We start from the raw sequence: 40,409 nt of genomic DNA, 5'->3' as shown, positions 1-40,409 counted from the left end.
CCCTGGGTGGTATTGACCCCTCCGTTTCGGGCCCCGCCGGGAGCTCGGGTAATCGGCCGAGGTGCGGCCGCGGGTTTCCGGGCGGTCCCCGGGGGGGGGGGGGCCCCCGGCCCCCCCGCCCCCGTCCGGATCACCCGTGCGGATCACCCGTGCGGGACCACCGCCACCGGCGCCTTGGCGTGGTGCAGCACCGCGTGCGCGATGCGGCCGAGGCGCGGGCCGAGCTCGACCCTGCGGCGCTTGCGGCCGACGACCACCAGCGCCGCGCCCGCCGAGGCCTCGACGAGTGCCCCGGCCGCGCCCAGCCGGACCTCCTCGACCACCTCCACGCCGGGGTGCAGCTCCCGCTGCCCGGCCAGGGCGAGGGAGAGCATCTTCTCCTCCATCGCCTCCAGTTGGGAGATCTCCGCGGCCTGCGGCACCCAGCCCGCGTACGCGAACACCGGCGGCAGGTCCCAGCCGTGCACCGCCCGCACCCGCGCCCGGCGCCGGGCGGCCTCGGCGAACGCGAAGCCGAGGACGCCCTCGTCCGGCTCCTGGACGTCGACGCCGACCACGACGTCCGACCCGCCCGCACCCTCCTGCCGCTCACGCACCACGACCACCGGCACACTGCTGCGCGCCGCCACGGCCATGCCGACGGAGCCGAGCATCAGCCCGGCGAAGCCCCCGAGCCCGCGCGAGCCGACCACGAGCAGGACGGCGTCCTCGGCGGCGGTGACCAGGCCGTCGACGGGCGCGTCGAGCACGACGTCCGTCCGCACGTCGAGGCCGGGGTGGGCGGCGCGCAGCTCGGCGGCGGCGTCGGCGAGGACGCGCTCGGCGGCGGCCGGCAGGTGGTCGGGCTCGGCCATGGCGTTGCGGCCGTCGGTGAGCCACGGCCAGGCGTGCACCAGGCGCAGCGGCACCCCGCGGCGTTCCGCCTCCCCGGCGGCCCAGCGGGCGGCGGCGGCGCTGCCGGTCGAGCCGTCGACCCCGGCGAGTACGAGTGGCGTCATGGCAGGAGGTCCTTCCCTCGGTGGCCGTTGCCGGACGGTGGGTGTGCTGACGTTCCGTCCGCTGCTCCCCCACCCTCTCCGGCCACGCCGCCCGCGCGGCAGAGGCCGCAGGGCCCCCGGGGACGGGACGAAAGGCCCGCCCGACGGAGCCTACGGGCGACCCCGGGGTGCGGCGGGGCGACACCCGGGCACTACCGTGAATCCGACAATCCTCCCGGTCAGGGCGCTCCTGACCCGGGGTGCGGCGGGCGACTGGAGGAGTACGGGTGGGCGGCGCGCAGGGGACCCCGGCGGACGGTACCCCCACGGCCGGCGGCGGCGCGCGGATGCCCCGGCTGCGGCTGGACGAACTGCTGGAAGAGCTCCAGTGGCGCATCGACGCGGCCCGCGGCACCCAGGACCGCGTGCACAGCCTGCTGGAGGCGGTGCTCGCGGTCGGCCGGGAGCTGGACCTCGCCCAGGCGCTGCACCGGATCGTCGAGGCCGCCGCCGACCTGGTGGACGCCCGCTACGCCGCGCTCGGCGTGATCGGGGCGGACGGGCACTCGCTGTCCGAGTTCCGCACGGTCGGGATGACGGACGGGGAGATCGCCGAGATCGGCCCGCCGCCGTCCGGCCGGGGCATCCTCGGCGAGCTGATCCGCGACCCGCGCCCGCTGCGCTGCCCGATGCTGTCGGACCACCCGGCCTCGGCCGGGTTCCCGCCCGGCCACCCGCCGATGACCACCTTCCTCGGGGTGCCGGTGCGGGTGCGCGGGGAGGTGTTCGGGAACCTGTACCTCACCGACAAGCGCGGCGGCCTGGACTTCGACGCGGACGACGAGGCGGTGATCTCGACGCTGGCCGTCGCGGCCGGGGTCGCGATCGACAACGCGCGGCTGTACGAGGAGGCGCAGCGCCAGCAGCGCTGGCTGCGGGCGAGCGCGGAGATCACCCGGAGCCTGCTGTCCGGCGCGCCACGCCTGGCGGTGGTGGAGCTGATCGCCCGCCGGGCGCGGGAGATCGCCGGCGCCGAGCTGGCGGACGTGTCGATGGCGCCGGCCGGGCCGGGCGAGCGGGCACAGGAGCTGGCGGTCGAGGTCGCGCTGGGTGGCACGCCGGCCGAGCGACTGGGGGTCACGGTGCCGGTGGACGGCACGCTGTCGGGGGCGGCGTACGCGTCCGGTTCGCCGGTGACCAGTGACGGGCTGGCCTGCGACGGACGGTATCCGGCGGGCCCGGCCGGGCGGTTCGACGGGCTCGGGCCGGCGGTCGCGGTGCCGCTGGGCACCGGCTCGGGGTACGGGCGGGGCGTGCTGCTGCTCGCGCGGGCGGCCGGGCAGCCGGCCTTCAGCGCGGCCGAGACGGGCCCGCTGCTGGGTTTCGCGGACCAGGCCGCGCTCGCCCTCGAACTGGCCGAACGACGACGCGACGCCGAGCAGTTGACGCTGCTGGAGGACCGCGACCGGATCGCCCGGGACCTGCACGACCTGGCGATCCAGCGGCTGTTCGCGACCGGGATGACGCTGCAGAGCGCGGGCCGGCTGATCGACAGCCCGGCGGCGGCCGACCGGGTCGGGCGGGCGGTCGCGGACCTGGACGAGACCATCAAGATCATCCGTTCGACGATCTTCGGCCTGCGGGCCCACAGCGAGCCCGACCGCGGCCTGCGGGCGCGCACCACGCGCGCCGTCACCGAGGCGCAGGCGACGCTCGGCTTCCCGCCGCGGCTGAGCATGGAGGGCCTCCTCGACACCGACGTGCCGCAGGAGCTGGCCGAGCACGTGGTCGCGGTGCTCGGCGAGGCGCTGAGCAACGCCGCCCGGCACGCCGGGGCGGGCCGGGTCGAGGTGACGCTCCGCGCGATCGCCGGGCGGGTCTCGCTGACCGTCGTGGACGACGGCGCGGGTCTGCCGGAGGGCGGCCGGCGCAGCGGGCTGCGCAACCTCGCCGAGCGGGCCGAGCGGGTGGGCGGCACGTTCGAGGCGAGCACGGCCGAGGGCGGCGGCACCCGGCTCATGTGGTCCGCCCCGCTCGGGTCTTGACGCCTCGTCGGATCGGCGACGCTCCGTCACCGCACCACCACTCCCCGGTCGCCCGGCCGGACCCTTCCCCACCCGAACCGCCGAAGTATCGGGCCTGGATTCACAGTTCGCCCACACCCTCCTCGAAGAACATTCCCAACGGACATTGTCCCCACGCATGTTCGAAGGTAGAGTCGCCGTTCGCCGAGCACGGATGAGCACTTCTGAGCGTCATTTGGGGCGGGCATGTCAAATATTCGCGGTACCCTCCAGGTCGTCCCCGACCTGTTCGACGTGTTCACCGAAATGGCACGTCGATATCCCGACCGTCCGGCGATCGTCCACCGTGGACGCGCCCTGACCTACCGCCGGCTCCACGAGTCGGCGAACGCCCTGGCCACGCGCCTGGGCACCGATCCGGGCACGGTCGCCGTACCGGCCGTGCACACACCGGAAACCGTTGTCGCGCTGCTCGGCGTCCTCGCCGCCGGCGGCGCCTATTGCCCGGTCGATCCGGCATTTCCGGGGCCTCGCCAGGAGGCCATGACAACCGCGGCCGAGTGCCGCTCGGCAGTCGTCACCGGAACCGCCCTGTCACCCCAAGTCGGGCTTCCTTCGGTCGAGTTACCGCAGGCCCCGGAATTCCCCGGGGACCCGCCGAAGGCGGGCTCCGCACAACGCGCCGAGAGCGCCGCCGAGGACGCCGGGGAACGGCCGGCGTACATTCTCTTCACGTCGGGTTCGACCGGGCAGCCGAAACCCGTCGTCACTCCCCGTCGCGCACTCGCGGCGACGGTCCCCTCCCTGCGCGAGCTGTTCGGCCTCACGCCGGACGACCGCGTGCTCCAGTTCGCCTCCCTCAACTGGGACACCTGCTTCGAGGAGATCCTGCCGACCCTCGCCACCGGCGCCGCGCTGGTCGTCGACCCCGACGCGCACAGCGGCTCGTTCCCCCGCTTCCTGCGGATGGTCGAGCGCGAAGGCGTCACCGTCCTCGACCTGCCGACCGCCTTCTGGCACGAACTCGTGCTCCACCTCGCCGAGGACGGGCTCACCCTGCCCGAGTGCGTCCGGCTGCTGGTGATCGGCGGCGAGGCGGCCAGCCCCGCCCGGCTGGCCGACTGGAGCCGGCTGCGCACCGGGCGGATCCGGCTGCTCAACACCTACGGCAGCACCGAGACCACCATGATCACGCACGCCGTGGACCTGCACGGCCCGCTCGCCCCCGGGCGCACGTGGGACCGCACCGCGCGGGCGCCGATCGGGCGGGCCCTCCCCCATGTGCGCGAACGCATCGGCGACGACGGCGAGTTGATGATCGGCGGGCCGGCCGTCGCCCTCGGCTACCGCGGCCTGCCAGAGGCCACGGCGGCACGCTTCACCACCGTCGACGGCGAGCGCTGGTACCGCACCGGCGACCGCGTCGCCGCCGGGGACGGCGGCGTCCTCACCCACGAGGGACGCCTGGACGGCGAGGTGAAGATCCGCGGCGTCCGGGTCGACCCGGCCGAGGTCGAGGCCCACCTGGCCGCCCACCCCGGCGTGTCGGCCGCGGCCGTCACCGCGGCGGCCCTCGCGGGGCGCTCGGTCCTCGTCGCCTACGTCGTTCCACGGCCCGACGCCGACGGCACCACCCTCGACACCGAACTACTGGCCCACCTGCGGGAACGCGTGCCCGGCCACCTCGTACCCAGCCGGGTGACCGTCGTGCCCCGGCTCGTCCTCACCGCGAGCGGCAAGGTCGACCGCGCCGGCTGCCACCGCCGGTACGCCACCTGAGGCCGCGGCCCCTGCCACCTCCACGACCAGGTCGAAGGAGACCCCCATTGAGCGTTGACACCACCACCCCGGCCACGCCCGACGACGTCGTGGCCATCTTCCGCCGCGTCCTCCAGCGCGAGGACGTCACGGCCTACTCCGACTTCTTCCAGCTCGGCGGCGACTCGCTGATCGCCACCCGGGTGCTCAGCGCCGTCGCGCGGGGCCACGGCGTCGAGCTGACCTTCGAGGAGTTCCTGGCCGAGCCCACCCCGGCCGGCCTCGCCGGGAGAATCACGGGGGCGGTGTGACCCCCCGGGCCGCCGTCGTCGTCGGCGCCGGCCTCGCCGGCCTCACCACCGCCGATCGCCTTGTGGCGCAGGGGATCGACGTCACTGTCCTGGAGGCCAGGGACCGCGTCGGCGGGCGCACGCACGGCATCGAGGTCGCCCCCGGCCGGTGGATCGACGGCGGAGCCGCCTACCTCGGCGAACGGCACACCGAACTCCTGTCCCTCATCGATGAGTTGGGCCTCAAGACCGCGCCGACGACGATGCCCGGCGCCAGCCGCTTCGCCCTCGGCGGCGAACACGCCACCCGGGACGGCCGGTTCCCGCCGCTGAACGCCGTCGCGCTCGGCGACCTCTTCGAGCAGCTGGACGAACTCACCTCCGCCGTCCGGCCGGAGGCGCCCTGGCTCACCCCCGGCGCCGAACACCTGGACACCCTCACCGCCGCCGAGTGGGCCGAGCAGCACCTCGCCCACCCCGACGCCCGGCTCTTCTTCCCGCTCTTCCTCGGCGAGATGATGGCCGCCGACCCGGCCGACCTCTCCGTCCTGCACATGGCGTTCTACCTGCGCTCCGGCGGCGGACTGCGCTACCTCAACGCGTTCGAGGGCGGCGCCCAGCAGGACCGGGTCGCCGGCGGCGCGCACCAGGTGTGCGAGCGGCTGGCCGAGCGGCTCGGCGCGCGGGTGCGGCTCGGCGAACCCGTCCGGGCCGTGCACCAGGACGCGGGCCGGGTCACCGTCGTGACCGATCAGGGGAGTTACCGCGCGGACGTCGCCGTGCTGGCACTGCCGCCACTGCTCGCCGACGCGATCGAGCACCGCCCCGGGCCGCCGCCGCACCGGGCCGGCGAACGCACGGCGCGCGGCTGCGCGATCAAGGCGAGCCTGGTCTACCCCGCGCCGCTCTGGCGCGACCACGGCCTGTCCGGCTGGTCGGTCAACGCCCACGGCCCGCTGCTCTCCACCGTGGACGACACCCCGCCCGAGGGCGGACCGGGCGTCCTCACCGGCTTCGTCACCGGCGCCGAAGCGCACCGCTTCGCCACCCTCAGCGCCGGGGAACAGCGCGAGGCGGCCGTCCGACAGGCCGCGCAGCTATTCCCCATGCTGCCCGAGCCCCTCGCCTGCCACGTCACCGACTGGGTCAACGAGCCGTACAGTCAAGGCTGTTACGCCGCCCTGCTCGGCCCCGGCGACTGGCTCGCGCACGGCCCTGCGCTCACCGCCCCGCACGGCCGGGTGCACTTCGCCGGCACCGAGACCAGCACCGCCTACTTCGGGCTCATGGAGGGCGCGATCCGCTCCGGCCACCGCGCCGCCGCCGAGATCCTCGCCCGGCCCTGATCCACACCCCTTCCGCCCGGCACCGGCTCCACGAGAGCCGCGCGCCCGGCACCCCACGTCGGGAGACCGCCATGAACGACCACAGTTCCGTCGCCCCGCTCGCCGCCAGAGAGCGGCTGATGGCCGAACCCGCCCTCGGCGCGGGCAACTTCCTGGACCACGCCCTCGCGGCCAACCCGCACCGCACGGTCCCGTTCGTCTTCACCCACCGCACCGACCACCGCGGCGAGGTCGTGCTGCGCGGCCACAGCCTGCTCGACCTCGCCGCCCTGCGCGACCGCTACGCCGCCTGGTACCACGCCAACGGCGTGCGCCCCGGCGAGCCGGTGGCGGTCGTCGTCGGCGAGGGCCTGGAACCGCTGCTGCACTTCCTCGCGCTCACCGCGCTCGGCGCCGTCCCCGCACTGGTCAACGACGCGCTGCGGCACGACGTGCTGGTCCGCTACCTCGACCACGTCGGCGTGGTCGGCGTCGTCGCGGACGACACCACCCGGCTCGCCGCCGCCTACCGCGAGGACCCGCAGCGCCGCCCGCGCTTCCTCGCCCTCGCCGCCGAGGTGCGCGCATTCGACGCCGACCGGGCCGGGCTGCCCTCGGCGTACCCGCACCGGCACGGCCCGGACGACGTCGTCGCACTGATCCACTCCTCCGGCACCACCGGCACCCCGAAGTCCACGATGCTCTCCCACCGCGGGTTCTGGGACGGCAAGCAGCCGCGCATGGTGCGCTTCCCGGCCGAGCCGTACGACCGGCTGATGTCGCTCATGCCGCACACCCACGCGGGCGGCCTGAGCTACTTCCTCACCGCCGTCCTGCTCGGGCTGCCGACCGTCGTCATGTCCGACTGGCGGCGCGCGGCCGTCGAGCCGGTCATGGAGGCGTTCCGGCCGACCATGGTCGCCTCCTTCCCGCGCACCTTCGTCGAGCTCGCGACCGGCGAACTGCCCGTGCGCGGGGCCACGAAGGTGCACTCCTGGTTCAACACCGGCGACAGCGCCCACCACGGACACATCCGCCGCCTGGTGACGCTCGGCGAACGGCCGGCCGGGCTGATCCGGCCCTGGCTGCTGCCGCAGGAGCGGGCCGAGCAACCCGCCCTGCCCGGTTCGCAGTTCATCGACGGCCTCGGCTCCTCCGAGATGGGCATGGCGCTGTTCGGCCAGATCACCACACCCGAGAGCGCCCGCGACGACCGCTGCGTCGGCAAGCCGCTGGAGGTCGTCGAGAAGGCCGCCGTACTCGGCCTCGACGGCACCGAACTCCCGGACGGCGAGGTCGGCTTGCTGGGCGTCGTGTCCCCCTCGCTGACCCCCGGCTACTGGAACGACCCCCGGCTGACCGCCTCCTTCGAGCTGAACGGCTACTGGCTCACCGGCGACGTCGCCCGCCGCGACGCCGACGGCCGCTTCTACCACCTCGACCGGACGGTGGACGTCATCGACACCGCGGACGGCCCCGTCCACAGCCTCCCGGTCGAGGAGGTGCTGCTCGCCGACTGCGCCGACCTCGTGCGGGACTGCTCGGTGATCGGCGTCCCCGCCGAACACGGCCAACTACCGGTCGCCGTCGTCCAGTTGCAGGCGGACGCCGAGGCGAGCAGCCCCGACGAGGTCCAGGCGACCGCCAACCGGGCCCTGGCCGCCGCCGGCCTCGCCCCGCTCGCCGCCGTCCGGATCGCCCGGACGCCCGAGGACTTCCCGCTCGGGCCCACCGGGAAGGTGCTCAAGCGCGAGCTGCGCACCCGGCACGCCACCCTCCTCGCCCGCCCGTAGCCCGGCCATGGACCACCACGTGATCCGCCAGCCGTACCAGTACACCCGCACCGCGCTCGCCGAGCCGGACTGGCGCCGCCTGCCCGGCTGGCGCGACGTGACCGCCGCCCAGTGGCGCGACCCCCAGTGGCAGCGCGCCCACTCGGTCAAGAACGCCCGGCAGCTGCGGGCCCTCGCCGGCCCCCTCCTCGACGACCGCTTCTACGACGAACTCGCCGCCGACCAGGCCGGGTTCGCCACCATGGCGATGCTCCTGCCGCCGCACGTGCTCAACACCATGGCCCCGCACGCACCGGCCCGGCCCGGCCCGTTCACCGACGCGTTCCTGGCCGACCCCGTCCGCCGCTACATGCTGCCCGTGCGCGGCGACCGGCACCCGCACTGGCCCAGCCACCCGCTGGCCGAGCGCGACTCCCTGCACGAGACCGACATGTGGGCGGTCGAGGGCCTCACCCACCGCTACCCCACCAAGGTCCTCGCCGAACTGACCTCCACCTGCCCGCAGTACTGCGGCCAGTGCACCCGGATGGACCTCGTCGGCACCTCGACCCCGCAGGTCACCAAGGCCCGCCTGGCACTGCGCCCCGCGGACCGCCAGGAGCAGATGCTCGACTACCTCAAACGCACCCCGTCCGTGCGCGACGTCGTCGTCTCCGGCGGCGACCTCGCCAACGTGCCCTGGCCGCGCCTGGAGTCCTTCCTGCTGCGGCTGCTGGACCTCGGCTCGGTGCGGGACGTCCGGCTCGCCAGCAAGGCCGTGGTCGGCCTGCCCCAGCACTGGCTCCAGCCGCAGGTGCTGGACGGACTCGCCCGGGTGGCGGCGGTCGCGGCCCGCCGCGCCGTCAGCCTGGCCGTGCACACCCACGCCAACCACGTGCAGTCGGTGACCCCGCTGGTCGCCGAGGCCGCCCGGGCGCTGCTCGACGCGGGCGTGCGGGACGTGCGCAACCAGGGCGTCCTCATGCGCGGCGTCAACGCGACCCCGGAGGCCCTGCTGGACCTCTGCTTCGCCCTCCAGGGCGAGGCGAACATCCTGCCGTACTACTTCTACCTCTGCGACATGATCCCCAACGCCGAACACTGGCGGACCCCGCTGCACCAGGCCCAGCGCCTCCAGGAGGCGATCATGGGCTACCTGCCCGGCTACGCCACCCCGCGCATCGTGTGCGACGTGCCGCACGTCGGCAAGCGCTGGGTGCACCAGGCGGTGGCCTACGACCGCGAGCGCGGGATCTCGTACTGGACGAAGAACTACCGCACGAGCGTGGAGTCCGGCGGCGGGGGCACGGACGCCCCGCTCGACCGTCGCTTCCCCTTCTACGACCCGGTGGACACCCTGCCCGAGACCGGCCGGCGCTGGTGGTCCGGCCCGGCCACCGGGTCCGCACGGCCAGAACTTCTCGAACCGCGAGGAGCACGATGAGCCAATCCCCCACGCCCGACGGCCCGTTGCGCCGGCTGTGCTGGATCTTCCCCGACCGGGAGTCCTCCCGGATGGCCGCGCTGTGGCACCCCTTCTTCTGGGACCTCTACGCCGAGTGCGCAGCCGACCTCGGCCTGCGCTGGACGCGGAACGCCCCGGAGTCCGTCAGCGTCGACGCCACCGGCCCCGGCCGCCCGCGCGTCTACGTCGACGAGGAACCCGTGACCCCCGAGGACACGCTGTTCATCACCGCGCTCTACTCCCTGCCGTACCAGTCGATGGACGTCTTCAACCAGTACGCGCTCTACGCGGTGCTCGAACAGGCCGGCTTCTACCTGCCGTTCCCGCCGCAGGTGTCGCTGATCGGCAACGACAAGCTCGCCACCCTGCTCTACCTGGCCGGCTCCCCGGTCCCGACGATCCCGACCGTCCGGATCGGCACCGGGCGGGACATCGGCAAGCACGAGTACGAGGTGGCGCTCGGCGGCATGACGTACCCGGCGATCGTCAAGCCGTCCGGCTGGTGCGGCGGGGGCGGGATCAACCTGGCCCGCGGCCCGGAGGACGTCCGGGGCCTGGCCAGCCTCGCCCAGGGCGGCGACACGACGCTCGTCGTGCAGCCGTACCTCGGGGACGGCACCGTCGACTACCGCGTCTACGTCGTCGACGGCGAGCCGTACGCGGTGCTGAAGCGCACCCCCGAGGCCGGCTCCCCGGTGGCCAACGCGAGCCGCGGCGGCAGCATGGAGTTCCCGCCCGTACCGCCAGAACTCGCCGAAACCACCCGCTACTTCGCCGAGAAGCTGCCGATCCCGTTCTTCTGCGTCGACTTCCTGTACGACGGCACGACGTACTGGTTCTCCGAACTCGAACCCGACGGCGTCATCGCCCCCGACCACACCGACCCGCACCGCACCCTCCAGCGGGACGTCACCCGCGCCCGGTTCACCGCCTACCGCGACGGCCACGCCAAGTGGCTCGCCGACGGCGCCCGGCCGCTGACCCTCGACCACCGGACGGACCTCCGATGACCTCCTTCTCCCTCCTGCCGGAGGAAGCCGCCCCGCGCCTGTCCGTCGCCCGGCGCACGCTCGACCGCCTGCGGACCGTGCCCGGACTCGCAGGCCGCTACGACGGCCACCCGGACGTCCGCACCCTCGACGGCCTCGCCGCGCTCCCGCCGCTGGCCAAGGACGACCTCAACACCGCCCTCGCCCACCTGGAGCCGGCCGCCGAGCACGCCGCCACCTGGCTGTTCCAGAGCGGCGGCAGCACCGGCGCGCCCAAGGTCGGCTACGCGCCGACCGGCTTCTACATGGCCGGCGTGCACGCCCACTGGCAGCCGCTGGACCGCTCGGACGTCTTCGTCAACGCGTGGGGCGCCGGCCGGATGTGGGGCGCGCACTTCCTCGCCGCCGCGCTCGCCGACCTCTCCGGCTGCCGGATCATCGCCCTCGGCTCGGTCGCCAGGGACGAGTACGGCGGCTGGCTGGAGTTCATGGCCGCGCGCGGCGTGACGGCCGTCGGCGGGACGCCCAGCGTCCTGCGGCTCTGGTTCGCGCACGCCCGCGCCGCCGGGATCCGGCTCCCCGCGCTGCGCAAGGTGCTGTGGCTCGGCGAGGCGTGGCAGCCCCAACTCGCCGAGGACCTCGCGGTGGTGGCCCCGCAGGCCCGCCGCTGGGGCATGTTCGGCAGCACCGAGACCTGGGTGGTCGCCACCAACACCCCCGACTGCCCGCCCGACACCTTCCACCCCTTGCCGGACCAGCTGGTGCACACCGACCGGGACGGCCTGCTCGACTTCACCACCCTCAACCCGCACATGCTCAACCCCGTCCTGCGCTACCGCACCGGCGACGCGGGCGAGTTGACGACCTGCCCGTGCAGCCGGCCGGGCCCGGCGATGCGGGTGCTCGGCCGCCGCGACAGCGTCGTCCAGGTCCGCGGCCTCGGACTGGACGTGGACGAGGTGATCGCCCACGCGGAACGCATGCCGGGTGTCGCCCGCGCCCAGGTGGTGCTCACCCAACAGGGTGGCCGGGTGGCGGAGTTGGAGGTCCTCCTACTGACCGACCCCGATGCCTCGCCGGACACCGACGGGCTGCGCACGGAACTGCTGGCCGCCACCTTCACGCTGAGCACCGCCTTCCAGCACGACCCCGGAAACGTCCGGGTCCGCGCGGTCACCGAGCTGATCGGCAACGACCGCACCGGCAAGACCGCCGCCCTGGTCGTGCGGGAGGAGGCGTGAACACACGGCTGGGCCGCGGGTTCAACCTGTTCTGGGGCGGCCAGACCGTCAGCCTGGTCGGCGACAAGGTCACCGTCTTCGTCGTCCCGACCCTGATGATCTTCGTGCTGCACGCCTCCGCCCTCCAGGTCGGCGTCGTCGCGATGGCCCAGTACCTCGGCATCCCGCTGCTCGGGCCGGTCGCCGGCGTCCTGGTCGACCGCTGGGACAAGCGGTGGACGATGATCGGCTGCGACCTCGTCCGGCTCGCCGCCGTCGCCGCGATCCCGCTCGCGTACTGGCTGGACGTGCTCTCCACGCCGCTGCTGTTCGGCTGCGTCGCGGTGATCAGCGGCGCGACGATCTTCTTCAACGTCGGCTACCTCGTCGCCGTCCCGGCCGTCGTGCCCGAGGACGGCATGGTCCGGGCGTACTCGCGCCTTGAGGGCAGCGGCTCCGTCGCCGAGGTCGCCGGGCCCTCCATCGCCGCCGCCCTCTACAGCGCGCTGGGCGTCGCGGCGCTGCTCGTGGACGCGGCCAGCTACCTCGTCTCGGCCGTCTGCTTCCGGTCCATGCGGCCGTGGGGCAAGCGGACCGTCGAGGAGGGCTCGGTCCGGGAGCGGCTCACCCGCGGCTTCCGGCTCAACTGGGCCGACCCGGTGCTGCGGCGCGTCGTGCTGGCGGCCGTCACGCTCAACTCGGGCGGGCCCGTCTTCGTCACCGTCCTGCCGGTGCTCGCCTACCGCGGACTCGACGTCTCCGTCGGGGAGTTCGGCGCGGCCATGTCCGTCGCCGCCGTCGGCGCGCTGGCCGGCGCCCTCGTCGCCCCGCGGCTCAGCACCCGCTTCGGCCTCGGACGCACGATGGCCTGGTCGCTGCTCCTGCACTGCCTGGTCGGCCTCGGCGTGCTCGCCGCGCCCGCGCTGCCGGCCGGGCCGGTGATCGCCGTGAGCATGGGCTGCTACGGCTTCTTCATGTCCTGCATCAACGTGTGCAGCGCGCCCACCCGGCAGTCCCGGATGTCCGCCCGCAACCAGGGCGTCATGCACGCCGCCTTCCGGACCGTCACATGGGGCGTGATCCCGCTCGCCGCGCTCGTCGGCGGCCTCGCCGTGACGCTCCTGACCGGGCCGCTCGGCATCCTCGACGCCGCCCGGACCGTCATGGCGGGCGGCACCCTGCTGGCCGCCTGCTCCTTCCTCCCGGCCCTCGGCATCCAGCCGCTGCTCGACGCGGCGGTCCCCGAGCCGGCCGCCGAGCTCGCGGAGAGCACGCCGTGAGCGCCCGGGAGCGGGTGCTCCTGGTCACCGGGACGTCCTCGGGCATCGGCCTGGCCACCGCCGTCGCGGCGGCCCGCGCCGGGTTCACCACCGTCGCCTCGCTGCGCGACCCCGCCCGCTCGGGCCCGCTGCGGGAGGCGGCCCGCCGGGCCGGCGTCACCCTGGACATCCGGCACCTCGACGTCACCGAGGCCGCGTCCGTCGACGACTGCGTGGACGACGTCGCGCGGACGTACGGGCGGCTGGACGCCGTCGTCAACAACGCCGGCGTCGCCAACTCCGACCCGACGCTGGAGATGTCCACCGACGCCGCGCTGCGCGCCAACCTGGAGGTCAACTTCTTCGGCGTCGCCGCCGTCAGCCGCGCCGCGATGCCCCTGCTGCGGGCCTCCGGCGGCCGGCTGGTCACCATCGGCAGCGTGCACGGCGTCATCGGCCAGCCCTTCAACGAGGCGTACTGCGCGGCCAAGTTCGCCGTCGAGGGGTTCATGGAGGCGCTCGCCCCGGTGGCCGCCGCGCACGGCGTGCGGGTCTCGATCGTCGTCCCGGGCTTCGTTCCGGACTCCTCCTTCGGCATCTTCCCGGACGTGAACCGGGAGACCCTGCGGGCCGCTTCCGGCCCGTACGCGCCCACCTTCGCGGGGTACCTGGAGTGGCTCGGCTCGCAGGGGTGGGAGGCCGTCGGCCAGCCCGCCCGGGAGGTCGCGGCCGTCGTGGTGCGCACGCTCTCCGAGGAGGACCCGCCGTTCCGGGTGCCGACCGGCCCCTGGGCCTCCGAGTACCTCGCCGCCAAACTCGCCGACCGCGACGGCTCGGCCGTCCGGCGGCTCGCCCGCACCTGGCTCGGGCAGTCCGAAAGCCCTTCTTGAGACGTGGAGTCGACATGCCCGCGAAATCCGTGTCCGAGCTGGTCGCGTTCGCCCGCGCACACTCGCCGTTCTACGCCGAGCTGTACCGCGGCCTGCCCGCCCGGATCGACCACCTCACCCAGCTGCCGGTGATCGACCAGGCCGCCTTCTGGGCCGCCAACACCTGGCCCGACAACCGCGTCCTGACCGGCCCCCTCACCGACGCCGGCGTCTACAAGACCGGCGGCACCACCGGCGTCCCCAAGTTCTCCCCCTGGACCCGCGGCGAACACGCCGACTCCGTGACGGCCTTCGGCGCCGGCCTGGTCCGCGCCGGGCTCAGGCCGGGCCACCGGGTCGCCAACCTCTTCATGGCCGGCGAACTCTACGGCGGCTTCCTCTACATCGAGAACGCCCTGCACCACGCGCCGGTGGAGAACGTCCGCCTCGCCGTCGGCGGCGCGGCCCCGGACGAGGCCGTCGCCGACCTGATCGGCGGCTTCGGCGTGCACGTCCTGGCCGGCGAGCCAATGAAGCTCAGCGCCGTCGCCGAGGCCCTGGTGCGGCGCGGCGAGAGCGCCGACTCCGTCGAACTCCTGCTGTTCGGCGGCGACCTGCTCTTCGCCGACCTGCGCCCGATCCTGTCCCGCGCCTTCCCCAAGGCCGCCGTCGCCTCCGTCGGCTACGCCTCCAACGACGCCGGACTGGTCGGCTCCCCGGTGCCCGGCGACGACGTCCGGGTGCACGAGGCCTTCCCGGACCGGACGGTCGTCGAGCTGATCGACGACGCCACCGGCGACGTCGTCACCGCCCCGGGCGTGCCCGGCCGGGTCGTCGTCACCAACCTCTTCCGCACCCTCATGCCGATCCTGCGCTACCCCACCGGCGACCGCGCCGAGTGGACCGACGGCGAGTGCCGCCGCTTCCGCCTCCTCGGCCGCTCCGCCGAGGGCGCCAGGGTCGGACCGGTCGCGATGCCCACCGAGGAGATCCGCGCCGTCCTCCTCGCCGCCGACCCGGACGGGCACATCGCCGGGATGCAGCTCGTCCAGCGCCGCTGGGACGGCCGCGACGGCCTCATCCTGCGGCTCGGCTGCACCGAACAGCCCCCGCCGGGCCTGTCCGAGCGCCTCGTCGAGGCCGTCTACACCGCCCGCCCGCTCTACCCCGAGGAGGTCGCGCTCGGCACGATCCACCACCTCGCCGTGGAGTGGGTCCCGCGCGCCGACCTCGTCACCAACCCGCGCACGGGCAAGCTCCAGCAGGTCCTCGACGAACGCCCGGAGGACTGAACCACCGCGGGCGGCCGTTCAGTTGGCGGGCGGCCGCCCGCCGATCACGATGCTCTGGCCGCGGAACTCGGCGACGGTCGTGCCGTCCGCCGGGCGCCGCACCGTGACGTCGTAGACGCCGTTGCGCCCGGCCCGCGTCCGCTCCACCGCCTCCGCCACCAGTTCGTCCCCGACGGCCGCCGGCGCGAGGAACACCACCTGCGCCGCCTGCGCGACGGTGACCGGCCCGTGGCTGTTGCACGCGTACGAGAACGCCGCGTCGGCGAGCAGGAACAAGTACCCGCCGTGCGCCGTCCCGTGCTGGTTGACCATCGCCGCGCCGACCGTCATCCGCATCACGGCCCGCCCGAGCGCCACCTCGTCCAGCGCGATCCCCAGCGCCCGGCACGTCTCGTCCCGGGCGTACTGCTCCTTCATCGCCGTCTCGTCCATGGCCGCACCCTACGGCCTGTCCGGCGAATCCCCGTTGCCCGTGCGCGGACGCCCCGGGATGATCTCCGGTATGTCCGATTCCACGTCCCGTACCCCGACGGGCCCCGAGCTGACGCCCTACCCGAAGATCCCGGCGAAGCGGCCGCTCGCCGTGCCCGGGGTGCGGGAGTGGGTGGCCCTGGAGAAGGTGCACGGCGCGCACTTCGCGGTGGTGTGCGACCGGGACGGCGTGCGGCCGGCGAAGCGGCGCGAGGCGCTCGGGGACGACGACCTGGACGGGTTCTTCGGGGTCAGCCGGATCTGGCCGCAACTCGCGGTGGCGGCGGCCCGGTTCGCCTCCGCCGTGCGCGCCGACCGGGGCGCGGACGCGGTGGTGACGGTCTACGGCGAGCTCGCGGGCGGGAGTTACCCGCACCCGGACGTCCCGGCCGTCGCCGGCGCCGAGCCGGTGCAGACGGGCGTCTGGTACTCCCCAGGCCTGCACTGGCTGCCGTTCGACGCCACCGTCGAGCTGCCCGGGGGCCCGTGGTGGCTGGCGGACCGCGCCGTCCGGGAGGCCGCGCAGGCCGCCGGGCTCACCTGCGTCCCCGCCCTCGGGTACGGCCCGCTGACCACGCTCCAGGACCTGCCGCCCGCCTACCCCACCCGCCTCCCGGCGCTCCTCGGCCTGCCCGCGCTCGCCGACAACCTCGCCGAGGGCTACGTCCTCAAGCCGGCCGGGGAATGGCAACGCGCCTCCGCCCGTCCGATCCTGAAGGTCAAGCACAAGGCCTTCGCCGAGGACGAACGCTACGACGGCTCGCGCCCCTACGTCGCTCCTCCGGAAGGCGCTGCCGGCGTGCCGGCGTGGCTGCTCGTCCAGGCCTCGGCCCTCCTCACCCCGGGCCGCGCGGCCGGGGCGGTGAGCAAACTCGGACCGCGGACGCCGGCCGACGCCGTCGCGCAGGAGATCCTCAAGGACGTCGCCGAGGAGCTCGCCGAGGCCCTCGGCGGCCTGGACGAGGACCTCCGGGACCACCTGGAGCACGCCCTGCGGCCCGGCGCCCTCGCCCTGGCCGAGTTCGACGCGCGGGACCGCCGCACCCGCCGCGGATAGCCGCCGTCCGGGGGAACTCCGGCCGCGCCCCTGCACCGTCCGGGACCCCGCTGCCCTAGGGTCTGTCTTCGAACCCCCGCCTGCCGTGCGACGTCTGGGCACGCGCCTCGCCGCGTTGTCGTCGGTCGCCGATGCTCCGCATGGACTCCCTCCTCCGCCTTGCGATGCACGCACCCAGACGCCGCACAGCCCGCCCTCCGGGCGGACGACGGGGGTTCGAAGACAGACCCCTAACCTGCTCGCGTTCCCGAGCGCGTGAGGACGGCCCATGGCCCAGGAGTTGCCCGTGACCGCCCCGCAGGGCACCGCAGAGCCGCCGTCGGCGCCGCCCCCGAGCGGCGGTGTGACGGCGCTACGGCTGGCCGCGGCCGTGGCCGGCGCGCTGCCGGCCGTGGTGCTGCGGATCGCCGGGGTGCACCCGTCGCCGGTGGCCGGGATGGCGCTCTTCGGGCTCGGGGTGATGTCCGCGGCGCTGCTGCTCATGTGGGCCGCCGAGACCGCCCGCGCCGACATCTCCGGCCCGCTCGCCCTCGCCCTCCTCGCGTTCATCGCCGTCCTGCCCGAGTACGCCGTCGACCTCTGGTTCGCGTACGCGGCGGGCACCCGGCCCGAGTACGCCGCCTACGCCGCCGCCAACATGACCGGCGCCAACCGGCTCCTCGTCGGCGTCGGCTGGCCGCTGGTCGCGCTGGCCGCGTACGTCGCGGCGCGCCGCCGCGGGGTGGCGCCCGGGATCGGGCTGCGCGAGCACCGCCGCATCGACACCGCGTTCCTGGGCGTCGCCGCGCTGGTGGCCTTCGTGATGCCCGCGGCGCGGCAGATCTCGTGGGTGCTGGCCGCCGTGCTGATCGCCTGGTACGCGTACTACCTGTTCCGGATCGGCCGGTGCAGCGAGACCGACGAGGAGGAACTGGTCGGCGTCCCGGCCCGGCTGGCCGCCCTGCCCCGCGCGCGGCGCCGGTGCACGACCGTCCTGGTCTTCGCCGTCGCTGCCGGGGTCGTCTTCGCGTGCGCCGAGCCGTTCGCGACCTCGCTGGTCGACGCGGGCGCCTCGCTCGGCATCGACCGTTTCCTCCTCGTGCAGTGGCTCGCGCCGCTCGCCTCCGAGGCACCGGAGCTGATCGTCGCCGTGGTGTTCGCGTGGCGGCTGCGCGGCGACGACGGCCTCGGGGCACTGCTGTCCAGCAAGGTCAACCAGTGGACGCTGCTGATCGGCTGCCTCCCGCTCGCGTACCTGGCCGGGGGCGGCGGCGCCTCGCTCCCGCTGGTCGAGCGCCAGGTGGACGAGGTGCTGCTGACGGCAGCCCAGACGCTCCTCGCGGTCGTCCTGCTGCTCGACCTGCGCTTCCTGCCGTGGAAGGCGGGCCTGCTGTTCGTCCTCTTCGCGGTCCAGTTCGTGCTCCCCGGCGAGAGCGCCCGCCTGGCGCTCAGCTGGGTCTACCTGGCCCTGGCCGTCCCGCTGCTGGTCCTCCGGTGGCGCGAACTGCGGCCCACGGCCCGCGCGCTGGCGGGCCGGATCGAGGGCGATCCGCACTAGCGACCCGCGTCAGAGCAGGTCCGCCCGGGCGGCCTGGATGCCGGCCTGGAACCTGGTCCTGGCGCCGAAGCGGTCCATCAGCTCCCGGACGAGGCGCTGCACCGTCCGGGTGGAGACGCCCAGCTGGCGGCCGATGGACTCGTCGGTCAGTCCGGCCGCGAGCAGCGTGAGCAGCTGCCGGTGCCGGTCCTCGGGGGTCTCCTCGGGGACGGCCGGCAGCCGCATCGCGTGCGACCAGTAGAGCTCGAACAGCCCGGCCAGCGCGTCCAGGAGGGTCGAGGGGCGGATCAGCAGGACGCTCTGCAGCTCGGTGCCCGCGGTGACCGGGAGCAGGGCGTAGCGGTCGTCCAGCAGGGCGAGCTTCAGGGGGAGTTCGGGGTGCACCCGGGCCTGTTCCCCGGCCGCCGTGAAGGTGCGGATCCCGGCGAGCTGCTCCGGGTCGCGCAGCACCCCGCTGTGGTACACGACCCGGGCGCTCACGCCGCGGGCGAGCAGGGAGAGTTCGGTCTGCGGGTCGGCCCGGCGGACGTACGGGGGGCGGTCCAGGATCCGCAGCCGCTCGCGGGCGCCGAGCTGCAGGGTGCGCCACAGTTCGGCGATCGACTCGCGGCCGCTGATCACCTCGACGAGCTCGCCCGCCTCGGTGCCGGGTCTGCCCTGCCGGTAGGTGCGCATGAGCTCGCCGATCCGGCCCCTGGCGCGCCGCAGCTCGACCTCGCGCCGCAGCAGGAGCTCCTCCAGGGCGACGTCGGGCGGGACGGCGGCCCAGTTCCCGTCGCCGGAGCCCTCGACCAGGCCCTGGTCGGACAGCGCGGTCAGCGCGGCGACGACGCTGACGACCCGCAGGTGCAGCCGGGTGGCGAGCCACTCCGCGTCGGCGGCCGGGACGCCGAGCAGCCGGAGGTAGATCTCCTCCTCGACCGTGCCGAGGCCGAGGCCCGCGAACCTGGCTGTACTCGGCACGACGTTCCTCCCCGCGGCCGCCTCCACCGGCGGACGAGTCCCGACTGTGCGCCACTCGGAGCCGGAAATCAAGGGATTGACTTGGTGACAGGTTCCCGCCATGTCGGGTTCCGGCCCCACCTCCGCCCTTCCCGGCCGCCGCGACCGCCCCCAAGCTGGGCGCACCCCACAACCCCCAGCGAAGGAGCCCCCCATGGCCCTTTCCCGCACCGGCCGGCTGCTGCTCGCGGCCGCCCTGGCCCTCCCGGCCGCGGCCGTCGCCGCACCCGCCGCCTCGGCCGCCCCCACCCACACCGCCCACGCCACCGTGCACAGCTACGGGCACGGCGGCCTGCGCTACGACGGCGGCGTCTGGGGCGGCTACGTCGCCCAGGGCAACGGCTTCCGGAGCGTCTCCGGCTCGTGGACGATGCCCGCCGTGCAGTGCAACACCTCCAACGACCTGTTCGCCCCCTGGGTCGGCATCGACGGCTACGGCTCGCAGACCGTCGAGCAGACCGGCGTCCAGGTCGACTGCTCCAGCGGCGCCCCGGCCTACTCCGCCTGGTACGAGATGTACCCGGCCCCGCCGCAGTACTTCAACGACCCGGTGGACGCCGGCGACAGCTTCACCGCCTCGGTGGTCAACAGCGGCGGCTCGAACTACACGCTGACGATCACCGACACCACCCAGGGCTGGACGGAGCACACCACCCAGCGGCTCAACGGCCAGAACGTCAGCGCCGAGGCCGTGATCGAGTCCCCGAGCCAGAGCTACCCGTCGTTCGACCGCCTGGACTTCTCCGGCATCACGGTGAACGGCCAGGTCTTCGACGCGTACGGGCCGCAGGCCATCGACAGCGGCCAGTACACCGAGACCGGGCTCAGCAACGGCGCCTTCGCCATCGTCCCCGCCTAAGGACGAAACGGCGGCCCCGGCCCACCCCACGGTGGACCGGGGCCGCACCACCTACCGCCCGGCGGCCCGGCGGTGGACCAGCCGCTCCCGCAGGCGGGCGTGGCGGAACTGGTACACCGACCCCGCCTGCCGGAGCACGCCCCGCCGGTGCGCGTCCTCCAGGAACGCCGTCAGCCGCCACGGCAGCCGCCCGCGCACCGCCAGCACCACGCGGGCGAGCAGGTACCGGCCCGGTTGCGACCGGAGCAGGGAAACCAGCGAGACGTGCAGGCCGAAGACCGGCAGGAGCACCACCAGCTTGACGGTCACGTGGTTCGCAACGAGCAGCACCGCGGTGACGACCGCGAAGGTCACGAGTGAACCGATCACCAGGGCGGCGCCCGTCGCCCGTCGAAGCGCCTTCGCCGCCGACCGCGCGGGAGTCACGGCGTCGTCGGACGTCGCCGTCCGGTCCAGCAGGGCTGCCGCCCAGAGACCCACCAGCGGCGCGGGCAGCATGATCAGCACGGCCCACAGGTGCCCGTTCCGGGCACCGATGGACACGAAGGCGGCGTTGATCAGGCCGAACAGCGCCACCAGGATCGCCAGCAGGAGGAGCATCCCGGGTGAAGGGCGCCGCCAGGGCCGGGTACGGCCGCGGGGCATCCGGCGCGAGACGTACCTGCGCTTCTTGGTCGCGGCGTCCGCGTAGAAGCCGGCTGCCACACCGGCGAAGACGAGGGTCGCCTCCGGCTCGGCCGCCGTCAGCGGCCAGGACGAGGCAAGGCTCAGGACCGCGCCGGCCACTCCGGCCGCGAGACCGCGCTGCCACGCCGGTGCCCCCACCTGCCACCACGCGATGTCCTCGCCGCCCGGCCCGCCGAGTCCCGCCGCGACGCTGCCGAGCCACCGCTTCGCGGCCCGGGCCGGCCAGCGGCGGTGCGGCCCCGGCCGGCCGGGCGGCGCCGGTGCGTCGGGGAAGGCCGTGGCGACCAGCGAGTCGAGGAGGTGGTTCTCGACGGCGGCGGCATCGGGTAGCAGCAGCCGGTCCAGGAGCACGGCGGGATCAGCCGGCCCGGTGAGGTGCACCTCGCGCAGCAGCCCCACCATCAGGGGCGAGGCGAGGGCGGCGGCCAGGGGTCCGTCCGGCTCGGCGCGCAGCGCGTCGATCACCGGCCGCCACTGCTCGGCCCGGTGGGCCGGCGCGGCGGCGCGGAGGAAGGCGACCAGGTCCTCGACCGTCACCGGATCGGCCCGGACCACGGCCGCCGACCGCAGGACGTCGGACTCCCGGACGGCGGCCCAGTACTCGTCCGTCCGGGAGGTCACGACGACCGGGGTGTCCCCCGGCATCGACTCGTTGAGCCGTTGCAACGCCAACGTCCGCCGGTGGGACGGAATTTCGTCCAGTCCGTCGAGCACGTACAGCACTCGCTCCGCCTCGACCAGCCGGCCCGGGCCCTCCGGGCCGCCGAACTCCGCGCGCAGCAGCCGCGGGTACTCTTCGGCGATCCGGCGGGCGGCCCACGCGTGCAGGTGTTCGGCGTCCGGATCCCAGGAGGCCAGGGACAGCAGCACAGGCACCCGGTCGCCCTGCGCGAGCCGGGGGTGCCCGGCGAGCAGGGCCAGGACGAGCAGCACCGCGCTCGTCGTCTTCCCGCTCCCCGGCCCGCCGAGGACGACCAGCCGGCGCCTCCGCAACGCCAGGTAGGCCGTGGCCAGTTCGGCCGATGCGAGGGTGTCGGGCTCGCCCTGGCCCCGGTCGAGCGTCCACCGGACCCGGAGCGCCGATTCGTCCAGGACGCCCCGGACCCCGGCCTCGGCCCGCCACTGGGCCCCGACCATCCGGGCCAGTTCGAGCGCGGCCCGGTCCACCGGCGTGTCAGCGGTGCCCGGTGGCGTGATGGTGAGGTGGTCGATGCGCCCGGCCATCACCACGTTGTCGGCCGTGCCACCGCTGAACTCGTTGTGGACCCGGTTCGTGCCCCCGTCGTCGCCCATGAGCCGCATGCTAGGGCATGCCCCCGACACCCCACAGGGGAAGTGCCGACCGTCTCCGCCGGGTCGGCCGTCAGCCCCGGCCGCGGTGGTGCGGGGGCCGGTCCGGGGCGGCCGGGCGGCGCAGCTCGGTGGCGATCAGTGCCGCCTGGACGCGCCGCTCCACGCCGAGCTTGGCGAGCAGGCGGGAGACGTGGTTCTTGACGGTCTTCTCGGCGAGGTAGAGCCGTTCGCCGATCTGACGGTTCGTCAGTCCTTCGCCGATCAGCGCCAGGACTTCATTCTCACGAGTCGTCAGATCTGGTCCAGGTATGGATGGTTGAGCGGGTTCGGCGTCGCTGCGGATGCGGTTGAGCAGGCGGGTGGCGGCCCCCGGGTCGAGCATCGAGCGGCCGGAGGCGACGGTCCGGACGGCGGCCACCAGGTCGGTGCCGCTGATCTGCTTGAGCACGTAGCCGGCGGCGCCCGCCATCACGGCGTCCAGCAGCGCCTCCTCGTCGTCGAAGGAGGTGAGCATCAGGCAGGCCAGTCCCGGCATGCGGGAGCGCAGTTCGCGGCAGACCGACACCCCGTCGCCGTCGCCGAGCCGGACGTCGAGCACGGCCACGTCGGGGCGCAGCGCGGGCACCCGGACGAGGGCCTGTTCGGCGGTCGCGGCCTCCCCGACGACCTCCAGGTCCGGCTCGCCGTCCAGCAGGTCGTGCACTCCGCGGCGCACCACCTCGTGGTCGTCCAACAGGAACACCCGGACCGGCATCGCGCGACTCCACCTCTGTTCACCCCCGCCCACGGACGGCGGGGCCCAGGGCATCATCGCCCACCCGCCGCGGCGGCCCCAGGGCCGAACGGCCCCATTTCACCCCTCGGCCTCACCGCCGCTGCCCGGAACCTCCCGCACGGTCCTCCCCTTGGCCTCCCGCACGGCCTGCCCGGGACGCCCGGCAGGCCCCCCGGCCTCGGGACGCGCTCGCCCCCGCACCGACGCCCGCTCAAGAACCGCCTGAGCGCAGCCGTCCCTCACCCGGCCCTCACCCCCCGCCGGGCTCGGCCCTCGCGCCGGCGCCCCGCCGACTGACCTGCCCCGACAGCCCGCCCACCCGCCTTACCGGAACCGCACCACGCGCTTGGCAACCGGCCCGTGCGGGACGACCGACCCTCCGGGGAGCGGCGGCCCTCCACTAGCCTGCGCCCGTACGGACCGTCCCCCTGCGAAGCACCCCGCCCCCACCCTCCCGGAGGTCCGCCGATGCCCCTGGCCCCGTCCGCCGACCCCGCCCGGCTGCGCTTCTCCGTGCTCGGCCCGCTCACCGCAGAGGCCGCCGGCCGCCCGCTCGCGCTCGGCGCCCCCAAGCAACGGCTCGTGCTGGCCGTCCTGTTGAGCCGCGCCAACACGGCCGTCCCGGTCGACGTGCTCACCGAGGCGGTCTGGCCCGACGAGCCGCCGCGCACCGCCCGCAAGAACCTCCAGGTCTACATCAGCACCCTGCGCACCCTGCTCGGCCGCGGCGACGGCCCGGACCGGCTCGTCCACTCGGCCGCCGGCTACCTGCTGCGCGTCGCCGAGCCCGAGCTCGACGTGCTGCGCTTCCGCGCCCTCGCCCGGGCCGGGCGGGCCGCCGCCGACAGCGGCGCGCTCGCCCCGGCGGCCCGGCTGCTGCGCCAGGCCCTCGACCTGTGGCAGGGCCCGCCGCTCGCCGACCTGCGCCGCTCCCCCGCCGTCGAGGCCGAGGCCGAACGGCTGGAGGCGCGCTGCCTGGGCGTCCACGAGGACTGGGCGGAGACGGAGCTGGAGCTCGGCAACGCCGCCGCCGTGGCCGAGGACCTGGCCGACCTCGCCGAGCGGCACCCGCTGCGCGAGCGGCTCCAGGCCGCCCGGATGAACGCCCTGCACCTGTCCGGCCGCCAGGCCGAGGCCCTCGCCGTCTACGACCACCACCGCCAGCTCCTCGCACGGGAGTTGGGCCTCGAACCGAGCCCGGCGCTGACCACCCTCTACCGCCGCCTGCTGACCACCGGCCGCGCCCGCCCGGCCGGCGCCAGACCCGCCGCCGGCCCCGGCACCTCGCTGCTGCCCGCCGACACCGCCGACTTCACCGGCCGCACCGACGAACTCCACGGCCTGCTGGACGCGCTGGGCGGCGACGGCGGACGCGTCGCGGTGCTCTCCGGCCCGGCCGGCGTCGGCAAGACGACGCTCGCCGTGCACGCCGCCCACCTGCTCGCCGAGCGCTACCCGGACGGCCGCCTGCTCGTCCGCCTGCGCACCACCGACGGCACGCCGCGCCCGCTCCCCGACGTCCTCGCCGAGCTCGCCGCCCTCACCGGCCGCCCCGACGACGGCAGCGCCGACGACGGCCACCCCGGCCACGCGCCCGCCGACCCCGCCCGGGCCGCCGCCCTGTGGCGCGGCTCGCTGGCCGGCCGCCGGATGCTGCTCGTCCTCGACGACGCCCCCGGCGAGGCCGCCGTCCGCGAGCTCGCACCCGACTCCGGCCCGAGCGCCGCCCTCGTCACCTCGCGCAGCCAGCTCGCCGGGCTCGGCTCCGTGCACCGCACCACCGTGCCGTTCCTCGCCCCGGCCGAGGCCCTCGACCTGCTCGGCCGCATCGTCGGCCCCGGCCGGATCGGCACCGACCGCGCCGCCGCCGCCCGGATCGTCGAGTCCTGCGGCCTGCTGCCACTCGCCGTCCGGGTCGGCGGCACCCGGCTGGCCGTGCTGCGCCACCTCCCGCTCGCCGAGTACGCGGCCCGCCTGGCCGACCCGACCGGCGCCCTCGACGAACTCGTCGCCGGGGACGTCGCCGTCCGCGCGCGCCTGGACTCCGGCTGGCGCGACCTCACCGACCAGGGCCGCCTCGCCCTCGGCCGGCTCGCCGCGCTCCCGCTGTCGCTGCTCTTCACCCTCCCCGAGGCGGCCACCGCCCTCGGCCGCCCCGAACGCGTCGCCCTGCGCACGCTGGAGGCGCTCGCCGACACCGGCGCCGTGACCTCCCCGACCGGCGAGGTGGCCGCCCACGCCGCCCTGTACGGCCTGCCGCGCCTCACCCACCTCCACGCGCGCGAGCGCACCGACGACCTGGCCTGAGCCCGGATCACCCCGCCGTCAGCGCGTCCAGCAGCCCCTTGCCCCCGATCTCGTGCAGCGCCAGCAGCACCCCCGCCGCCCCCGTGTGGAGGTCGGCCGAGAAGCGCCGCAGCCGCATGCCCGGCACGAGCAGCCCCTCCGGCCGCGCCACGAGGTGCCACTCCAGGTTCCGCACCTGTCCGAGCACGGCGTCCCGCACGGCCGTCCCGCCCAGCGCGTCCAGCGCCAGCAGCAGGCCCGCACGCCCGCGGAACAGCCCCGGCTCCCGGACGAACCCGGGCGCGCACACCCGCCGGACGCCCGCCAGGAACCCGTCCCAGCCCTCGTCCCCGAGCGCCGCGTACTCCTGCGCGACGAGGGCGATCCCGCTGCTCCCGCGGTCGAGGTACGCCAGGTGCCGCCCGCCGTCGAGTACCTGCACCGACCCGTCCGGTGCGGTCACGCACTGCGCCCGGGCCCGCGCGAGCGCCGCCTGGCCGGACGCCAACAGCCACTTCTCGCCCGTGCGTTGGTAGAGCCGTAGCTGGACGAAGGCGATCCCGGCCCAGCCGTACAGCAGCCCGGCCCCGGCCGGCGCGGCCAGCCCCGGCACGTACTCTCCCCGGACGACCGCCGCCAGCGCCCGCCCGTCCTCGACGGCGTCCGCCAACTCCCGTGCGCTGCCCAGCGCGTCGGCGAGCCGCAGCCGGGCGAGCGCCGCCCCGGCCCGGCCCCCGAACAGCGCGGCGGTCGGCGCCGGCGCCTCCCCGCGCACCCGCTCCACGGCCTCGGCGGCCTCCGCCGCCCGCCCGACCCGTGCGAGCACCGCCGCCGCACCGAGCGGCCCGTCGAAGAGCCCGCCGCCACAAGGCCGTCCGACCCGGCGCAGGGCCGCGACCAGCCAGTCCGCGTAGTCGTCGAGGTGCGGGGCGCCGACGCGGTGCAGCGCGTGGAGGACGCCGGCGGCGCCGTGTGCGAAGCCCGTCCCGCCGTCCGCGAAGCCGGCCGGGTCGCCGGGGAAGAGTCGGTCCGGGCGGTCCGGTGTCGCGCCGGCATGGATCCCGGCGATCAACTCCCCGGCGACACCGTCGAATTCCGGGCCTTCGAGCGGCGACCGGTCGACCACCCCAGTCGTGGCCGCACCCGGCCGGGCCGGCCCCGCCTCCGCCCCGAGTCCGAACCACTCCCGGGCCCGCCGCTCCAACCCGGCCAGCTTGCCCGGGTCCAGGTCGGCCAGCTCCGTCAGCGGCATCAGCATGAACAGCCAAGTGGCCCACAGCATGTAGCGGTCCGCGTCGGCCCCGCCCAGCCCGGCGGGCGCGTGCAGCCCGCCCGCGCCCGCCCGCGGCACGCGCGAACTCCCCAGCTCGTCCGCGTACTCGAAGTCGACGAGCACCACCGAACCGTCCGGCCGCAGCACGACGTTGGCCGGGTGCAGGTCCCCGTACCGGACGCCGCGCCCGTGCACCGCGTCGAGCGCCGCCGCCAGCCCGGCCGCCACGCCGTCCACCCACGCCGCGTACGCCGCCAGCTCCGACGGGCCGCAGTCCTGGTGCACCAGCGGGTACCGCCGGATCACCTCGCCGAACAACTGGACGCCCTCGACGTGCTCCTGAACCAGGAAGGTGTGCTCCCACACCTCCCGCACCCCGTGCAGCCGGGGCACGCAGTCCAGCCCCGCCAGCCGCTCCAGCGCCCACCGCTCGCGGCGCAGCCGGGTGACGGCGTCGTCCCCGGCCGCGTCCAGCCCGGCGTGCGGGCGCGCCTCGCGCAGCACCACGCGCTCACCGCTCTCCCGGTGCTCGGCCAGGTAGATCCCGCCCGCGCTGGAGAACTGGAGCACCTCCCGGACGGTGTACGGGAACGCGCCGACCGCCGCCTCCCGCGCCGCCAGGTGCGGCCGCAGTGCCGCGGGCAGCGTGACCCACGACGGCACCCGGAACACCGGGTCGCGCCGGTCCGGCACCAGCTCGCCGGACGGGTCGCGCAGCGCGGGGACGGCTCGCCCGTTCCCGTCCCGGCACCACAGCTCGACGAACGCGCCGTAGCGCGCGTACACGGGCGCCGTGCCGATCCGCAGGTCGGTGAGCACGTACGGGCCGCGCCGCCCGTCCAGTAGCGCGCTCAACTCCCGTGCGAGGAGCAGGAACTCGTCCTCGTCGCGCGGGTACACCGTGACGAACTTGCCGCTGCTCCCCCGCCCCATGTACTTCCCGGAGACGACCAGGAGCGCGTCCGCGCTGCGCAGGAACTTGAACGCCACCCGGCGCTCCAGGCACACCCGCGCGACGTCGGCCAGCGTCGCCTCCGCCTCCTCCGGCACCGCCGACACGTGGATCTTCCAGCCCTGCTCCGGCAGCCGCCCGCCCTCGGGCCGCAACGCCGTCCAGAGCCCGCGCTCCTCGCGGCGCCACCCGGCGGGCGGCGCGCCGAGCGCGAGCCGGTAGCGGGTGGCGCGGTCGCGCAGGCGGCCGGGGGTGTCGTAGTACGTCCGGTCGGCGAGGCAGTACAGCTGGGTCTCCTGGACGCCGGCCACAAGCAGCTCCTTCGTCGGATCCGTCAGGCGGTCTGGAGTTGCGGCCCGCGCCGGACGGGTGGCGCCCAGGTGACCACGGCCGCGCACAGCGCGATGGCGAGTGCCAGCACGGCGAAGGTCCGGGTGCCGCCCAGCGCGCCCAGCAGGGCGCCGCCGGCCAGCGGGCCGAAGGGCTGGACGAGTGTGGACAGGAAGCCGGCCGCGCTCTGCACCCGGCCGATCCGGTCCTTCGGCGCGGCGAGCAGCATGCCGGAGACGAACCCGATGCTGGCGATCGTCGACAGGCACATGCAGGCCGCGCAGAGCAGGCCGATCAGCGCCGGTGCCCGCGTGACGACCAGTACCCCGGCGGTCAGCGCGGCGGCCCAGCAACTGACCGCGACCAGGCCGCCGTCGCGCGCCCGCCCGTCCAGCCGCGGCGCGAGCAGCGCCCCGGCGAAGGCCCCGGCGGCGGTGAACGACACCACGGTGCCGCCGCCGAGGCCGGACCGTCCGCCGTCGGAGGCGACGGCGAGCGTGGTGAACATCAGCGCGCTGAACGCGAAGTTCATCCCGAGCCCGAAGATCAGCAGCAGCGTGCGCAAGTACGGCTGCCGCCAGATGAAGGCGATCCCGGCGGTCAACTCGCCCCGGCCGAAGACCGATCCGGCCTTCTTCTCGGGGTGGGACCGGGTCCGCATCAGCGCCACGCAGACGGTCGACAGCAGCAGTCCTACGCCCTCCGCGACGAAGGGCAGCACCGGGTGCCAGGCGAACAGGGCGCCGCCCCCGAGCGGCCCGACCAGCCGGGCGGCGGCCCCCCGCGCCTGCATCCGGGCGGACGCGGCGCGGGCCTGCTCGGGCGGCACGACCGCGCGCAACAGGCCGCCGGCGGCGGGACCGTACGTACTGGCGATGAGTGCCCCGGCGGCGGCGACGAGCAGCACCAGCGGCAGCGGCGCGTGCCCGCGCAGGACGGCGAGCACCAGGGCGGTGACGGCGAGCAGGCTGCCGACGTCGCACAGCCGCATCAGCCGGCGCCGCTCGATCCGGTCGGCGAGCACGCCGCCGGGCAGCATGCTCAGCAGCAGCGCGCCGATGGACACGGTGCCGATCGCCCCCGCCCGCGCGGCCGATCCGGTCTCCCGCAGCACGAGCAACGGCAGCGCGATCGAGGCGAGTTGGGCGCCGAGCGAGGCGAGCAGGCCGCCGATCCAGAGCAGCCGGAAGTCGCGGTTGCCGGCCAGCGACGTGGGCTCCGGTGACGTGGGCTCCGGCAACGTGGGCTCCGGTGACGTGGCTTCCATGGCCACCCTTCGCAGCAGGGACGGGGTTCCTCGGGCCACGGCACTGGCCCGGCCGGGGGCGGTGGTGCGCCCGCCCCCGCCGCGGGCGTCGCCGGGTTCCGCGCGGTCAGGCGGAGGTCTCGGCGCCGTGCACGTAGCTGATCAGGCTGAAGCAGGCGCCGTCGGAGGCCTCGTGCAGCATCTTCATCGCCTGGAGGTCGAGGACGTTGGCGGCGTGCGCCTCGACCTCGGCCTCCTCGCTCCCGTCGACGCCCTCGGCGCCGTCCCAGCCGTCCTCGCCGTGCGCCTCGACCTCGGAGCCCTCGGCCCAGCCGGCGCCCTCGGTGCCCTCCCAGCCGTCCCAGCCGTCCTCGCCGACAACCGGCTCGATGTTCTCGGCCATGGCCGATCCCCTCTCTCGGAACGAGTACCTTGTCCGACGGCCGGATCGCCGCCGCGGCACCGACGGTAGGCACCCGCACCTCGGGCGGGCTTCGGAATCGGCATACGGGCGGTATGGCCGCAGCTCGGCGCCCCGCCGAGGGCTCCCGCGCCGCCCCGCCCACGGCCGTCGCGCCGCCCGAACCCCTCCCCACCTGCGGCCATACCACCCGCGAGGCGCCTGCGAACCGGGCTCTAAGCCCCGCCCGAAAACCTGGGCGTGCACCCGCCTTTCCGCACTCCACTCCCGCACCCCTCTCGCACCCCGCCCCCGCACCCCGCTCCCGCGCCCCGCTCCCGCACCCAGTCGCGAAGGACCAGCGAAGGACTGCCACCATGCCCTGCCCACTCTGCGCCCAACTCGCCACCACCAACGACCAGTTCTGCCCCTCCTGCGGCACCCCCCGGGCCGCCGCCCTCGACCTGGCCGGCGAGGAGCGCAAGCTGGTCACGGTGGTCTTCTGCGACCTGGTCGACTCCACCGCCCTCTCCGGCGCACTCGACCCCGAGACGCTCCGCGAGGTGATCCTGCGCTACTTCGACCAGATGCACCGTCAGATCGAGGCACACGGCGGCACGGTGGAGAAGTTCATCGGCGACGCGGTGATGGCCGTCTTCGGCGTCCCGGTGATCCGCGAGGACGACGCCCACCGGGCACTGGCCGCCGCGCTCGCCATGCTGGAGGACCTCGCGGACCTCAACACCGAGCTGGACGCCACCCTGGGCGTGCGCCTGGACGTCCGGATCGGCGTCAACACCGGCCAGGTGGTGGCCGGTTCGGACGCGTCCGCGCGCCAGGCGCTGATCTCCGGGGAGACCGTCAACATCGCCGCCCGCCTGCAGACCCGGGCCGCCCCCGGCCAGGTGCTGATCGGCCCGCAGACGCTGCGCGCGGCCGGCCCGGCCGCCCAGGTGCACGAGGTCGGCCCGCTCCAGCTCAAGGGCAAGGCCGAGCCGGTCACCGCCTACCGCCTGGTCGGCCTGGACGAGGACGACCCGGAGCTGCTGCGCCGCTTCGACGTCCCGCTGGTCGGCCGCACCCGCGAACTCGCCCGCCTCGACGCCGCGCTGGCCCGGGTGGCCGGCGGCGAGGGCGCCGAGCTGCTGGTGGTGCACGGCGAGGCCGGGATCGGCAAGACCCGCCTGGTGCGCGAGTGGCTGGAGCGGACGGGGCGGCGCACCGCCCGCTGCGGCACCGGCCGCTGCCGCAGCTACGGCGAGCGGAGCACGCTGGCCCCGCTCGCGGAGGCGCTCCGCGCCCTGCTGGACGAGCCGGGGGCCGGCGCGCCCGCCGAGGCGCTCGCCCGGCTGGAGGAGGCCACCGCCGCCGGGCTCGGCCCCGAGCAGGCCTGCGCCCGCCTCGCCGCGATCCTGCGCGGGCGCACCGTCGAGCGCCCGGCCGTGCTGGTCCTGGACGACTGCCAATGGGCCGGCCCCGCCCTGCTGGACGCCGCCGAACGGCTGGTCGCCGCGCTCGGCCCGGCACCGGTCCTGCTGCTCTGCCTGGCCCGCCCCGAACTCCCGGCCTCCCGGCCCGAGTTGCCCGACCTCGCGGTCGGCGGCCTGTCCTGGGACGAATCCGCCCTGCTGGCCGCCCAGTTGACCGAGCTCACCGCCCACCAGGACACCGTCCCCACCCGCCTGCTGGAACGCGCCGAGGGCAACCCGCTGCACCTGGAGGAGCTGCTGGCCGCCCTCACCGAGGCCGAAGGGCCCGCCCTCGCCGACGAACTCCCGCCCACCGGACGGGCGCTGCTCAGCGCCCAGATCGCCGACCTGGACCGCGACGAGCGCACCACGCTGGACCTCGGCGCCGTCCTCGGCCGCGCGTTCACCGCCGCCGAACTCGCCCGGCTCGCCCGCGGCGGCAGCGACCAGGACGCCTTCGCCGACCCCGAGGACGACGTCTTCACCGGCCCGATCGACGGCCTGCCCGGCCTGCCGGGCCCGCCCGCCGACGGCGAGGACACCCCGCCCCGCCTGCACGCCGCGCTCACCCGGCTCGCCGAGCGCCGCCTGGTCGAACCCGCCGACGGCGGCTACCGCTTCGGCAGCGGCCTCGTCCAGGAGTCCGTCTACCAGTCGATGTCCAAGCGGGCCCGCGCCGAGCGCCACGAGCGCGCCGCCGACCTGCCCGGCGTCCGCGCCGCGGGCGACGCCGCCGTCGGCGGCCACCTGGAGGCCGCCCACCGCTTCCGGCTCGAACTCGGCCTGCTCGACGCCCGCACCGACACCCTGCGCACCCGGGCCGCCGCCGCGCTCGGCGCCGCGGGCGCCCGCGCCCTCGACCGGGCCGACCTCGCCGCCGCCACCGACCTGCTGGAGCGCTCCGTCCGGCTGCACTACCCGAACGAGCGCACCGCGGGCCCGGTGCTGCGCCGCCTCGGCGAGGCCCGCCTCGCCACCGGCCGCGCCGACGAGGCCCTGCCCGTCCTCGCCCAGGTCCGCGACTCCGCCGCCGACCCGCTGGACGCCGCCCACGCCCGGCTCGTCCTGGCCGCCCGCGGCCTGCCGCCCGGCCCCGACCAGCCCGCCGCCACCGCCCGCGCCGTCCTGCCCGTCTTCACCGACGCCGGGGACGACCTCGGCCGGGCCCGCGCCCTGCTGCGCCTCGGCGAGGAGCACCTGCGGGCCGGCCGGGCCGGCGCCGCCGAGCGCCTGCTGGACGAGGCCCTCGGCCACGTCTCGCGCACCGGCGCCGAGCTGGACCGCGCCGCCGTCCTCGGCACCCTGGCCGAGGCCCTGCTGGCGGGTCCGGAGCCCGTGCCCAACGCCGTCTTCCGGCTGCGCGCCCTGCTGTCCGAGCATGGCACCGGCCGCCGGACCGTCCGGGTCGCCCTCGGCGGGCCGCTCGCCGTCCTGCTGGCCATGCGCGACCGGCCCGGCGAGGCCGAGCTCCTGCTGGCCGAGGCCAACGGCCTGGCGGGCGAGCTCTCGCTGGCCGACGCGACGGTCACGCTGCCCGCCCTGACGGCCCGCGCCGCCGCGGCCACCGGCCAGGGGGCCCAGGCCATCGACCTGCTCGCCGACGCCGCCGAGGCCGCCCGCCGGCTCGGCACGCCCGGCGCGCTGCCGCGCCTGGCCCTCGACAGCGCCCGCGTCCTGCTGGACACCGAGCGCCCCGCCCAGGCCGCCCGCCACCTCGACGGCCTCGAAGACCCCGACGGCACCGCCGGCCCGGCCCCGCTGCCGTCCGTCCTCGCCATCGAGCGGGACGCGCTGCGCGGCCGGCTCCTCGCCACCCGCGGCGAGCGCGGCCCGGCGCTCGACCTGACCGCGGCCGCCGTCCGCGCCGCCGAGGCCACCGACTCCCTGCTCCTCCAGGCCGACACCGCGCTCGACCGGGCGCACGCCCTCCTGCTGCTCGACCGGCCCGCCGAGGCCGCCGTCGCCGCGGCCGCCGCGCGGGACCACTACGCCGCCAAGGGCCACCAGCCGGGCGTCCGGCGGGCCGAGCGCCTCGGCGGCGCGCGGTGAGCGCGGCGGGCCTGACCTGGAGCCTGCGCGGACGGGGCGCCGCCGACCTCCCGGTCCTCGCCGACCAGGGCACCCCGGCGGACGGGGCCGACGGCGGGGGGACGGGCAAGGGCGTGCGCGTGTGCGTCGTCGACTCCGGCGTCGAGCCCGACCACCCGCTGGTCGGCCCGCTGGACGGCGCCTGGGCCGTCGTCAGGGACCCGGCGACCCGCGAGCTCGTCGTCCGCCCGGACCGCACCGGCGACACCTGCGGCCACGGCACCGCGTGCGCCGGCATCATCCGCCGCACCGCCCCGGACTGCGGGCTCTACAGCGTCCGGGTGCTCGGCGAGCGCTTCACCGGCACCGGCGACATGCTGCTCACCGGTCTGCGCTGGGCGGTCGAGCAGGGCTTCGACGTGATCAACCTCAGCCTCTCCACCACCCGGACCCGCTTCCTGGAGGAGCTGCACGCCCTCGCCGACGACGCCTACTTCGCCCGCACCGCGATCGTCGCCTCCGCCCACAACACCCCGGTGGAGAGCTTCCCCTGGCGGTTCTCCTCGGTCATCTCGGTCGGCAGCCACCAGGAGGACGAGCCGGCCCGTCACCTGTACAACCCGGCGCCGCCGGTCGAGTTCTTCGCCCCCGGCCAGAACGTCCGGGTGCCGTGGCTCGGCGGCGCGAGCATCCGCACCACCGGCAACAGCTTCGCCACCCCGTACGTCGCCGGGCTGTGCGCCCGGCTGCTGTCCCGGCAGCCGCGGCTGACCACCTTCCAGCTGAAGAGCGCGCTCTACCTCACCGCGGCCAACGTCCGGCCCGTCCCGTCCACGCCCACCCCGGAGGCGCCCGATGACACTCAGCACTGACCCCGCCGTCGACCCGCTCGCCCGCGAGCTGCTGCAGTCCGTGGTGGACGTGGCCCGCGCGATCTTCGGCGCCGAGGCGGGCTCGGTCTGCCTGCTCGACGAGGCGGCGGGCGAGCTGGTCTTCCAGGCCGTGTCCGGCCGCGGCGAGGAGTCCCTGGTGGGCCGCCGGTTCCCGGCCGGCGCGGGGATCGCGGGCTGGGTGGCCGCCTCCGGCGAGCCGATGGTGGTCGACGACCTGGCCGCCAACCGCACCTTCGACCGCGACTTCGCCGAGTCCACGGCTTACGTGCCGAACGCGCTGATGGCGGCCCCGCTCACGCACGGCAGCCGGGTGCTCGGGGTCCTGGAGGTGCTCGACCCGGCCCCGCAGGCCCGCGCGAGCCTGCCCGAGCTGGACCTCCTCGCGCTGTTCGCCCGCCAGGCCGCCGCCGCCCTGCGCGTCCTGACCGAACGCGCCCCGGCGCCGGTGCCCGCCCCGGACCGGACGGTCGCACTCGGCCTGCTCGCCGACCTGGAGAACCTGCTGCGGCGTCAGCCCTGACCGCCCCTCAGCCCTGAACGTCGAGCCGCCGCATGCGCAGCCGGTAGACGGTGGGGTGGAGGAGCCGCCCGCACAGCATGTCCGTGACGACCTCGGCGTCCGGCGGGAGCCCGTCCTGGTGCAGGCGCTGCACAAAGGCCTTGAGCTCCTGGTGGTCCTCGGTGCTGAACAGCACCTCCCACGGACCGGCGGCGGCCTCGACCGCCGCCCGCGCCTCACTCTGGCGGCGCAGCTCCTCGTCCTGCTTGCGCCGCCGGTTCCGTTGCCCCGGCACGCGGATCAGCCCGCCAGCCGGACGAGTTCGCCGCGCTCCAGCGCCGCGTGCACCGCGCCGTCCGGCCCGACCGCGATGCCGTGCGGCTCGGGCGAAGGACCGGGCAGCGGGTACGCGTCGTAGCGGCCGTCCGGGTCGAGCACGCCGATCCGCCCGGCGCCCCACTCGGTGAACCAGAGCCGGCCGGCGGCGTCGGCCGCGATCGCGTGCGGCCGGGCCGCCCGGTCGGGCAGCGGGTGCTCGGTGACCTCGCCGTCCACGGTGACGCGCCCGACCAGCCCGCCGCCGATGCCGACGTACCGGAGCGCGCCGTCCGAGCCCGCCGTGATGCCAACCGGCGCGGTGCCGACCGGCAGCCGGTGCACGACGACCTCGCCGTCGACGCCGACCCGGGCGACGGCGTCCGCCTGGTTGAGCGTGCACCAGAGCGCGCCGTCCGGGCCCGCCGTGATCATCGACGGGAAGGCGCCCGCGAGCGGCAGCGGAAACTCCGTCACGTCGCCGTCCACGGTGATCCGTCCGATCCGGTCGGCGTTCATCTCGGTGAACCAGAGCGCGCCGTCCGGCCCGGCGGCGATCCCATACGGTCCGGCCTCCGCCGTCGGCACGGCGTACGAGGCCTGCCGCCCGTCGGCCCCGATCCGCCCGATCCGGTGATCACGCATCCGGGTGAACCACAGCGCCCCGTCCGGCCCCGGGGTGATCACCGCCGGCCCGCATCCGCCCGCCCCGAGCCCGTACCGCGTGACCGTCCCGTCCGGCGCCAGCCGTCCGATCTCCCCCGCGTGCACGAGCGTGAACCACACGCCTCCGTCCGCCCCCACCGCGACGCCGTACGGGCCGTCCTCCGGACCCGCGACCTCGAACCGTTCCGTCACGCGCTGCGTCATCCACGCCCCCTCGTTCACTATTGCGACTTCCGTCGCATTAACATCCTCGCACCTCCCGCCCGCCCCCGGCAACCGGATTGTCGGTGGCACCCCCTACGGTGTGCCGCATGGGGATCTATCTGGTCGACATCGGCTCCGACGACTGGGCCGACGAGGACGCCTACGCGCCGATCGCGCAGGAGCTCGCCGAGGAGCTCGCCGAGGAGCTCGCCGAGCTCGGGCTGCCGCCGTACACGTGCCCGCCGGAGCCGGCGGACGGCACGGGCGAGCGGTTCGACGTGAAGATCAACGTGCCGATGGACAGCTTCGGACGCCTCTGCCGTGCGCACGACGTGTCCGGCGAACTGCTGGACTGGGAGGTGCTGATACCCGTCGACCTCGACGAGGAGATCGAGCTGCCCGCCGAGTCCGCCTACACCGACACCACCCGGGTGGCCGGCGCCCCCGCGGCCCTCGCCGCCGCCCGGCACCTGGCCGAGGTCCTCGGCCTGCCCCCGGGCATCCCCGCGACCTCCGAGAACCTCTTCCTCAACAGCTGGTTCGCCGACCGGGCGCAGGCCGCCGCCGCGCTCCACCCGGGGCCCTGGACGGAGGACCTCGACGCCGCCTTCCACGTCACCGTCCACCTCCGCGCCGCCGAGTTCGTCCTGCGCACCGGCCGGCCCGTCACCTACTCCTGACCGCCGGCACCCTCCGCCGCGCGCCGCGCCCCGCGGGGGCCGGGCACGCCGCGCAGGACGGAGACGATGCCCGCGCCCGCCGCGCACAGCGGCACCGCGAGCAGCGCCCCGAGGATCCCGGCGACCCCGGAGCCGGCCACCACCGCGACCATGATGGTGGCCGGGTGCAGCTCCACCGTCCGGCTCTGGATGACGGGCTGGAGGATGTTGCCCTCGATCATCTGCACCGTCAGCACCACCCCGAGCGCCCACAGCGCCGTCCCGAGCCCGCCGTCCGCGAGCGCCACCAGCACCGCCACCGTCCCGGACAGGAACGCCCCGACGAACGGGATGTAGGCGCCCATGAACACGAGCGCGCCCAGCCCCGGCGCGCCCGGCACCCCCAGGGCCACCAGGCCGACCGTGATGAAGCCCGCGTCGATCAGCGCGATCAGCGTCGTGCCGCGCATGAACCCCGCCATCGCGTCGAACGCCCGCTCCGCGCAGGCGACCACGGTGTCGCCGCCGCGCCCCGGCAGGTAGGAGCGGATCGAGTCGCCGGTGCGGTGGCCGTCCCGCAGGAAGAAGAACACCAGGGCCAGCGCCAGCACCCCGCCGGTGAGCAGCTGGGTGAGCAGCCCGAGCCCGGAGAGCACGCCGCTGGTGAGCGTGGAGACGAGCGAGTTCGTCTCGCCCTTCGCATTGTCGAGCGCGTGCTGGATCTTCTCGCCGAACGGCCCCAGCCAGTCCGCGATCCGGTGGCCGGCACGCTGGAGCGAGGTGGCGATCTGCGGGGCGCTGTGCACCAGTGAGTTGACCAGCAGCGCGATCACCCCGCCGACGGCCGCGACCAGCACGACGCACGTCAGGGCGGCCGCCAGGCTGCGCCCCACGCCCCGCCGCACCAGCCACGGCACCACCGGATACAGCAGTGACGCCCCGAGCAGCGCCAGCACGAACGGCACGGTCGCCGCCCGCAGCTCGACCAGCGCGAAGACCACCAGCGAGGCGACCGCGATCAGCAGGATGACCGCCACCGACCACGCCGCCGCCCGCCGCATCGCGGGCGGCAGCATCAGGTACGGCCTGCGGTGGTCCGGCGCACCGCCGGACGGGGGCTCCACGGACACGGGACCTCCGGGTCGTCACATCAGTGCGAACCGACCCATCCCATCAGACGATCAGCCGAATTGCCCGTTTTATACCCTTTTGAAGCTCACCGCTCGGCGCCCTCTACTGGGCGTCCTCGTACTGCACGTCCTCTACTGCACGTCCTCTACTGGGCGTCCACTACCGGGCGTCCTCGAAGCGAACGGACCCGGCACCGCCCCCGAAGGCCGCCACCCGCTTCGCCTCGGCCTCCGCCGCCTGCCGGTCGGCGCGCCGCAGCGGCGCGAACGGGCGGACGACGACGTCCTGCCCGGCCGTCAGCTGCCACGTCCCGGCGACGACGCCGTCCACGAGGAGGGTGGGGTGCACGAGCCCGTTCTGCGTCATGACGCGGCCCTTGTGCTCGTCGGCCAGTACCCGGGTGCGGTCGGCGTGGGAGAGCAGCAGGTTGTCGAAGGGCGCGAGGAGCCGGACGGGCGCCGGGGTGTCCGGGCCCGGCCGGGGCGCGTCCGGGAGGTCGTAGAGCACGCGGCCATGCTCGTCGCGGTCGGTGAACAACCGCGGGGCGAGCCCCTTGAGCACCGGCCCGAGCCGGCTGAGGCCGCACCACTTCTGCAGGTCGGCGGCGGTGGCGGGGCCGAAGGCGGCGAGGTAGCGCAGAGCGAGGTCGTCGAGCGAGGGTGCGGGGTCGAGCGGGCGGCCGAGCCAGGCCTCGGCGGTGGTGTGGGCGGCGGGGCCGCCGCGGCCCCAGATCCCGCGCGGCGGCACCTGGACGAGCGGCAGGAGGCAGCGCGCCGCCTGGGCGAGCGCGGCCGGGTCGCGGTCGGGGCGGGTGGCGGCGAGCAGCCCGCCGAGCTCCTGGAAGGTGCGGGGCCGCTCCTCGACCAGCTCCCTGGCCTCGGCGCCCAGCGCGGCGAGGTCGAGCCCGGCGAGCCGCTCGCCGTAGGTGGTGCGCAGCGCCTGGTCGAGCACGGGCTGGAGAACCGGGCGCAGCGTCAGGCAGTCCTCGGCGGTGACGAGGTGGATGGTGCCGCGCTGGAGCGCGGTCCGGACGACGGCGCGCTCCTCGATCAGTGTGGTGAGCTGCCCGGGCTCGAAGCCGTCGATCCGGGAGAGCAGGCCGAGGTAGGGCGGCTGCGGCGCGGCCTGGGCCTGGAGGCCGCCGAGGTGGCGGACCACCGCGGCGGGCTCCGGGCGGGAGCGGTCGAGCAGGTGCTGGCGGGCCAGCACCGCGCGGCCGAGGGACCTCGGACCGATCACCGGCGGCCGTCCAGGACCGAGCGCAGCACGTCGATCCGGTTGGTGGTGATGGAGTCGACGCCGGTGTCGCGCAGCCGGCGCATGGTGCGGCGCAGGTCGGCGGTCCAGGTGGAGACGGCCAGGCCGACGTCCCGCGCGGCGGCGGTGAACTCCGGCGTGACGAGCCCGAACGGCGGGTTGAGGTAGCGCGGGCGCAGGTCGTCGAGCAGGGCGCGGACGGGCAGCCGGGGCTGCTTCCAGGTGAGCGCGATCTCGGCGCCGGGGGCGACGGCGCGCACGGCGAGCATCGCGGTGGCCGGGCCGCAGAAGGCGACCAGCTCCTCGGCGCCGAGGCCGGTGACGACGGACCAGGTGGCGGCGGCCGGCCCGGGCTCGTCGAGGTCGACGAGCAGCCGGCGGCCCTCGGGGGCGGCGGCCACGGCCTTGATCGCCTCGGCGAGGGTCGGTACGGCGAGCGGGCCGCGGCGCAGCTCGTCGAGCTGGTCGAGGGTGACGCGCCCGATGTCCCTGGGGTCGTCCCAGAGGCGCTCCAGGGTGCGGTCGTGGAGGAGGACGGGCACCTTGTCCCGGGTGAGCTGGACGTCCACCTCGACGGCGTCGGCGCCGCGGGCGAGCGCGGACTCGACGGAGGCGAGGGTGTTCTCGCGGAAGCGGTACGGGTCGCCGCGGTGGGCGACGGCGAGGACGGGCCTACGGTCGGCGGGGGTACGGGCGGCGGTCATCGAATCTGCCCAGCGATCCAAGGGGTGAGGTCCGGCAGGCCGACGCCCTCGCGGTAGGTCGGCTCGCCGGGGACGGTGACGGTCATGGTGGTCGACGGCGGGAAGGTGCGGGCCTTGACCTGCACCAGGCCGCCCCACACCGAGTTCAGGAACGCCGGGACGCTGTCGCGCTGGACGTCGAAGGCGATGCCCTCGACGCTCACGACCGCCTCGTCGTGCGTGAACAGGCGGACGGTGACGGCCGGGCGGCCGTCGAACTCCAGCAGCGCCTCGTGCGGAATGGCGTCGAGCTCGCCGCCCGGGCCGCCGGCGCCGACCAGTCCGGCGAAGGTCCGGTCGCGGCCGATGTCGTGCTGGGCGCGGGCGGTGCGGCCGTGCCGGCCGGCGACGGCCTCGATCGCGAGCACGGCGCTCTGGGTGGTCGGCAGGTGCGGGTGGGTCATCCCGGTCGGGGCCTCTCGTTCGGCTCGGGCTGCTCTGCGAATGGCTGGGGGCTGGCTGGGACTGGGTGCGACGGACGGGTCGGCGGCGTCAGCGGCGTTCGATCATCACGTTGGTCGACTTGATGACGGCCGTGGCGGGCGCGCCGGGCACCAGGTTCAGCTCCTCCGCCGACTCCCGGCTGATCAGCGAGACCACCCGGAACGGCCCGGCCTGCACCTCCACCTGGGCGGCCACGTCGCCGAGCACGACGTCGGTGACGATCCCGGGGAAGCGGTTGCGCGCGGAGGACGGCCTGCCCTCCGCCTCGGCGTTCTCCGGCCGGGCCAACTCGCGGGCGAAGGCCGCCAGTTCGGCGCCGGGGATGATCCGGTGGCCGTGCTCGTCCCGCTCGGCGGCGACCCGCCCGGCGTCCACCCAGCGCCGCATGGTGTCGGCGCTGACGCCGAGCAGCGACGCGGCCTCGCCGATGCGGTACGGGTTGACCGGCAGGTCGGGCTGGCCCATGTGCGACTCCTGATGGTGGTTCGGGAACGGGCGCGCGCGGGGCGCATCGCCGCCATCCTGCCGTACCGGTGCCCCGGCCCGCGAAGCGGCGCAGGTCCTCGGCGCCACGGCTCGACGCTGCGGCTCGGCGCTACGGCTCGCCGAAGAGGTCCCGCCGGGCCGCGTCCCCGGCGGTCAGGACGGCCCCGGCCAGCACCGCGCCACCGCCCGCGGTACCGGCCCGCACCT

General features: G+C 75.6%; 35 protein-coding genes (1 of these 35 running past the window's edge). 19 read left to right on the top strand and 16 right to left on the bottom strand.

Annotated elements, in window-relative coordinates:
• Nucleotides 1–143: 143 nt before the first annotated feature.
• Complete coding sequence (locus ACFVSN_RS13335) at nt 144–998, bottom strand: universal stress protein (protein ID WP_387955047.1); 855 nt, start codon at nt 996–998, stop codon at nt 144–146.
• A 326-nt stretch (nt 999–1,324) separates the two neighbouring features.
• Between ACFVSN_RS13335 and ACFVSN_RS13330 the strand changes: the two genes are divergently transcribed.
• The 11 genes from ACFVSN_RS13330 to ACFVSN_RS13280 all read left to right on the top strand — a co-directional run bounded on the left by ACFVSN_RS13330 (nt 1,325) and on the right by ACFVSN_RS13280 (nt 15,240).
• Nucleotides 1,325–3,022, top strand: a complete 1,698-nt coding sequence (locus tag ACFVSN_RS13330) for a GAF domain-containing protein (protein WP_387955284.1) — start codon at nt 1,325–1,327, stop codon at nt 3,020–3,022.
• A 225-nt stretch (nt 3,023–3,247) separates the two neighbouring features.
• Complete coding sequence (locus ACFVSN_RS13325) at nt 3,248–4,780, top strand: amino acid adenylation domain-containing protein (protein WP_387955045.1); 1,533 nt, start codon at nt 3,248–3,250, stop codon at nt 4,778–4,780.
• A gap of 47 nt (nt 4,781–4,827) precedes the next feature.
• Nucleotides 4,828–5,070 carry a phosphopantetheine-binding protein gene (locus tag ACFVSN_RS13320; protein WP_387955043.1) on the top strand — a complete coding sequence of 81 codons (243 nt, stop codon included), beginning with the start codon at nt 4,828–4,830 and terminating at the stop codon, nt 5,068–5,070.
• Nucleotides 5,067–6,395, top strand: coding sequence for a flavin monoamine oxidase family protein (locus ACFVSN_RS13315; protein WP_387955041.1), 1,329 nt, complete (start codon nt 5,067–5,069; stop codon nt 6,393–6,395). Before ACFVSN_RS13320 ends, ACFVSN_RS13315 begins: the two co-directional genes overlap by 4 nt.
• A 71-nt stretch (nt 6,396–6,466) precedes the next feature.
• The gene (locus tag ACFVSN_RS13310; protein ID WP_387955039.1) at nt 6,467–8,167 is read left to right on the top strand and encodes a class I adenylate-forming enzyme family protein; all 1,701 of its coding nucleotides are present in this window, start codon (nt 6,467–6,469) and stop codon (nt 8,165–8,167) included.
• Between the two features lie 19 nt (nt 8,168–8,186).
• Nucleotides 8,187–9,590: a KamA family radical SAM protein gene (locus ACFVSN_RS13305; RefSeq protein WP_387955037.1), complete on the top strand. Its 1,404-nt coding sequence runs from the start codon at nt 8,187–8,189 to the stop codon at nt 9,588–9,590.
• Nucleotides 9,587–10,621, top strand: a complete 1,035-nt coding sequence (locus ACFVSN_RS13300; protein WP_387955035.1) for a RimK family alpha-L-glutamate ligase — start codon at nt 9,587–9,589, stop codon at nt 10,619–10,621. Before ACFVSN_RS13305 ends, ACFVSN_RS13300 begins: the two co-directional genes overlap by 4 nt.
• Nucleotides 10,618–11,841, top strand: coding sequence for a phenylacetate--CoA ligase family protein (locus ACFVSN_RS13295; RefSeq protein WP_387955033.1), 1,224 nt, complete (start codon nt 10,618–10,620; stop codon nt 11,839–11,841). Before ACFVSN_RS13300 ends, ACFVSN_RS13295 begins: the two co-directional genes overlap by 4 nt.
• Nucleotides 11,838–13,100: an MFS transporter gene (locus ACFVSN_RS13290; RefSeq protein WP_387955031.1), complete on the top strand. Its 1,263-nt coding sequence runs from the start codon at nt 11,838–11,840 to the stop codon at nt 13,098–13,100. The genes ACFVSN_RS13295 and ACFVSN_RS13290 overlap by 4 nt, the downstream gene beginning before the upstream one ends.
• Nucleotides 13,097–13,969: an SDR family NAD(P)-dependent oxidoreductase gene (locus tag ACFVSN_RS13285; protein ID WP_387955029.1), complete on the top strand. Its 873-nt coding sequence runs from the start codon at nt 13,097–13,099 to the stop codon at nt 13,967–13,969. Before ACFVSN_RS13290 ends, ACFVSN_RS13285 begins: the two co-directional genes overlap by 4 nt.
• 14 nt (nt 13,970–13,983) lie before the next feature.
• Entirely contained in the window at nt 13,984–15,240 is a 1,257-nt protein-coding gene (locus tag ACFVSN_RS13280) for a phenylacetate--CoA ligase family protein (protein ID WP_380447259.1), read from the top strand.
• An 18-nt stretch (nt 15,241–15,258) separates the two neighbouring features.
• Here ACFVSN_RS13280 and paaI read toward each other — a convergent pair whose 3' ends face one another.
• Nucleotides 15,259–15,672, bottom strand: a complete 414-nt coding sequence (gene paaI / locus ACFVSN_RS13275) for a hydroxyphenylacetyl-CoA thioesterase PaaI (protein WP_387598713.1) — start codon at nt 15,670–15,672, stop codon at nt 15,259–15,261.
• A 70-nt stretch (nt 15,673–15,742) separates the two neighbouring features.
• On the opposite strand from paaI, the gene ACFVSN_RS13270 reads away from it, so the two are divergent.
• A complete protein-coding gene (locus ACFVSN_RS13270; RefSeq protein ID WP_387955027.1) occupies nt 15,743–16,768 on the top strand; it encodes an RNA ligase family protein in 1,026 nt (341 codons plus the stop codon).
• Between the two features lie 286 nt (nt 16,769–17,054).
• The gene (locus ACFVSN_RS13265) at nt 17,055–18,305 is read left to right on the top strand and encodes a hypothetical protein (protein WP_387955025.1); all 1,251 of its coding nucleotides are present in this window, start codon (nt 17,055–17,057) and stop codon (nt 18,303–18,305) included.
• Between the two features lie 9 nt (nt 18,306–18,314).
• Here the strand turns inward: ACFVSN_RS13265 and ACFVSN_RS13260 are convergent, their stop codons facing one another.
• Nucleotides 18,315–19,268, bottom strand: coding sequence for a LuxR C-terminal-related transcriptional regulator (locus ACFVSN_RS13260; protein ID WP_387955023.1), 954 nt, complete (start codon nt 19,266–19,268; stop codon nt 18,315–18,317).
• A gap of 193 nt (nt 19,269–19,461) precedes the next feature.
• Here ACFVSN_RS13260 and ACFVSN_RS13255 point away from each other — a divergent pair, with 193 nt between their 5' ends.
• Nucleotides 19,462–20,166, top strand: a complete 705-nt coding sequence (locus tag ACFVSN_RS13255) for a G1 family glutamic endopeptidase (RefSeq protein ID WP_387955021.1) — start codon at nt 19,462–19,464, stop codon at nt 20,164–20,166.
• Between the two features lie 51 nt (nt 20,167–20,217).
• On the opposite strand, the gene ACFVSN_RS13250 is transcribed toward ACFVSN_RS13255, so the two are convergent.
• Both ACFVSN_RS13250 and ACFVSN_RS13245 read right to left on the bottom strand, forming a co-directional pair.
• On the bottom strand, nt 20,218–22,146 hold the full coding sequence (locus tag ACFVSN_RS13250) for an NACHT domain-containing protein (RefSeq protein WP_387955019.1): 1,929 nt from the start codon (nt 22,144–22,146) through the stop codon (nt 20,218–20,220).
• Nucleotides 22,147–22,216: 70 nt separating this feature from the next.
• On the bottom strand, nt 22,217–22,900 hold the full coding sequence (locus ACFVSN_RS13245) for a response regulator (protein ID WP_387955017.1): 684 nt from the start codon (nt 22,898–22,900) through the stop codon (nt 22,217–22,219).
• Between the two features lie 489 nt (nt 22,901–23,389).
• Here ACFVSN_RS13245 and ACFVSN_RS13240 point away from each other — a divergent pair, with 489 nt between their 5' ends.
• Nucleotides 23,390–25,228 carry a BTAD domain-containing putative transcriptional regulator gene (locus ACFVSN_RS13240; protein WP_387955015.1) on the top strand — a complete coding sequence of 613 codons (1,839 nt, stop codon included), beginning with the start codon at nt 23,390–23,392 and terminating at the stop codon, nt 25,226–25,228.
• Nucleotides 25,229–25,235: 7 nt separating this feature from the next.
• On the opposite strand, the gene lanKC is transcribed toward ACFVSN_RS13240, so the two are convergent.
• The 3 genes from lanKC to ACFVSN_RS13225 form a co-directional block, all read right to left on the bottom strand.
• A complete protein-coding gene (gene lanKC / locus ACFVSN_RS13235; RefSeq protein WP_387955013.1) occupies nt 25,236–27,743 on the bottom strand; it encodes a class III lanthionine synthetase LanKC in 2,508 nt (835 codons plus the stop codon).
• Nucleotides 27,744–27,766: 23 nt separating this feature from the next.
• Nucleotides 27,767–29,002 carry an MFS transporter gene (locus tag ACFVSN_RS13230; protein ID WP_387955011.1) on the bottom strand — a complete coding sequence of 412 codons (1,236 nt, stop codon included), beginning with the start codon at nt 29,000–29,002 and terminating at the stop codon, nt 27,767–27,769.
• 133 nt (nt 29,003–29,135) lie between these two features.
• Nucleotides 29,136–29,411, bottom strand: coding sequence for a hypothetical protein (locus ACFVSN_RS13225; protein WP_380443017.1), 276 nt, complete (start codon nt 29,409–29,411; stop codon nt 29,136–29,138).
• Between the two features lie 374 nt (nt 29,412–29,785).
• Between ACFVSN_RS13225 and ACFVSN_RS13220 the strand changes: the two genes are divergently transcribed.
• From ACFVSN_RS13220 to ACFVSN_RS13210, 3 genes are read left to right on the top strand one after another with little or no spacing between them, the layout of a single operon-like run.
• Nucleotides 29,786–32,926, top strand: coding sequence for an adenylate/guanylate cyclase domain-containing protein (locus ACFVSN_RS13220; RefSeq protein WP_387955008.1), 3,141 nt, complete (start codon nt 29,786–29,788; stop codon nt 32,924–32,926).
• The gene (locus ACFVSN_RS13215) at nt 32,923–33,777 is read left to right on the top strand and encodes a S8 family serine peptidase (RefSeq protein WP_387955006.1); all 855 of its coding nucleotides are present in this window, start codon (nt 32,923–32,925) and stop codon (nt 33,775–33,777) included. Before ACFVSN_RS13220 ends, ACFVSN_RS13215 begins: the two co-directional genes overlap by 4 nt.
• Nucleotides 33,761–34,318, top strand: coding sequence for a GAF domain-containing protein (locus ACFVSN_RS13210; protein ID WP_387598643.1), 558 nt, complete (start codon nt 33,761–33,763; stop codon nt 34,316–34,318). The genes ACFVSN_RS13215 and ACFVSN_RS13210 overlap by 17 nt, the downstream gene beginning before the upstream one ends.
• A 7-nt stretch (nt 34,319–34,325) precedes the next feature.
• Here ACFVSN_RS13210 and ACFVSN_RS13205 read toward each other — a convergent pair whose 3' ends face one another.
• Both ACFVSN_RS13205 and ACFVSN_RS13200 read right to left on the bottom strand, forming a co-directional pair.
• Nucleotides 34,326–34,592: a hypothetical protein gene (locus tag ACFVSN_RS13205; RefSeq protein WP_380443009.1), complete on the bottom strand. Its 267-nt coding sequence runs from the start codon at nt 34,590–34,592 to the stop codon at nt 34,326–34,328.
• 5 nt (nt 34,593–34,597) lie between these two features.
• On the bottom strand, nt 34,598–35,482 hold the full coding sequence (locus ACFVSN_RS13200; RefSeq protein ID WP_387955004.1) for a virginiamycin B lyase: 885 nt from the start codon (nt 35,480–35,482) through the stop codon (nt 34,598–34,600).
• A 107-nt stretch (nt 35,483–35,589) separates the two neighbouring features.
• Here ACFVSN_RS13200 and ACFVSN_RS13195 point away from each other — a divergent pair, with 107 nt between their 5' ends.
• On the top strand, nt 35,590–36,162 hold the full coding sequence (locus ACFVSN_RS13195; protein ID WP_387955002.1) for a hypothetical protein: 573 nt from the start codon (nt 35,590–35,592) through the stop codon (nt 36,160–36,162).
• Here the strand turns inward: ACFVSN_RS13195 and ACFVSN_RS13190 are convergent.
• From ACFVSN_RS13190 to ACFVSN_RS13165, 6 genes are all read right to left on the bottom strand, one after another.
• The gene (locus tag ACFVSN_RS13190; RefSeq protein ID WP_387955000.1) at nt 36,153–37,271 is read right to left on the bottom strand and encodes an AI-2E family transporter; all 1,119 of its coding nucleotides are present in this window, start codon (nt 37,269–37,271) and stop codon (nt 36,153–36,155) included. The two genes, ACFVSN_RS13195 and ACFVSN_RS13190, sit on opposite strands and share 10 nt — an antisense overlap.
• A gap of 160 nt (nt 37,272–37,431) precedes the next feature.
• Entirely contained in the window at nt 37,432–38,511 is a 1,080-nt protein-coding gene (locus ACFVSN_RS13185; protein WP_387954998.1) for a winged helix DNA-binding domain-containing protein, read from the bottom strand.
• Entirely contained in the window at nt 38,508–39,233 is a 726-nt protein-coding gene (locus tag ACFVSN_RS13180) for a glycerophosphodiester phosphodiesterase (RefSeq protein WP_380502111.1), read from the bottom strand. Before ACFVSN_RS13180 ends, ACFVSN_RS13185 begins: the two co-directional genes overlap by 4 nt.
• Nucleotides 39,230–39,676, bottom strand: coding sequence for a hypothetical protein (locus tag ACFVSN_RS13175; protein WP_380442995.1), 447 nt, complete (start codon nt 39,674–39,676; stop codon nt 39,230–39,232). Before ACFVSN_RS13175 ends, ACFVSN_RS13180 begins: the two co-directional genes overlap by 4 nt.
• A gap of 88 nt (nt 39,677–39,764) precedes the next feature.
• Nucleotides 39,765–40,181: a TOBE domain-containing protein gene (locus ACFVSN_RS13170; protein ID WP_329929323.1), complete on the bottom strand. Its 417-nt coding sequence runs from the start codon at nt 40,179–40,181 to the stop codon at nt 39,765–39,767.
• Between the two features lie 130 nt (nt 40,182–40,311).
• On the bottom strand, nt 40,312–40,409 hold the final stretch of the coding sequence (locus ACFVSN_RS13165) for an ROK family transcriptional regulator (protein ID WP_387954995.1). Its footprint extends 1,117 nt past the window's final position; 98 of the gene's 1,215 nt are visible here — the last part of the coding sequence; the start codon falls outside the window, past its right edge; it ends in the stop codon at nt 40,312–40,314.

It is taken from the genome of Kitasatospora sp. NPDC057904 (genome assembly GCF_042887925.1).
Taxonomy (GTDB): domain Bacteria; phylum Actinomycetota; class Actinomycetes; order Streptomycetales; family Streptomycetaceae; genus Kitasatospora.
This window is presented reverse-complemented; position numbering and strand designations above follow the sequence as displayed.

What these genes read in the sequence shown, in the direction of transcription:
- ACFVSN_RS13270 (WP_387955027.1), top strand. Translation starts at nt 15,743, where the DNA reads ATGTCCGATTCCACGTCCCGTACCCCGACGGGCCCCGAGCTGACGCCC.
- ACFVSN_RS13200 (WP_387955004.1), bottom strand. Translation starts at nt 35,482, where the DNA reads ATGACGCAGCGCGTGACGGAACGGTTCGAGGTCGCGGGTCCGGAGGAC.
- ACFVSN_RS13335 (WP_387955047.1), bottom strand. Translation starts at nt 998, where the DNA reads ATGACGCCACTCGTACTCGCCGGGGTCGACGGCTCGACCGGCAGCGCC.
- ACFVSN_RS13325 (WP_387955045.1), top strand. Translation starts at nt 3,248, where the DNA reads ATGTCAAATATTCGCGGTACCCTCCAGGTCGTCCCCGACCTGTTCGAC.
- ACFVSN_RS13255 (WP_387955021.1), top strand. Translation starts at nt 19,462, where the DNA reads ATGGCCCTTTCCCGCACCGGCCGGCTGCTGCTCGCGGCCGCCCTGGCC.
- ACFVSN_RS13310 (WP_387955039.1), top strand. Translation starts at nt 6,467, where the DNA reads ATGAACGACCACAGTTCCGTCGCCCCGCTCGCCGCCAGAGAGCGGCTG.
- ACFVSN_RS13280 (WP_380447259.1), top strand. Translation starts at nt 13,984, where the DNA reads ATGCCCGCGAAATCCGTGTCCGAGCTGGTCGCGTTCGCCCGCGCACAC.
- ACFVSN_RS13225 (WP_380443017.1), bottom strand. Translation starts at nt 29,411, where the DNA reads ATGGCCGAGAACATCGAGCCGGTTGTCGGCGAGGACGGCTGGGACGGC.
- ACFVSN_RS13250 (WP_387955019.1), bottom strand. Translation starts at nt 22,146, where the DNA reads ATGGGCGACGACGGGGGCACGAACCGGGTCCACAACGAGTTCAGCGGT.
- ACFVSN_RS13330 (WP_387955284.1), top strand. Translation starts at nt 1,325, where the DNA reads ATGCCCCGGCTGCGGCTGGACGAACTGCTGGAAGAGCTCCAGTGGCGC.
- ACFVSN_RS13295 (WP_387955033.1), top strand. Translation starts at nt 10,618, where the DNA reads ATGACCTCCTTCTCCCTCCTGCCGGAGGAAGCCGCCCCGCGCCTGTCC.
- ACFVSN_RS13180 (WP_380502111.1), bottom strand. Translation starts at nt 39,233, where the DNA reads ATGACCGCCGCCCGTACCCCCGCCGACCGTAGGCCCGTCCTCGCCGTC.
- ACFVSN_RS13240 (WP_387955015.1), top strand. Translation starts at nt 23,390, where the DNA reads ATGCCCCTGGCCCCGTCCGCCGACCCCGCCCGGCTGCGCTTCTCCGTG.
- ACFVSN_RS13245 (WP_387955017.1), bottom strand. Translation starts at nt 22,900, where the DNA reads ATGCCGGTCCGGGTGTTCCTGTTGGACGACCACGAGGTGGTGCGCCGC.
- paaI (WP_387598713.1), bottom strand. Translation starts at nt 15,672, where the DNA reads ATGGACGAGACGGCGATGAAGGAGCAGTACGCCCGGGACGAGACGTGC.
- ACFVSN_RS13300 (WP_387955035.1), top strand. Translation starts at nt 9,587, where the DNA reads ATGAGCCAATCCCCCACGCCCGACGGCCCGTTGCGCCGGCTGTGCTGG.
- ACFVSN_RS13175 (WP_380442995.1), bottom strand. Translation starts at nt 39,676, where the DNA reads ATGACCCACCCGCACCTGCCGACCACCCAGAGCGCCGTGCTCGCGATC.
- ACFVSN_RS13210 (WP_387598643.1), top strand. Translation starts at nt 33,761, where the DNA reads ATGACACTCAGCACTGACCCCGCCGTCGACCCGCTCGCCCGCGAGCTG.
- ACFVSN_RS13170 (WP_329929323.1), bottom strand. Translation starts at nt 40,181, where the DNA reads ATGGGCCAGCCCGACCTGCCGGTCAACCCGTACCGCATCGGCGAGGCC.
- ACFVSN_RS13220 (WP_387955008.1), top strand. Translation starts at nt 29,786, where the DNA reads ATGCCCTGCCCACTCTGCGCCCAACTCGCCACCACCAACGACCAGTTC.
- ACFVSN_RS13195 (WP_387955002.1), top strand. Translation starts at nt 35,590, where the DNA reads ATGGGGATCTATCTGGTCGACATCGGCTCCGACGACTGGGCCGACGAG.